Source organism: Bacillus sp. Cr_A10, assembly GCF_029222665.1.
Lineage (GTDB): Bacteria > Bacillota > Bacilli > Bacillales_A > Planococcaceae > Psychrobacillus.
On the sequence record NZ_JARHXR010000009.1, the window covers coordinates 115344 to 173014 of the forward strand.

Genomic DNA, 57671 nt, shown 5'->3' on the forward strand with positions numbered 1-57671 from the left:
CCGATTAAAGTAGATCAGCATCTATTATTTCAACGGTTATTTTCAGTTAATATTGTCGTGTATCAGGTCTACAGTACAGAAAAGTACTTTTATTTTTCTATTCGAAGAAAGGACTTACCAGTTTTTCGTAAAGTAAGGAGGTCATTAAAGCTTCCTGTTTATTTAGTAGATGAAAGAAAAAAAGGAATCATTCAACCATATGCTATCTCAATAGTAGGCGTGATCATATTTTTATTGATTCCTGTTATACTTGCGCAATTCATTTGGACGATACAAATTGAATCTGAATCTCCAGAAAACAATGTACTGATTTATGAAGAATTAAAGGAAATAAGCATTAAAGAAAGAATGCTTGCTTCTAAAATACCATCGGAGCAAGAGATTAGGCAAAAACTATTACTAAAACATAAAGAATACTCTTGGGTGCATTTTACAAAATCAGGATCAAAATTAACTGTAACGCCGATGTTAGCACCAACTCAGACAGAGCGTGTTATTAAAGATGCTCCCTCTATCCATTTAATAGCAAAAAGAAGTGGTGTCGTAACTGATTTTGAGCTAATAAAAGGGGTAAGGGCAATAGAAAAAAATGTTAGTGTAAAAAAAGGAGACATTTTAGTTAATGGTTTTGTAACGCAGGGAGATAAAAGAATTATTACTAGTGCAGAAGGTAAGGTATTTGCAAGTTATTGGATTGAGCTTGAATTTGAATTACCAAAACAAGTAAGTATCGTTAAACCCAGTGAGCGAAAGCTAGTAATACAAAAAAAGAGTGAGAAAAAAACGACGTTTTGGAAAGAGGTTGTTCTACCTAAACCTTTACAAAAATATTTGGAAGTAGGTTATGTGCAACTTTCGGAAGAAAATAAGTTTTTATTGGATGAACAATCGATGGAAAAATTAATACGCCCATTACTTTATCAAAAGATAATTAACGAGCTACCTGCCGATACTCAAATACTGGAGGATAAAATTTTACAGGTGACCATTCAAAATGATAAAGTAAAAGGGAAAGTATTATTTTTGATAAATGAAAATATTGCGATTCCACAAGTAATACCCCAAGGAGACGAAGCATGAGCGAAATTACACAATTAGATCTTATTTTAAAAGACCCAACTGAAGCTGTAATGCTTCTAGGTATATCAGATAAAAATGTAAAGCTTATTGAAGAAGAACTGAAAGTACAATTGATTACTCGAGGGGAAACAATTCGTATTGTTGGTGAAGAAAAAAATGTAGATGAAGCAAAAAAGTTAATGGAGCAACTTTTATCAGTCATTCATAAAGGTATTAATATTAACTTGCGTGACGTTTCTTCTGCGATTGAAATGAGTATGAATGGAACTATTGAATATTTTTCTGGCTTGTATGATGAAGAAATCGCTAGAAATACAAAAGGAAAAGCAATTCGGGCAAAAACTATTGGTCAGCGAGAATATATACAAGGTATTCGAAAATTTGATTTGGCATTTGGAATTGGACCAGCAGGTACTGGTAAAACTTATTTAGCTGTTGTAATGGCTACACAAGCTTTAAAAAATGCACACGTCAAAAAAATCATTTTAACACGTCCTGCAGTGGAAGCCGGCGAAAGTTTAGGATTTCTACCGGGAGATTTAAAAGAGAAGGTAGACCCTTATTTAAGACCGTTATACGATGCGTTACATGATGTTCTTGGAATGGAACAAACTGAGCGTTTAATCGAGCGTGGAACGATTGAGATAGCGCCTCTTGCATATATGAGAGGAAGAACCCTTGATGATGCATTTGTGATTCTAGATGAAGCTCAAAATACAACTAAAGCGCAAATGAAAATGTTTTTAACACGCCTTGGATTTGGTTCTAAAATGGTTATCACTGGAGACAAAACCCAAATTGATTTACCTAGAGGGGCAGAATCAGGATTGATCATTGCAGAGAAAATTTTAAGTAATGTTTCAGGTATTCATTTTCAGTATTTGGAACAAGGGGATGTCGTCCGTCATCCATTAGTTGCAAAAATAATACAAGCATACGAAGAACAGCAGCCATAATGGGCTGCTTTTTTTTATTAATGCGGATGGCAAGGTACGAAGGTATCCCTTTTTTATTGGGTTATATATATACTTTACGGATTCTAGTTTTTTATATAGGCCCCGTTGATTTCCGTTCTAGGCGGACGCTTTCCGCCGGCATGGCTTCAGCCGCTTCCCTCGCTACGCTCAGTCCAGGGTCTTCAGCTCATGCTATTCCGGCTGGAGTCGCCGCCTTCCACTTCAATCAACTATTGTATGCTTACAAATAAATTAAAGGAAATATAGGCAGGTGTTCCCCATGATTTCAACCCAAGAAACCTTCAATTTAAGTAGTCCATACAAGGGGATTTACAATATCGTTGTGCCATAGAGATAATATGCTTTTTTTCAGTGCCCTCCACGTCATGAGGCTTGCAAGGCGCGAATGCCAGTGTAGTCTCTTTATTCTAATATTAGATTACTGAACAACAATTCTTAAAAAAGGATGTAAACTTTCTTTTTCATTGAATTGTATCTATTTCATCGGCTTATTTCTAGGATGTGCGCCTTACACGCCGCAGGAGCGCGAAGAATGAGACTCCGTAAAGGAAGGACGAGCGACGAAGGAGCGACTCATGCGAAGCGCGCGGCAAGCGCACATCCGGCTGTACACTATAAGTTGTTGAATCCGATTTTTTGATAAAAACAAAAAGGACATTTCACTTTCCATAATGCTTAAATTTGGAATTATTTTTAAAACATACAATAAATAAGGTATAATGAATGTACCATTTAGAAGGGTGATGAATATGTTATGAATTCAATTTTATTAAAAATGAAGGAATGGAGTAATTATAAGCATCTCCCATTAGTTATTATTTTTATTACGGCTATAATTATGTTTTTTTTATTGATTGGCAATGTGAAGGAAAATACATATGATATTAAAGAGTTTCAGTTATCTCCAGAAACTATTCGTGCAGTTAAAACGATAGAAGATACCGTTAAAACAGAAGAGGAACGTGATAGGGTAGCAGCAGAGATTCAACCATATTATCAATTTCAAGAAGAAACTGCAGACAACCAAGCTGCCATCATCAGTTCCATATTTGATAGTGTCATTGAAATTAAAAAAGAAGTGATTCCTGAGGGAGAAGTAGAAAATAGAACAAGCCAGCTAGAAAAATTGAAAAAGGAAATAGATAAAATTGTTGATAATGCAAGTATGGTGCAGTTAAATGATGAGGCATTAACAACTTTATTGGGGCAAAGTCCAGCAGTTCTTGAAAAATCAAGTGAAACCATTAGCACCCTTGTGAAGGATATGTTGGATCAACCAGTTCGATTAGAAAACGTTTCTGATAAGAAAAAAGAAATAGAAGATCAAGTAAGGGCCTCATTAAAATATTCAAATAACTATATGAATGTTTTGTCATCGATGGCTCGGTCAAGTATTGTAGAAACTGAAATTGAAAATGAAGAACAAACAGAAATTCGCATAGAGCAGGCAAAAGCTAGTGTCGAACCGATTAGAATTTTACAAGGTCAAATTCTTGTACAAAAAGGAGAAATAATAGATAGAGAAGTTTATAGGCAAATAAAATTACTAGGAATGTTAACAAACAAATCCTCATACAAACCAATTATTGGTGTGGCATTATTTGTCATTTTGACTATGTGGGTTTTGTATGTTCAAACTGTAAATAGAAAAGAAAAAACGAAAGAAAATTCAAAATCGTTATTAGTTGTTTTGTTTAGTTTACTTATTTCTATATTAATGATGAAAGTGTTGCAGTTTGTTGCCTATAATTTTGATGTTGTCATTGCATTTATTTTTCCGACAGCAATTGTATCTATGTTAGTTTACCTACTTGTAAATGAACGAATGGCTTTTATATCTACTATCATAATTGCTGCATATGCTGGATTCATATTTCAAGAGGGGTATACAAATGTATTTCAAATGGAAGTATCCTTGTATATTTTATTTGGTGGAATAGCAGGCATTTTTGCGTTACAAAAAATGAGCAACAATTCACAAATCTTACGTTCAAGTCTAATCGTTGCCTCGGTTAACTTAATTTTTATTCTCTTTTACTTGCTCATGACTAAAACGACGTATGGGATAGGAGATTTACTCTTTTATTTCGGAGCTGCAATATTATCAGGAATACTATCTGGGGCATTAACAATAGGGATATTACCTTTTTTTGAATCCTTATTTGGTATTCTATCAACTATGAAGTTAATTGAACTATCTAACCCGAACCATCCACTACTAAAGAAAATTTTAACCGAAACACCAGGAACCTATCATCATAGTGTAATGGTTGCCAATTTAGCAGATGCGGCATGTGAAGCTATAGGGGCAAATGGTTTACTAGCAAGAGTAAGTTGTTATTATCATGATATTGGCAAGACAAAAAGACCAGGTTTTTTTATAGAAAATCAAATCAACGGCTATAATCCGCATGATAATTTACCCCCTGAGGCAAGTCGTGATATTATTATTGCACACGCTATAGATGGGGCAAATATTTTACGAAAGCATAAGATGCCGAAAGAAATTATTGATGTTGCTGAGCAACACCATGGGACAAGTCTTCTAAAATTCTTTTATTATAAAGCAAAAGAACAAAATGATAAGGTAAGCGAAGAAGATTTCAGGTATTCAGGCCCAAAACCACAAACAAAGGAAAATGCTATTATTTCCGTTGCAGATAGTGTAGAAGCGGCAGTCAGGTCTATGAAAGAGCCCAACTCAGATAAAATACAGGCATTAATACAATCTATTGTTAAAGATAAGTTACAAGATGGACAATTTAATGAATGTGATTTATCTTTGCGTGAGATTAAGAAAATGGAAGAAAGTTTTTGTACAACTTTGAATGGGATATTCCATTCACGAATAGAATATCCAAAATAAAAACTAAGGTGGAACGACTATGCTAGAACTCGATTTAATGGATGAGACAAATACATTATCAGAACAAACAATCGAATTGGTTGAAAAGGTATTGCAATTTGCGGCTGATCAGCAGGCTGTAAAGAATGGAAGCGAAGTAAGTGTAACGTTTGTAACGAACGATGCTATTCAAGAAATTAATCGTACGTACAGAGATAAAGATGTTCCTACTGACGTAATATCATTTGCGATGGAGGAAATGGGTGAAGGAGAAATAGAGATAAAAAATGCTGATATTCCTACTCTTTTAGGTGATATAATCATTTCAGTAGAACGTGCAAGTGAACAGGCTGCTTCTTACGGTCATACATTTGAGAGAGAACTTTGTTTTCTAGCGGTCCATGGTTTTTTACATATACTTGGATACGATCATGGTACAAGAGAGGAAGAACAAGAAATGTTTGGCATACAGGAAACGATACTACAGGCTTTTGGATTGAAACGTGAAGGCCATGGACAGTCGTAAATTTATAAAATCATTTATATATGCTTCCAATGGAATTTTACATGTTTTAAAAAGTGAACAAAATTTTCGATTTCATTTATTTGCTGCAATCGTAGTATTTATAGTAAGTATAACAACTGGATTATCTAAAAATGAATGGATAATCATAATTATGTTAATTTGTGGCATGTTCATGGTAGAATTATTAAACGCTTCAATCGAACGAGTTGTCGATTTAGCATCACCAGCCTATCATGAACTTGCTAAACAAGCGAAAGACTTAGCTGCAGGTGCATGCCTAGTTTACGCTATTTGTAGCGCAGTTGTCGGGTTGATGATATTTGTCCCTAAGTGGTGGGGAATACTATTCTAGAGGTGAAAAGATGAATAAAGAAATGTTAATGGAAGCTTCTAAAGCTGCAAGAGAAAAAGCGTATGTACCATATTCGAAGTTTCCGGTTGGAGCAGCGCTTTTAACAGTAGATGGGGAAGTAATTCATGGCTGTAATATTGAAAATGCATCGTTCGGTCTAACAAACTGCGCAGAAAGAACAGCTGTATTCAAAGCTGTTTCTGAAGGAAAGAAAAAATTTGCCGCTATTGCAGTGGTAGCGGATACCGAAGGCCCTGTATCACCATGTGGTGCATGCAGACAAGTACTGGTGGAATTCTGTGAAAGAGATATGCCTGTATATTTAACAAATTTAAATGGACATGTGCTTGAAACAACGGTTGCAGAACTATTACCGGGTGCATTTACAACGGAGGACATGGAATATGGAGCAAAACAATAAAGGCTACAAATCAGGGTTTATCTCAATTATTGGAAGACCAAATGTAGGTAAATCAACATTTTTAAATAGAGTAATCGGCCAAAAGATCGCTATTATGAGTGATAAACCTCAAACTACTCGAAACAAGGTACAGGGTGTATTGACGTTAGATGAAAGTCAGATGATTTTTATTGATACGCCAGGAATTCATAAGCCAAAACACAAACTTGGAGATTTTATGTTGAAAGTCGCCAAAAATACACTACGTGAAGTAGATGTGATCATGTTTATGGTAAATGCAACGGAACCAATTGGAAAAGGCGATGAATTTATTATTGAAATGCTTGAAAATAATGAAACGCCGGTTTTTCTAGTTATCAATAAGATTGACCAAGTTCATCCAGACGATTTAATTTCAATTATTGAATCGTATAAAGATAAATACAACTTTGCTGAGATTATTCCAATCTCTGCCTTACAAGGAAATAATGTAGAAAGACTACTTGAAACTGTTCAAAAATATTTACCTGAAGGTCCTCAATATTATCCGGCGGACCAAGTGACAGATCATCCAGAACGGTTTATTATTTCAGAATTAATTCGAGAAAAGGTCCTGCATTTAACTAGGGAAGAGATTCCACATTCTATTGCAGTAGTTATCGATAAAATAAAAAAAGAAGAAGATACCGAGAAAGACATGATTCGTGTAATGGCAACGATAATCGTGGAAAGAGATTCGCAAAAAGGGATTGTCATTGGGAAAAAAGGAGCCTTACTCAAGGAAGTTGGAACTAGAGCACGTCACGATATTGAAATGCTACTAGGTACAAAAGTATTCTTAGAACTATGGGTAAAGGTACAAAAAGATTGGCGTAATAAATCTACTCATTTAAGAGATTATGGCTTTAGAGAAGATGAGTATTGATTTAATCAAATTAATCTTATAAGCACAGAAGGAAGGGAAGACAATTGCTCCAAAAAGTTGAAGGGATTGTCTTAAGATCTTCTTCTTATGGAGAGTCTGACAAAATCGTCACAATTTTTTCTCGAGAGCTTGGAAAAAGAGCAGCACTTGCTCGTGGAGCTAAAAAGCCTACTAGTCGTTTAGCGTCCGTTTCTCAGCCCTTTACATATGCTTATTTTCTAGTACAGCAGGGTAGGGGAATGGGAACTCTTCAACAGGGAGAAATTATCGATTCGATGAGAGCCATAAGAGAAGACATTTTTACTACTGCTTATGCTTGCTTTATAATGGAATTAGTGGATAAATTAATCGATGATGAGTCACCAAAACCAAGACTTTTTGACATGTTACAGCAGGCACTACAAGCCATTTCTGACGAGTATGATCCAGAAGCAATTAGTTTATTTGTGGAATGGAAGATGTTGCCGATAGCTGGTATATATCCCGTTTTACATCAATGTGCAAATTGTGGCGCAACGGATGGGGAATTTTCCTTTTCATTTCAACAAATAGGTTTTTTATGTCATCGTTGTTTTTCCATCGATCCTTATATTATCAGACTGACGCCCTCACAAGTGAAGCTAATCCGTACTTTTTATACAGTACCAATTGATCAAGTCGGGAAGCTTTCGCTTAAAAAAGAGACCAAGGGATTTATAAAAAAAATTGTACGCACTATATATAGTGAGCAGGTAGGCATCCGATTAAAGTCACAGGCCTTCTTGGACCAAATGGAAAAGACTCCTGAATTTTATACACCAAAAAAAGATCCAAGTGAGGAAGAATAAGTCTTCTTCACTTGGATTTTCTATTGATCCGTATTTTTACGATGAATGAATTTCAAAAATCAACTTGTCAAAAGCCCTACTAAAGAGTAGGGCTTTTAGTAACTATATTCTTTGCATTTGAAAATTTTATACTTTTCAAAAATGTCCTCTATACTTAGAATTGTAGTTGTTTTTCTATATATGATTGAACTTCTGCAATAGGCATTCTTGTTTGTTCCATTGAGTCGCGGTGACGAACAGTAACTTGACCATCTGTTTCAGAATCGAAATCATATGTGATACAGAATGGTGTTCCGATTTCATCTTGGCGGCGGTAACGTTTACCGATTGATTGAGATTCATCATAATCTACCATGAAGTGTTTACTTAATTCTGAGAATAAGGAAGTAGCTCCCTCAGACAATTTTTTAGATAATGGTAAAACCGCTGCTTTAATTGGAGCTAAAGCAGGATGGAATCGTAAAACAGTACGAGTATCATCACCTTCTAATTGCTCCTCATCAAATGCTTCGCATAAGAACGCAAGTGTTACACGGTCTGCTCCTAAAGATGGTTCGATACAATATGGAACATATCGTTCATTCGTGATTGGATCAATATAGTTAAAATCTTCTCCAGAATGCTCCATATGCTGTTTTAAATCGAAGTCTGTTCTATCAGCGATTCCCCATAGCTCACCCCAACCAAATGGGAATTTATATTCGATATCAGTAGTAGCATTAGAGTAGTGAGAAAGTTCGTCTTCAGAGTGGTCTCTTAAACGAATGCTGTCTTCAGCCACACCTAAATTTAATAACCAATCTCGGCAGTAGTTACGCCAAAACTCAAACCATTCCATATCTTCACCAGGTTTACAGAAGAATTCTAATTCCATTTGTTCAAATTCTCTCGTACGGAAAGTGAAGTTACCAGGTGTAATTTCGTTACGGAAACTTTTACCTACTTGGGCTATACCGAATGGCATTTTTTTACGCATAGAACGCTGCACGTTTTTGTAATTTACAAAAATACCTTGTGCTGTTTCTGGACGTAAATAGATTTCATTTGTAGATGATTCCGTTACACCTTGGAATGTTTTGAACATTAAGTTGAATTGACGGATTTCAGTATAATCGTAAGCGCCACATGATGGACAAACAATCTCGTGTTCCTTCATGATTTCTCCCATTTTTTCAAAAGATAGGCCGTCTACAACCATTTCGATTCCTTTTTTATCAAGTGCATCTTCAATAATTTTATCTACGCGATGACGTGATTTACATTTTTTACAGTCAATCATCGGGTCATTAAAGTTTCCAATATGACCTGAAGCTACCCAAGTTTTTGGATTCATTAATATAGCTGCATCTAATCCTACATTGTAAGGTGATTCTTGGACAAATTTCTTCCACCAAGCTTTTTTGATGTTGTTTTTAAGTTCCACACCGAGTGGACCGTAATCCCAAGTGTTTGCAAGGCCACCGTAAATTTCTGATCCGGGAAATACAAACCCTCTTTGCTTAGCTAAGCTTACTACTTCTTCCATTGAAAATGCCATTTCATTACCTCCATTTTTCTAAATGCTTTTTTGGTGTAAATGCAAAAAAACTCGTCTCCGGGCCATTATAGCCCGGGGACGAGTTTTATACCCGCGGTTCCACCCCGATTGATTGTAATTACAATCCACTTTAAAAGCATAAGCTCCAAGCTGCCTTTTCCTGTATTGTGGACTTTCACCATCACCACTCGCTATCATTACAGTACTTATAATGCTCTTCAACGCTTTATTATTTGTTGATATTGTAACATGAGCCAGTTTTCTTCGCAATAAAAGACATTATCGTATATAATTAATAAGTATTAAGTATAACACTTTGAGGCGGTGAGTCCAATCGAACTCAACAAACGGCAAAACGAGATTTTGGACATTGTAAAAGGAAACGGCCCCATTACAGGTGAACAAATTGCAGAAAGACTTCATTTAACTCGGTCTACATTAAGACCGGACCTTGCAATTTTAACGATGGCAGGCTTTCTAGATGCTCGTCCGCGAGTTGGTTATTTTTACTCAGGTAAGAAAACAAGTCAAGCTATATCCGATAATATTGCACAAATGCTTGTAAAGGATTTTCAATCCATACCAGTCGTAGTAGAAGAGAGCATGACGGTATATGATGCGATATGTCATATGTTTTTAGAAGATGTAGGTTCCCTATTCGTAGTAGACAAAAATTCACTTTTATCTGGGGTACTCTCTAGAAAAGATTTTCTACGGACGAGTATAGGAAATCAGGATTTAAATAAAATTCCGGTACATATGATTATGACAAGAATGCCAAATATTACGTACTGCTTAAAAGAAGATACGATTATAGATGTAGCAAAAAAATTGATGAGCAGACAAATTGATTCTTTACCTGTAATAAGAGAAAGAAAAGATGGTTTAGAGGTAGTTGGAAGAATTACGAAGACGAATATCACGCGTGCTTTCCTATCATTAGCCGATGACCATGATCTGTGAGGGGGAAAACTATGAAAATGCTTAACCTATTTATTATCTCAGATTCTATTGGAGAAACTGGTGAATTAGTTGCGAAAGCTGCAGTTAGCCAATTTAGGCCTGGCCTTCAACATACAAAGTTGAAAAGATTTACTCATATTGATTCATTGGATCATATTAAAGAAATTACTGAACTTGCAAAAGAACAAGATGCGATAATTTTATATACGCTTGTTCAAAAAGAGATGCGTGATGCATTGATACAATATTGTAATGAGTATCAACTCGACTCAGTTGATTTAATTGGTCCAGTTATTCAATTACTGGAAAAAAACTTGAACGAAAAACCTTTTGAAGAGCCAGGGTTAGTTAGGAAACTAGATGAGGACTACTTTAAAAAAATTGAAGCTATTGAGTTTGCAGTGAAGTACGACGATGGAAGAGACCCGAGAGGCTTATTGCAAGCAGATATAGTTTTGATAGGCGTTTCAAGAACTTCTAAAACACCTTTATCTCAATATCTAGCACATAAAAGATACAAAGTGGCAAATGTTCCGCTAGTTCCTGAAGTAGAGCCACCAGAAGAATTATTTTTAGTTGATCCAAATAAATGCTTTGGTTTGGTAATTACACCTGAGAAGTTAAATACCATTCGAAAAGAAAGATTAATCGCAATTGGTTTAAATGATGATGCTAGTTATGCTAAAATAGAACGTATAAATGATGAAATAAAACATTTTGAGAAGATTGTTAAAAAAATAGGCTGCAGAGTGATTGATGTTACGAATAGAGCTGTAGAAGAAACAGCAAATGAAGTCATTAATCATACTCAACAAAAATAAATTATAAGAAATAAAACCGATTCACGTTTTGTGAAAAGGTTTTTTTGTATTGTCTATCGAATAAAGTAATAGATAAATATGAATAATTGTTTTATAATTGTTATTTGTGGAAAAAAGAATTTATTCTCTATGAAACTTTTTTTATGAATTATTTTGTCGATTCTTGCAGGAATTTTATTGATTCTCTCGAATTAAGTTAAATAGCAAGTAAAGATGGTGAAATAATGACAAATCGTATAGAAGAAGAGATTATCGAACAAGTTAGGAATAACAATGATATTGTCGATGTAGTAAGCGAATATGTTCAGCTTACGAAAAGAGGGAGAAACTATTTTGGGTTATGTCCTTTTCATGGCGAACAAACACCATCTTTCTCTGTAACACAGGAAAAACAAATATTTCACTGTTTTGGTTGTGGTGCAGGTGGTAATGTTATAACTTTTGTAATGGATATCGAAAATCTATCGTTCCAGGATGCAGTAAGTAAACTCGGAAGTCGAATTGGATTAACGATAGAAGAAAGTTCCTCTGATAGTTCAGAAGTAAAAGCCCCAGTCTCAAAAGAAGTAACAATTATGAAAAAAGCACATGAGTTTGCAAGTGATTATTTTCATCATTTATTACTTCATACCGTGGAAGGGGAAGATGCATTAAATTACCTAGAGGAAAGAGGGTTTTCAAAGGAAATCATTGAAAAGTACAAAATTGGCTGGTCCCTTACAAGTTGGGATGCTCTTACTACGCTTTTAGAACGTAAAGGTATGGATTTACAAGAAATTGAGAAAACTGGGCTCATTATCCGAAAAGAAAATGAACTAAAGTATTTTGATCGTTTTCGAGGGAGAATTATGTTTCCAGTGTTTGATGAAGGTGGTAATGTTATTGCTTTCTCTGGGAGAGTTCTTCATAAATCAGAAAATGAAGCAAAATATTTAAATAGTCCTGAGTCTCCCATATTTCAAAAAAGCCAAGTACTTTATAATTTAGATAAAGCCAGACTAGATATAAGAAAGCAGCGCAATGTTATTGTCTTTGAAGGATTTTTAGATGTTATAGCTGCATCAAAAGCGGGTATAACTAATGGTGTTGCAACAATGGGTACTGCTTTGACGTCACAACATATATTAAAGCTAAATAGATTAACATCCAATGTGACGCTTTGTTATGACGGCGACAAAGCTGGTATGGAGGCAGCTAAAAGAGCAGCATCTGCTTTACAAGCTCAAAATATTCAAACGGAAGTCGCAATAATTCCTGATGCTATGGATCCAGACGATTATATTAAAAACTATGGGGAAGAAGCATTCAGAACGAAAATTATAGAAAAACCGCATTCCTACTTATCTTTTATGATGATTGTCTCCAAAAGAGACAAGAACTTTAATAATGAAAATGATACTTTGCAGTATATTCAAGAAATTTTGGAAATACTGAGTGAAAGAAATTCTTCTGTAGAACGTGATTTATATATTCGACAACTTTCGCAGGAAACGAACGTTTCTGAGGAAGCAATTTATCAACATCTTAGAAAACTACAAGGTAATAAAGCAAAGCAATCGAAAGATCAACATCCTGTATCTCTTCAAGTGAATCCAGAGATGAAGAAAAAGAAAAAAACTTTATCAGCGGATGAACGAGCGGAAAGAATTTTACTTTCCCATATGCTTCATAATTCACAAGTACTTGATATTGCTCGAAGTATAAATGGTGAGCAATGCTTCATTCGAGATGCGTATGAGGCTGCTTATGTAAGGTTAACAGGATTTTATGAAGATTATCCAGAAGGAGATTTTCAACGATTTTTAGAAGTAATAAATGATGCAGATATTAGAAATATAGTTATGGAAGCAGCGCTCTCAGAACGTGATCCAGATCATGAAAAAGAGGAAGTCATGGACTGTTTGCGCCATATTAGAAAATACCGGGTAGAGCAGCAAATAGAACAAAAGCTACACGAAGCAAAAGAAGCAGAGAAAATGACTGATATGGTTAAGGCTCTACAACTTGCTCAGGAAGCTATCCAATTAAAAAAATCATTAGCGGCTTTTGAGAAATAAACCGGTAGCAAAAGGAGGAAATTCTTATGGCGGACAAGTCTGAACGTACAAAAGAAACTGAAATTGAAATCTCATTAGAAGAAGCAAAAAAACAACTAATTGAATTAGGTAAAAAAAATGGTGAATTAACCTATCATGATATCGCTGAGAAGCTCGCTCACTTCGAATTAGAATCCGATCAAATTGAGGAATTTATAGATGATTTGGAAGGAAAAGAAATTGAGCTTAGTCGTAAAGACGGAGATGAAGAAGATTTAGATCGTTTGATGAAGGGGAAAGAGGAAGAAACTTTCGACTTAAACGATTTAAGTGTTCCGCCTGGTGTTAAAATCAATGACCCAGTACGTATGTACTTAAAAGAAATTGGTCGTGTGGATCTACTTAAAGCATCAGAGGAAATAGCACTTGCTGAACGTATCGAGCAAGGAGATGAAGAAGCTAGAAAACGTCTAGCGGAAGCAAACCTTCGACTGGTTGTTAGTATTGCTAAACGTTATGTTGGACGAGGAATGCTATTCTTAGATTTAATCCAAGAAGGAAATATGGGTCTTATTAAAGCAGTAGAAAAATTTGACCATAGAAAAGGATTCAAATTTAGTACGTATGCTACTTGGTGGATTAGACAAGCAATTACACGTGCAATAGCAGACCAAGCAAGAACAATTCGTATTCCAGTGCATATGGTGGAAACGATCAATAAGTTGATTCGAGTACAACGTCAATTACTGCAAGATTTGGGACGTGAACCATCTCCAGAAGAAATAGGAGAAGAAATGGATTTACCTCCAGAAAAAGTTCGAGAAATATTAAAAATTGCACAAGAACCGGTTTCCTTAGAAACTCCTATTGGGGAAGAGGATGATTCACATTTAGGTGATTTTATTGAGGATGCAGATGCTCAATCTCCTTCGGATCATGCAGCTTATGAACTATTAAAAGAGCAATTAGAAGACGTATTAGATACGCTGACAGATAGAGAAGAAAATGTTCTACGTTTACGTTTTGGGCTAGACGATGGCCGTACGAGAACATTGGAGGAAGTAGGGAAAGTATTTGGCGTTACGAGAGAGCGTATTCGTCAAATTGAAGCGAAAGCATTACGAAAACTCCGCCATCCATCTAGAAGCAAGCGTCTAAAAGATTTCTTAGAATAATTTAAAGACATCCTTATATAAAGGATGTCTTTTTTTCTAGGCTTTGACAATGTTATAATAGAAATAATTGCATGTGAAATGAGGCCGAATAATGTCACTTCAACGTAAGCAAATAATTTTGAATGAAATAGCATTTTGGAAACAAAATAAACTGCTTCCTGAACATTATTGCGACTTCCTAACTGCTCTATATGCACAAGGGGAAGATGGAGAATCGGAAGTGAAGGAGAAATCAACTAAGGCAGTACTAGCAAAAGAAAAAGGTAAGAGACGACTGGCATATTCCACTTTAGCTATAATTACTTTTATTTTAATAGTTTCTTTAACATTTATTACGACATTAGCATTTATCCCTATTATTCTTGCAGGCATTGTTATAGTTTCTTTTTTATACATAGGTTTTAAATTAGCGAAAAACAAATCTATTATGACACCCATATTAATGGTTTGCTCTGCTCTTTTATTGTTAGGTGCCTCTTTTAAAGTATGGGATGTCTATTTTGTTGAATATCCTTCTGTATTAATAGGTTTAATCATTGGTAATTGTTTGATTTGGCTTTTTTCTGGTTTGCTGCTTAAACTAGTTTATTTTAGTATTTCTGGAGTAATAGGAATTGCATTTATATTGTTTTATATGTTTCGATATTATTTTTAGTATTTACAATGTCAGCTGGTATGTTAAACCAGCTGGTATTTTTTTATGAATAATAAATATGTCCTACTATTATTGTCGTTCTTGCAGTTGTACAGTCCTTTTAATAGGATAGTAATAGTAGATTTTTTATTTTCCGTGTGAATTTATTTTATTTTTAGTATAATAAGAATGTAAGCGTTTTTATTTACAAAGGGGATGGAGAAATGAATTTTGATTTAACACAAGAACAACAAATGATTCGTAAAACGATACGTGAATTTGCGGACGAAGTTGTTGCTCCAGGTGCTATCCTGCGAGACAAAACAAAAGAGTTCCCAAAAGAAATCTTCAAACAGTTAGCCGACATGGGGATGATGGGCTTACCGTTTCCTGAAGAATATGGAGGGGCAGGAGCAGATACAGTTAGTTTTGCCATCGTAACAGAAGAATTAAGTCGTGCATGCGCTTCTACAGGTATCACTTATTCAGCTCATATTTCATTAGGTGGGGCTCCTTTAAATCTTTTTGGAACTGATGAGCAAAAGCAAAAATATTTAGTTCCAGTATGTACTGGCGAATCATTCGGTGCTTTTGGTTTAACAGAGCCTAATGCAGGCTCCGATGCTGGTGGAACACAAACTACAGCAAAAGAAGATGGTAATGACTTCGTAATTAATGGAAATAAAGCCTTTATCACAAATGCTAGTTATGCGAAGCATCTAGCATTAACTGCTATTACTGATGTAAAAGATGGTAAAAAGGAAATTTCAGCTATTATTGTTCCAACAGATGCAGAGGGCTTTTCCGTAATCGATAATTATGAAAAAATGGGATTAAATGCTTCTAATACAACTGAATTAGTTTTAGAAAACGTTCGAGTTCCACAAGAGAATTTACTTGGTAAACGAGGCAATGGTTTCAGACAATTCTTAGTTACACTTGATGGTGGGAGAATTGGAATTGGAGCTATGGCGGTAGGTATCGCGCAAGCAGCTTTTGACCGTGCGCTTCGTTATTCAAAAGAACGTAAGCAATTTGGTAAAACATTATCTGAGTTTCAAATAACTCAGTTTAAATTAGCAGATATGGCTATGAAAATAGAGTTAGCTAGAACAATGGTTCATAAAGCTGCATGGTTAAAAGATCAAGATAGAGCATTCAGTAAAGAAGCATCTATGTGTAAATTATATGCTTCGGAAATTGCAATGGAAGTAGCAGATGAAGCAATACAAATTCACGGTGGTTATGGATATATGAAAGAATATGAAGTTGAACGTTATATGAGAGATGCAAAACTTCTAGAAATCGGTGAAGGTACTTCAGAAGTTCAGCGTATGGTTATAGCTAGACATATTGGTTGCTAAGTCGAATTTATGTCTAAATTGTCACAAAGAAAGAAAACTTCCTCTTTTAGACTTTTCGTTTTCCTTAGAATGCAGTACAATATTAGTGTTGACTAATTCTATATTAGAATGAATGTATCAAGAGGGAGGGTTAACTAATGAAAAAGAATCCAATTATTCCATTTATCTTAATAATGGCATTTGGTATTGGTCTAATTTTCTTCTTATCTATTGAAGGCGTAAATAACAAAGAAGAAATTGCTTCAGAACATGCTGAAGGCGGTGAAGAAGGTGCTGCTGAAGGTGGCGAGGAAGCAGCAGCTGGTAACTTTGATCCGGAAGCTCTTGCTCAAGGAAAATGTATCGGTTGTCATGGTAACAGTTATGAAGGACAAGGAGCTTTCCCTTCTCTAGTAGCTACAAAATTATCTGAAGATGAGATTAAAGATGTTTTAGCTAATGGTAAGGGCGCTATGCCTGGTGGACTAGTTCCAGAAGAAAATCTTGACGCTATGGCGGCATGGGTTAAATCTTTAGGTGAATAATAATATTTTTAAAAAGACCTCAGATTCTTTAAAAGAATCGAGGTCTTTTTCAATTTTTGATATAATGGTTGGCAGAGGTGTTTATATTGAATGCAAAAAATTTATCTGAACGATTAAAAACAGTAGCTTCATTTGTTGAAGAAAATTCTATAGTAGCGGATATTGGAAGTGATCATGCTTATTTACCATGTTATTTAGTGCACTCTGGAATAATTACACAAGCAATCGCTGGGGAAGTAGTAAAAGGGCCGTTTGAATCAGCTCTAAAACAAGTGAAAAGTGAAGGATTAGAGGAACACATAGATGTAAGATTTGGGGATGGATTAGAAGTGATTCAACCGACAGATGGTGTCCAAACCGTTACGATCGCAGGAATGGGGGGGCCACTCATTGCATCTATTTTAGAAGCGGGTAAAGATAAACTCCATACTGTAGAAAAATTAATCTTACAGCCGAATATTCACGCGAAGGCTATACGTGAATGGGCAATCAACAATGATTGGAAAATTGTTGACGAAACAATATTGGAAGAGCATGGAAAGATTTATGAAATTTTAGTACTTAAAAGAGGACATATGACTCTCACCGATAAAGAATTATTAATTGGTCCTATTTTAATCCATCATAAGTCTATTGTATTTACGAAAAAATGGGTAAACGAGATGGCCGAATGGCGTCGAATATTAAATCAATTTAATAAAATTAATATAACTTCAGAAGTGAAACAGAAAAAAGAAGAGTTAGAACATAAAATAGCGTTAGTAGAGGAGGCTTTAAAAGCGTGAAACCTACAAACGGTCAACAAATAATATCTCTATTTGAACAATGGGCACCTAAATCTCTTGCAGTTGAAGGCGATTCAATCGGTCTACAAATAGGAACGCTCAATAAACCTGTTTCCAAGGTGCTTGTTACATTAGATGTAAACTCAAAAGTAGTGGATGAAGCAATTGAAAAACAATGTGAATTGATAATTGCCCATCACCCGCCAATATATCGTAGTTTAAAAAATGTTCGAACTGACTTACCCCAAGGAAGTCTAATAGAAAAGCTGATTAAGCATAATATAGCTGTTTATGCAGCACACACTAATTTAGATATAGCCTCAGGAGGAGTAAATGATCTTTTAGCTGATAGATTACAATTAAAAAATGTACAAATTTTAGAAAAAACAGCTTCGGAACATTTAATGAAGTTAGCTGTATTTACCCCTAAAGAATCTACTGAGCAAGTTAGAGTTGCCTTAGGAAATGCAGGGGCAGGAGAAATTGGAGATTATACAAACTGTAGTTTTACATCTGCTGGAGAAGGAAGGTTTAAACCGACTGAAGATGCAGATCCATATATAGGACAAGCCAATAAGTTATCGATTGTAGAAGAAGATAAAATAGAAGTGGTATTTCCGATTTCTATAAAAAACCGAGTATTAAAAGCTTTACTTTCCTCACATCCGTATGAAGAACCTGCGTATGACTTGTTCCAACTAGAGTCAGAGGTGAATGAAAAAGGTCTAGGAAGAATTGGTGAATTACCACAGCCAGTTAGCCTTGCAGATTATGCTAAAACGGTAAAAGACCAACTTCAAGTTCCATTTGTACGTGTTGTAGGAAATTTAGATAGTAATGTTCATAAGGTTGCTGTTCTAGGGGGAGATGGGAATAAATATATTCACGCTGCCAAAAGAGCTGGTGCTGATGTATTTATTACAGGTGATTTATACTTTCATGTTGCACAAGATGCTGAAGGAATCAATCTTGCAGTGATTGATCCTGGGCATCACATAGAGCAAATTATGAAAACAGGTGTTTCAGATTATATGAAAACAGTTTGTGACAATAAAAACCTTTTGGTTGAATTTATACCTTCGGAGATTTCTACTGAACCATTTCAACTTGTATAATAGAAGGGGCTGTCCAATAAGTCTCTAAAATAAAGCAGAAGGAGAAAAACGACTCATTTTTCTCCTTCTGCTTTTGTGTTTCCATCTAATATTGTTGATTGAGTGAAGTAATTGATTGGAGTGAAAGGCGGCGACCCCTGCGGGAAAGCGAGGAGGACACTGATAAAGTCTATAGAATCTTTACTAAATAATATCGTCCGATAAATAAGAAAATTGTTGAAAAGGCTCCCTTTCCGCGGGCGTTGCCATAGCCTCCTAGGCCAACACGATGTTGGTCATGCAATCGTTGCCGCAAAAGTTCTTTTGCGACGAGCTTTGCGCAGGAGCAGGATGCGGCGAACTTAGATTGCCTTCCCCACAACTGCGGGGTCTTCGGCTAACGCTATTCCCGCAGGAGTGTCGCCTTTTTCAACGATTTTCTTAAATGCTAATTGAAAAAATTTAAGTGATAAAAACTTTCTGATATTAATGGCATAATGGTTCTCTAAATGAAAAGCGGATAATAGTTGAGTGGAGTGGAAGGTGGCGACTCCAGCCGGAATAGCAAATGTTTTCTGCACTGAAAGCGAAGCGCCAGGTGCATGAGCTGAAGACCCTGGACTGAGCGTAGCGAAATTAATTTTTGCGACGAGCTTGCGCAGGAGTGAGGGAAGCGGCTGAAGCCATGCCGGCGGAAAGCGTCCGCATGGAACGGAAATCTATCGCACTTTTTTATTAGAAGCTAAGAAGAAAGAGACTGCCCTTAAAAGTCATTTTTTATGACTTTCAGGACAGCCCCTTCATATTTACTCAGATATTGTGTGTGGCTCAATACGAACTACTGGTTTAGGAACTTTAATCTTCGGTAGAATTTTTTCAGGTAATACCTTCTTGGTTGTATCATGAGTAGAAGGATCATTTGGATCATATTTTTCTAAAAACTGAATCACTTCTTTAACTATTGGAGTAGGGGTGGAAGCACCTGCTGTCACTGCCACGTGGTTAATATTGTCTAACCATTCCAGCTTTAGTTCTGATACATCACCAATACGGTAAGAAGGAGTACCAGCAATCTCCTCCGAAACTTGAGTCAATCTATTAGAGTTGTTACTCATTGGATCACCAACAACTATTAATAACTCTGCTTCTCCAGCTTGTTCCGCGACAGCTTCTTGTCTAACTTGCGTAGCAAGGCAAATTTCTTTATGAACCTCGATATGTGGGAATTTTTCTTCTAATTTTTTCATCAAATGTACAACATCCCATTGAGACATAGTAGTTTGATTGGTTACAAGCAGTTTCTCTGTTTTTAGTTGTAAGTTCTCAATATCCTCCAATGTTTGGACAAGATGTACTTTTGTAGGTGCTACGCCAATAGCTCCTTCTGGTTCAGGATGACCTTTTTTTCCTATATAAATAATATCATAGCCTTCAGCCGTTTTTTCTTCTATTAAGTCATGGGTAACTGTCACATCTGGACAAGTAGCATCAATCGAAACCAATCCCTTTTTTCGTGCTAGCTCTTTAACTTCTGGAGATACACCATGAGCTGTAAATATAACTGTTCCTTTTTCCACTTTGGAGAGAATATCTAAACGATTTTCACCATCTAACGTAATAATACCGTCTTGTTCAAATGCGTCTGTTACATGTTTGTTATGAACAATCATTCCTAAAATATATATTGGCCGAGGAAGTGAAGTATCTAAAGCTGCATTACGTGCAATAACCATTGCGTCAACAACCCCATAACAATATCCTCTTGGCGAAATTTTTTGTACAATCATTTTTGAAAGAACTCCCTTCAATACGAGCATACTCATATTATAACGGAGCTCTTACTCTAATTCAAAACATTAAATTGGTGGCTGGAATATTCTAGGTAAGGAAGCTCCAGTTGGATTTGCGTTTGTAGTTGCAGATGCTGCAGCTCGGGCTGCTCCAGAAATAGAAGGGGGACCAGCAGCACGTGCATTTGTTGCAGCTGAAGTTGCGTTAGGAGCAGATTGGAAACCTCGGTAAAGCTTCCAAAGAGCAGGCACATTTTGGAGCATCGGTGCATATTGTCTTACCATAGGTGTAAGCTGTTGAGCTGTGGATAAAAATTTATCTGCTGTTTGCAAGTACGACATTGTCCTATTTCCTCCAGGCGGTCCTTGTGAAAATCCACCTTGGCCACCTATATTACCCTGTCCTCCAAATCCTTCTGATCCTCTTTGCTGGAAGCTTCCGAGAACTCCTTGTAAGAAATTGTTTGGTTGTGCTCCTTGTTGAGTTGGAGGCATACCAAAACCGAATGGATTTTGTGTTGGGGTAGGAGAATTTACAGGTGGTGGACTATTAAAATTTGATCTTGTTTGTGAGAACGGATAAAAAGACTCATAGCGCATTTAATCATCTCCTTTCATCAAAGTGAGTCCTTCTATTCTATGCAAATTATACGTTTTATGTACAATCGTGGTACAATAAAGAAATGTGAGGGAGGGACTCAAATGTCCAAGTATACAGATTATAATTTTCAGCCTTTTTTACAAAATGCAATTGAAAAACTAGGTTTTCAAGAACCAACGCCAATTCAAAAAGAAATGATTCCTTTAGTTTTAAAAGGGAAAAGTGCGATTGGTCAAGCGCATACAGGAACAGGAAAAACACATAGTTTTTTGATCCCAATTGTTGAAAAAATAGATGCTAGTAAACACGATGTACAAGCAATTATTACATCTCCAACTAGAGAGCTAGCAACTCAAATTTATAATGAGTTAAATAAGCTAGTTGAGGGTACAGAAATCCAAACTAAATTATTCATTGGTGGAACAGATAAAGCTCGTTCTATTGAAAAGCTAAAAACACAACCACATATTGTTGTAGGTACTCCAGGTCGTATTCGTGATTTAACAGTTGAACAAGCATTGCTAGTGCATACGTCTAACATTTTAGTAGTAGATGAAGCAGATTTAGCATTTGATTTAGGTTTTATCAATGAAATTGATCAATTTGCTTCACGTATGCCAGAACAACTAGAGATGTTTGTTTTCTCAGCTACGATACCTGAAAAATTACAACCATTTTTGAAAAAGTATATGGATTCACCGATCCATATAAAAATTGGTGATAAGCGACCAGTAGCAGAGGGTATTGATTTTATTGTTACACCGGTCCGTAGTAAATCTAGAAAGAAACGATTATTGGATGTTTTGGAAGGAATTAATCCATACTTAGCTATTATATTCGCTAACACAAAGCAAAATGCAGACGAGGTAGCAAACTATTTACAAGGAAACGGTGTAAAGGTAGGAGTTATTCATGGTGATATATCACCACGTGATCGTAAGCGAGTAATGAAACAGATTCACGATCTTGAATATCAATACATCGTCGCAACAGATCTTGCTGCTCGTGGAATCGATATCCCTGGTGTTAGTCATGTGATTAACTATGAAATACCCGACGATCTAGAGTTTTTCGTTCATCGTGTAGGAAGAACAGCACGTGCTGGATTGACTGGTATTGCAATTACATTATATGAACCTTCGGATGAAGATGCTTTAGTCCGCATTGAAAAAATGGGTATACCGTTAGTACACAAAGACGTTATAAATGGAGAATGGTCAGATTTAAAGGAAAGACATGCTCGTAAAAATCGTACAAAAAATGAAAATGAGATTGATGCAAAAGCGAAATCCATGGTTCGCAAGCCTAAAAAAGTGAAACCAGGCTATAAGCGCAATATGAAATGGGAAATGGATAAAATTAAAAAGAGAGAACGACGTATAAAAAATCGTAAAAAATAAGGGGGATTTTTCGTTGCTTTTAGGTTCACATGTTTCCATGAGTGGGAAAGAAATGCTTCTTGCTTCTAGCAAAGAAGCAGCATCATACGGTGCAAATACATTTATGATTTACACAGGCGCACCTCAAAATACACGTAGAAAACCAATTGAAGAATTGAATATTGAAGCTGGATTAGAACATATGAAAGAAAATGATATATCCAATATTGTTGTTCATGCTCCATATATTATTAATTTAGGTAACACGACAAAACCTGAGACATTTACTTTAGGCGTAGATTTTCTACAAAAAGAAGTGACGAGAACAGCTGCAATAGGTGCAACACAAATCGTATTGCACCCTGGTGCTCATGTTGGAGCAGGAGCAGATGCAGGCATTGCTAAAATAGTTGAGGGTTTAAACGAGGTATTGACTCAAGAAGAATCGGTACAAATTGCACTCGAAACAATGGCTGGAAAAGGGTCTGAGTGCGGTCGAACTTTTGATGAATTAGCACAAATAATTGACGGAGTGGTTAACAATCATCGAATTTCAATCTGTTTGGACACTTGTCATATTCATGATGCAGGATACGATATTGTGAATGATTTTGATGGAGTATTGAATGAATTTGATAAAATTATTGGATTAGACCGTCTAAAAGTACTTCATATCAATGATAGTAAAAATGTTCGTGGAGCTGCAAAAGACAGACACGAAAATATTGGCTTTGGAGAAATTGGCTTCGAGGCACTGCAGTATATTGTGCACCATCCTCAATTAATGCATTTACCTAAAATACTGGAAACTCCATTTGTAGGGGTAGATGCAAAATCAAAACAAGCTCCATATAAAATAGAAATTGAAATGCTTCGTTCAAATACTTTTACACCAGAAGCAATAGATGCTTTAAGATAAAATATTATACTAAATAAGTAGCTCCCTCAGTTTTCACGTAAAAATGAGGGGGCTTTTTCTTTTAATTGATAAAATAAGTCTACTGCTCTTTGCTCACCTAATATACTAATTAATTTTTGCTGTATTGCCATAGGGACACCAAGTAATAGCCAACTTAATGAGATTTCTTGTAGAAGTGGATATACTTCTTTAATCTCTTTATCTGATAACTTAATATCAAACCCTCTAAGTATTTTTTTAAAATCTTTTATCGAACAAGTTTGTAATTCATTAATAAACCGTGCGATATCCATCTGAACATCCTCTCAAGTTAAAATTATTTACACTTTCTATATTTTCCTCTATACTTTAACTTTGTAAATCGTAATGATTATTAATTAGAATAGAGGAAAAATGATGGGTAAACCCTTAATTCAGTTACAAAATGTTTATTATCAATATGAACAAACTGAAGCACTAAAAAATATTTCTATAAAAATTGAAGAAGGGGACTTTTTAGCAATTATTGGACCTAATGGATCAGGAAAGTCTACACTTCTTAAGATAATTCTTGGACTCTTAAAGCCTACTAAAGGAAAGGTATTACTTTTTGGCAAACCGGTTCCTTTGTTTAAGGAAAAAGAATTAATAGGCTATGTTTCTCAAAAATCCAACGCATTTAATACTGGTTTTCCTGCAACAGTCGAAGAAGTTGTGCAAAGTGGGTTAGTAAAAAAGGCAGGACTTTTTCGTTCTTACCCTAAAAATGTGCAAAATAAGGTGAAGGAAGCACTTACTTCTGTAGGTATGGAAAAGTTTGCAAAAAAAAATATTGGAGATTTATCAGGTGGACAGCAACAACGTGTATTTATAGCTAGGGCTTTAGTTAGCGATCCAAAAATCCTTATTTTAGATGAACCGACTGTAGGAGTGGATAGCAAAAATGTTCGCTCGTTTTATCATATGTTATCTCATTTAAATCGGGAACATCAAATTACAATTGTATTAGTTACACATGATGTAGATGCTGTATCGAAGAGCATTAGCCATGTTGCATGCCTCAATCAAACAATTCATTTTCATGGTTATAAAAACGAAATGGATTCGATGAGTGATGAGCAATTAGAAGCTTGGTATGGTCACTCTGTTCGTAAAGTGAACCACCGAAACGAGGGTCAATTATGATTGAATCAATATTCCAATATCAATTTTTACAAAATGCATTTACTTCCGGTTTAATAATTGGGGTTATTGCTCCATTGCTAGGAGTATTTATCGTTGTTAGACGGCTTTCTTTAATAGCAGATGCTCTTAGTCATGTAACCTTAGCTGGAATAGCAGGTAGTCTTTACTTAAGTCAATCGGTTGGTGCTTTGGCACTTCTTAACCCGCTATATTTAGGAATAGTGGCTTCTGTAACGGGTTCACTATTTATTGAGAGATTAAGAAGACTTTATAAACATTATGAAGAGCTTGCGATTCCTATAATCATGTCTGCTGGGCTTGGTTTTAGTGCTATTTTTGTGTCACTTGCAGAAGGATTTAGCTCCGACCTTTTTAGTTATTTATTTGGTTCTGTTTCTGCTGTTAGTCGTCAGGATCTTTATATCGTAATCAGTATAGCCATTGTTGTTGTTGTATTTTTATCTTTATTTTACAAGGAATTATTTGTTCTATCTTTTGATGAGGAATATGCAAAAGCCTCTGGATTACCTGCAAAATGGATTCATATTTTGTTTATGATTGTTACGGCTTTAGTTATTGCAGGTTCTATGCGTATAGTTGGTATTCTTTTAGTCTCATCCCTAATGACTTTGCCCGTGGCTGCTGCTATGAGAATAGCGAAAGGTTTTAAGCAAGCAATAATACTTTCAGTACTATTTGGAGAGCTTGCAGTCATAATTGGATTGGTAAGTGCATTTTATTTAAATATAGCTCCAGGTGGAACAATTGTTGTTACGTCAATAGTTATCTTACTACTTACTATTACATTGAAAAAGATATCGATGAAGGGAGTAACTTCACAATGAACATTGAAAGAGCATGGGATATTCTCAAAAATGAAGGGTATAAAAAAACAGATAAGCGAGAGCAGATATTAGATATTTTCTCGAAAACAGAGAAGTACATTACAGCTCGAGATATTTTGAATGTTATGATGGTGGAACATCCAGGGATGAGCTACGATACTATTTATCGTAACTTGAGTACTTTCGTGGACCTTGGAATTTTAGAAGAGACAGAGTTAAGTGGAGAGAAACATTTTCGTATGCAATGTGAAATGGATCACCATCATCATCATTTTATTTGTATGTCATGTGGTAACATAAAAGAAATAAATTATTGTCCTATGGAAGTACTTCAAAATGCTATTCCAGCTTATCAAATTGATAGCCATAAATTTGAAATCTACGGTAAATGTCCAGAATGTCATTAATATTTCCTGCCAAATTAACCTTTGGCAGGATTTTCTTTTTTAGTTAAATTATAAACAAAAGGGCGAACCTCCAATAAGTGCTTCATCTTTCCATTCCAGGCGGACGCGTTCCGTCGACAAGGCTTCAGCCGCTTCCCGATTAGTAAACTATCATGCCATTAATAGAGCAAGTTTTTATCACTTAAATTCAGTATTTATAGAAAATCGTTGAAAATGGCGACGCTCCTGTGGGAATTGCGTTTGCCTCACCCTCAGCGTAGCGAAGGGTGAGGCCAGTTAATTAGTCCGCTGAAAGAGAGTGGCTTTTCCCAAACTAGATTTTCTGACTATCATTTACCACAAAAAAACGTGAAGATTACTCTTCACGTTCGTTGCAATGCAAATTCTTTTTCAATCCATTCATTTGCTTCAATCCAATTGTTAACACGAATAACTCCTTTTGGAGCAGGTTGTTGGTTATAAGGTGTGTTAAATAGAATTACTGGGATATCTAGCTCTTCATGAATTTCTACGGCATTGTCGTGCTTATCCTCAAAAAAAGCATGCACACCATGTTTTCGAGCCGTTTCAATTTTGTTATGTGTTCCAATCAATTCAATATGATCGTACAGTAATTCTTGTTCTTTGAACCAGTTAAGCGTAACATCCCGCACATTTTCTCCTCTGGCAGAAATAAAATATAGCTCATATTTTTCCTTCCAAGCAGACAATACAGCATGTGCATCAGATTGAATAGGGGATGATGCATAAATGGTAGATTCTGTTTTTTTAAACCACTCATAAAATTCTTTCTCATCTACAGAAAAAGCTTTTGTTAAGTCATATTCTTTAATGTCCTCCAATTGCAAGTTACAATTAAAGGCACTATTAATATGTGGAAGTAAAGAAGTAGGACATGTTACTGTCCCGTCAATATCAATTCCGAATCTAGCAATTACCATCTTGCATTACTCCTTACACTTCTTGTTTTTCTATTTCTTGCTTCTCTAGTTCTTGTTGAGCAAAGTATTCAGCTGCAATTTTATCAATTTCAATTTTAAGTTCTTCTACCATTGTTTCTTCTGGAACTTTTCGTACAGTTTTACCTTTTCTAAATAGCAGACCTTCTCCTCGTGCTCCGGCAATTCCGATATCCGCTTCACGGGCCTCACCAGGTCCGTTAACAGCACATCCTAATACTGCAACTTTAATTGGCGCTTTAATATGAGAAATATATTCTTCTACTTCATTTGCGATTGAGATTAAGTCAATTTCAATTCGTCCACATGTCGGACAAGAGATTAACGTTGCAGCGTTAGAAGAAAGTCCAAATACTTTTAACAATTCGCGAGCAACTTTAATTTCCTCAACAGGATCTGCACTTAGCGATACACGCAATGTATTTCCAATACCCATGCTTAGTAAAGTTCCAAGTCCTGCTGCACTTTTAATCGATCCAGCAAATAACGTTCCGGATTCTGTGATTCCTAAATGAAGGGGATAGTCAAATGCTTGTGAAGCTTTTGTATATGCTTCAATAGCTAAATTTACATCTGAAGCCTTCATAGAAACAATGATGTCGTGAAAATCTAAATCTTCGAGAATTTTAATATGGTGTAATGCACTTTCAACCATACCATCAGCAGTTGGATAACCATATTTTTCTAGGATTTTCTTTTCAAGTGAACCTGCGTTTACACCAATACGAATTGGAATACCCTTTGCTTTTGCAGCATTTACAACAGCCTCTACCTTTTCTTTGCGCCCAATGTTTCCTGGGTTAATACGAATTTTATCTGCACCTTGCTCAATTGCTATAAGAGCAAGCTTATAATCAAAATGGATATCCACTACAAGTGGTATATTAATACGTTTTTTTATTTCACCAATAGAATAAGCCGCTCGTTCATCTGGACATGCAACACGTACGATTTGGCAACCTGCTTCTTCCAGGCGCAGAATCTCGGCTACTGTTGCCTCTACATCATGCGTTTTGGTCGTAGTCATACTTTGGATGAATAGCTCGTTACTTCCACCTATTGTTAAGTTTCCAACTCGAACTGGACGAGTTTTGGAACGATGAATTATTTCACTCATGAAATTCTCTCCTTCTTGAGGCTTTATGCCATCACTATCATTCATTTTATCAGTGATAGGATTGAAATGACAAGGAGGAAACCTCTATCTTTCATTTTTGCAAGATTCAGATGATGTGTATATCGGTAAAAAAATCAGTTCGCCGTCTGTAATGGTTTGATTGATCAAATGTGGATTTAAAGCATAAAAGTCCATTTCTCTTTCAGAAAAGGTAATATCCTTTTCAGCAGGGTACATGGAAAAAAGAGTATATAAAGTATCTCCTGGGTGTTTTTTTACTGCTACATAATCCATTGTTTCCACACATTCTTCTGGTGGATAAAATGCAAGAGGAATCGTTCCTTCGAACATATCTACTTTGATAATATAAAGTGTGATTAGAATGGTGATCGTTGCTAAGAATATTTTCATATAAAAACCTCCTTGTCCCACTATATGTGAGCAAGGAGGAATTATGATTACCGTTTGATAGGATAATATTTACATGCTAAAAACAGATAAACAAGCGTAACGAAATAGATGAAGAATTGTATGTACCCAGTTGATATATTGAAAAAAGCAACCACAACTGAAATTAGCATTGGAATAGTACTGGCAAAAAGTGTACTTCTCCACAAATGCCTATATTCTCCTTTTCTTTTTAAAAGTGAGAGGATAATCACTCCCAAATAAGCAAAAATACTAATACGTACAAATATAAGTAAAGTGTTTAAGACAAATAAAAATATAAAGGAAAAAGGATAAAGCAACCATTGTATCTCTTGAAAATACTCTAAGAGACCTTCCATATTAGCTTGTTGAACCGAAATTCCATTTATAAACTGAACAAATGAAATAGATGTGATGATCAGTATGTATATAAATATGTATTGCATAACCTTTCCAATTGGAATAAGTCGGAATGCTGCAATTTTTTTAGGGCTATGCAAGCTTGCTTTAAACAGCTGTAACAAATTCATTAAATTCACCCTTTCATTTACATTTTATCACCTCTTCACAGAAAGAAAAACATAGTAATAAGGGGCTTAAATTAAAAAAAAAGAAAGAATGATTTTATTCTCTTTACAATTCCTTTATATATTAACCATAATAGATATGTGAAATATGTCGAAATAGGAGTTGACTATCAAGGTGAATCTCAATTGGCAAGAAATGCTGTTCGAATTTTTTGGCGGATTAGGAATCTTTCTATTTGCCATTAAATATATGGGGGATGCCCTACAGAAAACGGCCGGGGATAGATTAAGAGATTTACTGGATCGTTATACTACAAATCCACTTGTGGGTGTGTTAGCTGGTATACTATTTACTGTTTTAATCCAATCTAGTGCTGGAACAATCGTTATCGTCATTGGCTTAGTAAGTGCAGGTTTTATGACATTACGCCAATCAATAGGTGTAATTATGGGAGCTAATATTGGTACTACGATTAAAGCATTTATTATTGGATTTGAAATAGGTGATTATTCTCTGCCAATTATGGCAACAGGCGCATTTTTAATCTTTTTTTTCAAACGTAAAATATTGCAAAATGTAGGAGAAGTCCTTTTTGGATTTGGAGGACTCTTTTTAGGTCTAGATTTAATGATGAGTGGTATGAGTCCTTTGCAACAGCTTCCAACGTTTACGGATATCACATTGAGTGTAAGTAATCATCCTCTTTTAGGTGTCATAGCGGGAACTGTAATGACCTTATTTCTACAAAGTTCTAGTGCCTCTGTAGCAATATTACAGGGATTTTACGCAGAACATTTAATTTCTTTAAAAGGTGCTTTACCTATCTTGTTTGGTGATAATATTGGGACAACCATTACCGCGATCCTTGCTTCTTTAGGGGCATCAGCAGGTGCTAAAAGAGCAGCTTTTTCTCATGTTCTTTTTAATGTAGTAGGGACACTTGTCTTTCTTATCTTATTAACCCCATTTACTTTATATATTGAATGGATTTCAGAAGCTCTTTCAATTGAAAACAAAATGCAAATTGCAGTGGCACATGGAACTTTTAATGTAGTAAATGTAATCCTTCAGTTTCCTCTTATAGGAGCATGGGTCTTTCTATTAACCAAATTAATTCCAGGGGAAGATTTCAATACGAAGTATAAACCGAAACATTTAGAGGAAGATTTTATAGAAGAATCCCCATCCATAGCTATTGGGCAAGCGAAAGAGGAAATTCTACGTATGGGTGATTTAAGTGTACAAGGTTTAGAGAAAACATTCTCTTATCTCAAAGATAGAAATAAGAATGATGCAGACGAGGCAAATCAAATAGAAGACGCAATTAATCATTTAGATACAAAAATTATTAATTATTTAGTAAAAATTTCTAGCCAACCGCTATCCAGTCAGGATTCGAATAGGCATCTAATGTTAATGGCAACTGTTCGTGATGTTGAGAGGATAGGAGATCACTTTGAAAATATCATCGAGCTGATTGATTATCAAGACGAACATCATTTCCAACTAACCGAGGATGCATTGGAGGATATATCTGAGATGTTTGAACTAACGATAAGTACAGTTAAAAAAGCGATAGAAGCTTTAGATTTAAATAGTGATCAGTTAGCTAGAGAGGTTGCAGAACAAGAGAATGTAATAGACCGGATGGAACGTAAATTTAGAAAAAATCATTTTATACGATTGAATGAAGGACTATGCACAGGTCATGCTGGTGTAATTTTTGTTGATATGTTAAGTAATTTAGAAAGAGTTGGTGATCATGCAGTAAATATTGCAGATGCCATATTGGGGAAACGAGTATGATTGAAATTATTGGATGGATTTTAATAATAGCTAGTTTCATTATTGCGTTTATCGGAACTTTTTATCCTATTATACCTTCGGTTGTATTTATGATATTAGGATATATTATTTATGGTTTATTCTTCTCTTTTTCAGAACTAACGTGGCTGTTTTGGGTAATTCAATTATTGTTTGTTGTCTTATTGTTTAGTGCAGATATGGTTGCGAACGCTTTTGGAGTAAAGAAGTTTGGTGGAACTAAAGCAGGTTTATGGGGAAGTACTATTGGTTTAATTGTTGGTCCATTTGTTATTCCTGTAGCAGGAATATTAGTTGGACCTTTCCTTGGAGCGGTGTTAGCGGAACTAATTGTTACAAGAGAAGGGATAAAACAAGCTATAAAATCAGGGGTAGGCTCTCTTATCGGTTTCCTTACTTCATCCATAGTCAAGATTATCATTCTTGCGGTGATGTTGGTCATTTTTCTTATTTTTGTTTAGTCTCAGTCAAAAGTATGAAAAGTAATCGAGTCGTTTTTAATTGAACGTTTTTCATTAATTTGATACGCTAATACGTGGAAAGAATTTTCTAAAATATTCTTTAGGAGGAAACAAAAAATGGCTTACGAATTACCAGAACTACCTTACGCGTATGACGCACTAGAACCACACATTGACAAAGAAACGATGAATATTCATCACACTAAACATCACAACACGTACGTTACTAATTTAAACAATGCGGTTTCAGGCAAAGCCGACTTAGAGAACAAATCGGTTGAGGAGTTAATTGCTAACTTAGATGCATTACCAGAAGATATCAAAACTGCAGTACGTAATAATGGTGGTGGACATGCTAACCATTCATTATTCTGGCAACTTCTTTCTCCTAACGGTGGAGGAAATCCATCAGGTGAATTAGCAGAAGCGATCGATTCTAAATTTGGAAGCTTTGATGCATTCAAAGAAGAATTCGCTAAAGCTGCTACAACTCGTTTTGGGTCTGGCTGGGCTTGGTTATCAGTTGCTAATGGAGAACTAGAAGTTTCTTCTACAGCTAACCAAGACTCTCCAATCATGGAAGGTAAAACTCCATTATTAGGCTTAGATGTTTGGGAACATGCTTACTACTTGAACTACCAAAATCGTCGTCCAGACTACATCGGCTCTTTCTGGAATGTAGTTAATTGGGATGAAGTTTCAAAACGCTACGCTGCAGCAAAATAATTCTTTTTGAGATCTTAATAAAAAAGAAACCTGGCACACACTTTTTCGTCTAAAAGTGTGTGCTTTTTATGTTACACTAATAGGTAGATTAAATTATTTACTGTATTTAAATGATGTTAGTGCCTGTGGCAATTAAAACAAATTTTTTAAATGCAAATCTTGGCAGCTAAAGCCAATTAGAATTCAAAAAAGTAGGTGAAACTCATGCGAAAAATTCCTAATAAACGTGCACAAAGTGTAAAGGCTAAACAAAGGGCCAATATTACATTTCGCATGAACATTCTTTTCTTTTCTATTTTCCTGCTATTTACATTATTAATCTTGCGATTAGGCTATTTGCAAATTGTCAAAGGAGAAGATTATACAAGGGCAATAGAACGAACGGAGGAAGTTCCTGTAAACACAAGCGTTCCTCGTGGTCGTATTTTTGATAGTCAAGGTCGTATCATGGTAGACAATGAGCCTCAACTTGCGATTACCTATACGAAAATGCAGACGACCAAGTCAGAAGAAATGTTCGAAATTGCGAAAGAGCTTAGTTTATTAATTGAAAAGAAAGCAGATGGAATTACAAAAAGCGATTTACAAGATTTTTGGCTTCGTAAATATCCAAAGGAAGCTTTAAAGTTAGTCTCCGAAGAAGAACGAAACAAAATAGAGAAAAATGATGAACTTGAAGAGAAAGAAAAAAATGCTGAGATTAACCGACTAACTCGAAGTCGGATACCTGAGGAGCAACTAGAGGCATTCTCTCCAGAAGAATTAGAAATTATTGCTATCTATCGTGAAATGGCATCAGGATACGCACTGTCTCCTCAAATTATTAAAGGGGAAGATGTGACAGATGAGGAATTTGCAAGAGTTTCCGAAAGGCTAGGGGATCTAATCGGCGTTAATACAACAACTGATTGGCGTAGAGTAAAAACATCTTCCCTTGCTATACTAGGAACTGCATCATTGCCGAAAGAGGGTATACCAAAAGACCGATTAGATTATTACTTATCTAGAGACTACTCTAGAAATGACCGGGTAGGAAAAAGCTATATTGAACAGCAATATGAGGATGTTTTACAAGGTCAAAAAAGTGTAGTAAAGAATATCACAGATGGTAAAGGGCGAGTAATTGATATTAAAACTGTCTATGAAGGGGAACCAGGGAAAGATTTAGTTTTATCCATGGATAGTGAAGTTCAATTAGCGCAAGAAGAAATTTTAGGGCAAAAACTACTTGAATTAAAAACAGGAAATGGAGCATCTGCAAAGTATTTAGATAGGGCTTTCTTTATCATGATGGATCCTAACACGGGAGAAGTTCTATCCATGGTTGGTAAGAGAGTAGAAAAAAACGCTAAAACAGGAAAGTACGAAATAAAGGATTATGCTTTCGGATCATTTACAACAGCGTATGAAGTAGGGTCTACAGTAAAGCCTGGAACATTGCTTACGGGATATCGTGAAAATGTTATTTCACCTGGGGATGTATTAGTAGATGAACCGATTCGCATAAAAGGTTCTGCGCCAAAAAGTTCTGTCTTCAACCGTTCTGGTAGAATCCCATTAAATGATTTAGAAGCGATTGAACGTTCATCCAATGTTTATATGTTTAAGACTGCATATGGTTTAGCAGGACGGACTTATAAGGAAAACCAATCTATTAGTTTTGGTCCAGAGGCATTTCAAAAAATGCGTAATGGTTATGCACAATTAGGACTGGGTGTCCCGACAGGAATAGATTTACCTGGAGAAGTGACTGGTGTAATTGGTGGAGTAGAAGATGGGAAGTTACTTGACTTAAGTATTGGGCAATACGATACGTATACACCATTACAACTTGCACAATTTGTCTCTACTATTGCAAACGGGGGCAAACGTATACAACCACGTGTTGTTAAAGAAATTAGAGAACCATCTGCGGATGGTGTGAAAATGGGGAAAGTAGTAAAAGAGTTTCAACCAAATGTTTTAAATACAGTTGATAATTCGCAAGAGGAAATCAATCGTATGCGTCAAGGTATGCAAAGAGTATATTCCGGAGCGAAAGGAACAGCTCGTTCAGCCTTTGGTACAGCACCGTTTAATGGCGCTGGAAAAACAGGTACAGCTCAATCATTCTTTTATGATGCTACTATAAAAAATCCTAAAGAACGTAATATTAGAACAGTTAATTTAACTCATATAGGATTTGCGCCATATGATAATCCAGAGATTGCATATGCTCTTGTTATTCCTCATGCATCCTTAGAGTCCAGTTACAAAACGAATGTTTCTACTGGTATTGCACGTGAGCTAGTTGATAAGTATTTTGAAATACAACTTAAAAATGGTGCATTAAAGGATAGTGAAGAGGCTATGCCGATTCCAACTATAAAACCAGCCTTTACAAATGAAAAAATAGATGAAGAAGAAACGAACAACTAATTCAAAACAGGTCAACCTAAAGAAACCATTTAGGAGGCCTGTTTTTTTATGTAAATAACATTGGAATTCTTTAGTTTCTTATTTACAAAAGCTTTACAATGCATTCATATCGACTCAACATGAAGCCTTTATAGTAAACATTGTAAGAAAAATAGAAAACAAAACTTTAGGGGGATTTACCTGATGAAGAACTGGAAGTACTTATTAATGACAACAATGGTAGGATCAGCATTAGTACTTGGAGCTTGTGGAGACGACACAAGTTCAGAACCAACAGAAGAAACAGAGACAGAAACTGCTGGTGATACACAAGATGAGGCAGTTCTAGAAGGTAAGGTTGCTGGAGATGGATCTAGTACAGTTGCTCCAATTACGGAAGCACTTGTTGAAGAATATGCAGGCGTTCAAAATAAAGTACAAGTATCAGTTGGTGTGTCCGGTACTGGTGGCGGATTCGAAAAATTCATCGCAGGTGAAACAGATTTCGCTAATGCATCTCGTCCAATTAAAGACGAAGAAAAAACAAAACTTGAAGAAGCTGGAATTGACTTTACTGAATTCCAAGTAGCTAATGATGGTTTATCAGTAGTAGTTAACAAAGACAATGATTGGGTTGAAGATTTAACAGTTGAAGATCTAAAGAAAATGTGGATTGAAGATGGAACAACAAAAAAATGGTCTGACATTAATCCAGAATGGCCAGCTGAAGAAATCGTATTCTATTCACCAGGTACTGATTCTGGAACATATGACTACTTTGATGAAGTAATTCTTGATGAAGCTGACTTAGTAAAATCTGCAACTCTATCTGAAGATGATAACGTATTAGTTCAAGGTGTACAAGGCGATAAAAATGCAATAGCATTCTTCGGTTATGCATACTATTTAGCTAACCAAGATACTTTAAAAGTTGTTAAAGTTAACGGTGTAGAACCTACAAACGAAACAATTGAATCAGGTGAATATTCACCACTTTCTCGTCCATTGTTCGTATATGCAAAAAATAGTGCGCTTAAAGAAAATCCAGCATTTTATGATTTCATGAAATATACACTTGAAAATGCAGGAGAAATGGCTGAAGCAGTTGGATATGTAAGTCTTCCACAAGAAAATTACGACAAAGGTTTAGCTGATTTAGAAGCATTAAAATAATAGGTTGATCTAAAAAGTAAGAGACGAGTAGCAGGGCTTGCTACTCTTTTCTTGCGTTTGGTAAAAGGGGGATTCACTATGGCTCAAAAGAATGCGACTGGTCATCCATCAGTACAAGAGCTAATTGCAAAATCAAGTAGCAAGAAACAGAAAAAAATAGTAGAAAAAATAATTCCAATTATTCTCCTACTAATTGCATGTGTTTCAGTATTAACTACTTTGGGTATTGTCTTTACTCTTATTATAGAAACAGGAATATTTTTCACTCGTGTACCGATATTAGATTTTTTATTCGGAAAAGAATGGTTTCCATTTGCTAATACGGAACAGCTATATGGTATTCTTCCTTTAATAGCGGGTACATTAAAAGTAACTTTTATAGCTGCTATTGTAGCAGTTCCATTTGGTATTGGTTCTGCTATATTTTTAAGTGAATATGCAAGTGATAACGCTCGAAGAATTATTAAACCTATATTAGAAGTATTAGCAGGTATACCAACAATTGTTTATGGTTTCTTTGCATTGACTTTTGTAACACCGCTTTTACAACAATTTATTCCTGACTTGAAAATCTTTAATGCATTGAGCCCGGGTATTGTTGTAGGTATCATGATTTTACCAATGATCGCATCCTTATCAGAAGATGCAATGAGCTCTGTACCTAATTCAATACGTGAAGGTGCCTTAGCTATGGGTTCAACAAAATTAGAAGTAGCGATCAAGGTTGTACTACCCGCTGCACTATCAGGAATTGTTGCGTCCGTAGTACTAGCATTGTCTCGTGCAATTGGAGAAACGATGATAGTTTCTTTAGCAGGAGGATCTACTCCTAAATTCGATTTAAATGTAACGGACTCTATTCAAACTATGACTGCATATATTGTACAAGTTTCATCAGGTGATGCGGGATATGGAACAACGATTTATTATTCCATCTATGCAGTAGGATTTACTCTTTTCCTATTTACATTATTGATGAATTTTATTGCTCACGCGATTTCGAAAAAATTCCGGGAGGAATATTAATATGAAATATGTTAATCAAGAATCAGTCATAAAAAAAATGAATAGTCGATTAAATGTAAATCGTGTTTTTAAAGTAATATTCCTTTTTGCTACATTGTTTGCTTTAGTTGCTCTTGGAATCTTGTTTTATCGAATCATTACTCAAGGTGTTGGATATCTTACACCAGAATTCTTCCAAAACTATGGTTCTCGTTTCCCTGCTAAAGCCGGAATAAAGGCTGCGTTAATAGGGTCAATTTGGTTAATGTGTGTAGTTGCACCTATATCATTAATTTTAGGAGTAGGTACAGCAATTTATTTAGAAGAATATGCTAAAAAAAATAAATTAAATGATTTTATTCGAATGAACATTTCCAACTTAGCAGGTGTTCCTTCAGTAGTATTTGGTTTGCTGGGATTAACAATTTTTGTTCGGGCTTTAGCTTTAGGAAATAGTATTTTGGCTGCAGGATTTACGATGAGTTTGTTAATATTACCTGTTATTATCGTTGGTTCTCAGGAAGCAATTCGTGCAGTACCTCAAGATGTTCGAGAAGCTTCATATGGAATGGGCGCGACAAAGTGGCAAACAATTGTTAAAGTTGTCCTACCTTCGGCTATTCCAGGTATTCTTACTGGTGCAATTTTAGCTCTTTCCCGTGCAGTCGGTGAAACGGCACCATTAGTAGTCATTGGTGTTCCTGTAATTATTCAGTTTTTACCTGAAAATTTACTTAGTCAGTTTACTGCTCTACCAATGCAAATCTACGATTGGGCTAAAAGACCACAGGCAGAATTTCAATATGTCGCATCAGCAGGGATTCTTGTTCTAATGGTATTCTTATTGATCATGAATTCCATCGCTATATTTATTCGAAATAAATTTCAAAAAAGGTACTAAGCTAATTTGTGATTAGGGGGAAGTAATGATGGTACAGTCTTTAAATAACGATACATCAGTAAATAATTCAACTTCAAATATTGTGTATAACACGCAACAATTAAACTTATGGTATGGTAATCATCATGCTTTAAAAAATATTGATCTTGAAATTAAAGAAAATGAAGTAACAGCAATTATTGGACCTTCTGGTTGCGGTAAATCTACGTACATTAAAACTTTGAACCGTATGGTAGAATTAGTTCCAACAGTAAAAACATCAGGTAAAATTTTGTATCGTGACCGCAATATTTTTGATGCAGATTATGGAGTAGAAGAATTACGTACGAAAGTTGGAATGGTTTTCCAAAAACCAAACCCATTTCCAAAATCCATCTATGATAATATTGCATATGGTCCGAGAATACATGGTATTAAAAATAAAAAAATTCTGGATGAAATCGTAGAAAAAAGTTTACGTGGTGCAGCAATTTGGGATGAGGTAAAAGATCGCTTATCTACGAATGCGTACAGCCTCTCTGGTGGTCAGCAACAACGTATTTGTATAGCTCGCTGTCTTGCAATTGAACCAGACGTTATTTTAATGGATGAGCCTACTTCAGCGTTAGATCCAATTTCTACATTAAAAGTTGAGGAACTAATTCAAGAATTGAAAAACGATTACTCTATCATCATTGTTACACATAATATGCAACAAGCAGCTCGTATTTCGGACAAAACTGCTTTCTTCTTAAACGGAGAAGTGGTAGAGTTTGATAATACAGATGTAATTTTTTCAACTCCAGAAGATAAGCGCACAGAGGATTATATTTCAGGACGTTTCGGATGAGGAAAGGGGCAGTTAGGGATGGTAGGAAGAGAGAAATTTGATGCGGAATTACAGCAAGTTCAGAATTTAATGTATGAATTATGTGATACGGCGATTAATACCTTGAATTCTGCAATGGATTATTTGTTTGCAAATGACATTGAAGGTGCACTAACGATCATTAATAATGATATTCATATTAATCGTATGGAAGAAGAAATTAATGACCGTGTAATTTTACTGATCGCTAAGCAACAGCCTGTTGCAACAGATCTACGTAGATTAATGGTGCTTGTTAAGGCTGCATCCGATATGGAGCGTATAGGTGATTATGCAGTAAACATTGCTAAAGAAACGATTCGTATAGGAAAAGATGAACATATCGCTCCAATTCATTTGTTAGAAGAGATGCGTGACAAAACGATAGCAATGTTAAAATCAATTTTAGATGCTTTTAGAAATGAAGACATTGAAGAAGCTAAGAATATCGCAAAACTTGATGATGAGGTAGATGAATTGTATGGTCATGCAATTAAAACACTTCTTTCAGTTGGGGTAGAACAACCTGCACAACTAAGTCAAGTGACGCAGTTATCATTTGTATGTCGCTATCTTGAAAGATCTGCTGATCACGCTACAAATATGGCAGAACGATTATTGTTTTTATTAAAAGGGAAGCATTACGAACTGAATAACTAACAAAAGAGGTCGTTCAGAAATTAAATCTTCTGGACGACCTCTTTCATTTTCTATTTTCCTGTTAACTTTTCAGCAATCTGTTTCAATGTCATAGAGGAGTCGAGTTTATACTCACCAATTTGAATACGCCCAGCTAAATCTTGAGAGACCAAATAATCTTCAAAATCTTGTTTATTTTGGACAATTCCAGCTTCCTCTAATAGAGTACTAATTTCTTTACTATTCATGCCTGCTTGAACGATTAAAGTATATGGAGTACTACCACTAGAAGTATCGCTCTGTGTTGCTTCCTCTTTTGCTGTTTCTTCTTCTTTCGATTCGTCTGTAACAGGTTGTCCCTTTTGGGCATTTTCTAAGTCCATCTGAAGTTGTGCTAATTGCTGCTTTACGTTTTTTAGTTCTGTTTGTGACTTTTCATATGCTTCCTCCGTGATGGAGCGCTTCGATGTGATTTCGTCCTCTTGCGTTAAATGTTGTAATTGGAGAACAGCACCTGCTATAAACAAACCGATACCAAATGAACGGATGGATGTCCTTTTCATCTTATTTTCCACCGCCAATTACATATTTAACATCTTCTATAGATAGGGATGACCTTTTACTTATTTCTGGTAGAGAATAGCCCTGTTTATGCAGCTCGAGCACTTGGCTTCTAATGATTTCGTGTATAACAGGTTTTGTTTTTTGCTTTTTGGGAACCGTTATTTTAGAACCTTCTAGTAATAATTCCTCTTCCACTATTTTTAGTCTCCGTTTAATAGCGCTTGTTTCTTGATATAATGTAATGGAGAGTTCCTCTACTTCTGACTCCATTTTTTTCGTGGAATCCTTAAGAAAAAAGGAAACGATGATTAGTAAAATTCCAATAATCATGATAATAATTGTATAGCTCATCAATTTCACCTCAAAATAATTACTTCTTCTTATTATACTAACATATACCAAAAAACTTTGAATTAATTCTTTCATTAAATAGTAGATTTTCTTGGATAATATGCTATAATGGGTTAGTCGTATAAATCATGCTCAGAATTTATATTTCATCCTGTAAAAGAGTGGGAGGGACAACCATGCGCGTTAATATTACATTAGCTTGTACAGATTGCGGAGAGCGCAACTATATTTCTAAGAAAAACAAGCGTAACAATCCAGAACGTCTTGAACTTAAAAAATATTGCTCACGTGAAAAGAAAATGACTCTTCATAGAGAAACTAAATAATAACCTAAGCCAAAACCAACTTCGGTTTTGGTTTTTTTCTATTTGAAATGGGAGGGAAATGACATGAAAAAGAAAGAGTTAAGAGAAGAAATGAAACAACAGCTTTCGTCTTTAGAGCAGTCCTCCTATCATACATTATCAGAGCAAATCATGAGTCGCTTTTTCACACTAGGAACTGTACAACAAGCATCTACTATAGGAATAACCATCTCGGCTTTTCCAGAAGTGGATACCGAAGGGATTATCCGTGCATTATGGGAAAAGGGTAAAACCGTTGTTGTGCCAAAATGCTCCCCAAAAGATCGGACAATGACCTTTTATAAGATAGAGAGCTTCGATCAATTAGAAACCGTGTATATGCAATTATTAGAGCCAAATCCATTGTTAACAACTCCAGTAGCTCCGAATAACATTGATCTTTTAGTTGTTCCTGGAATTGTTTATAGCCTATCTGGTTATCGAATAGGATATGGTGGAGGATATTATGATCGCTTTTTAATGAATTATAAAGGGCATAAAGTTTCGTTAGCGTTTGATTTTCAATTAAGGGATGACTTGGAAAAGGAGCATTTTGACCTCCCAGTAGACTTGATTATTACTAATGAGCAAATGATAAAATGTCATTTATACCGGGATGAGGATGGACAATATGAAGACAGTATATGATGTTATGCAGTTATTAAAACGATTCGGTACGTACATTTATACAAAAGATCGATTGGCAGATCTTGAACTAATGGAAGACGAAATAAAAGAACTATATAAAATGCAAATGATTGAGGCACAAGACTTTCAACTTGCGCTGCTCATACTTCGACAAGAACATAATAGACAGAAATAAAGCCGATTAATTTACGTAAATTAATCGCTTTTTTATATTCTTTTACTAAAAAAGGAAACTTTTTTGGTTTTAATACGTTTAATAGAGGGTAGCAAAATTATGGACCTATAAAATTATATCAAATGTAAATATCATTTATATTGATTTATTGTTAAGAAAGGATTAAGATATATTTTGTTACTTTTATTCCTACTATTAAGAGTACAAAAGGGGAGGATGTAGGCATGAAGAAAAAAAATTGGCCGACACATTCTATTCTTGTTATAGCTATTGTGGCAACATGGATTAAAACATATGTGGTTTACCATACTAGCTTTGAAATGAAAATCGAGAATATGATGCAACAAGCGATACTATTTATAAGCCCGTTAAGTTTTCTTTTATTTGTATATGGGCTATCACTTTTCTTTAAAAGTCCAAAAGCAAGAAATAGATATATTGTCATTACAAATTTAATACTTGCAATCGTTCTGTATGCAAACGCTGTATTCTATCGTTTCTTTACAGACTTTATAACGTTACCAGTATTATTCCAAACAAGTAATTTTGGTGATTTAGGTTCATCTGCTATGGAAAGTATCTACATAACAGATATATTCTTCTTTACAGATGTAGTAATCATTATAGCTGCTTTAAAATGGTTGAAAATTGGTGACAAAATATCGATTGTAAAACCTGCACAAAGAAAAGCATACTTTGTACTTTCTGCTGCAGTGTTGTTTTTAAATTTGGGATTAGCTGAAATAGAAAGACCTCAGCTTCTTACAAGAAGCTTTGACCGTGAAATGTTAGTGAAAAATCTAGGGCCTTATAATTATCATTTGTATGATATATATATTCAGTCTAAGTCTCATGCACAGCGAGCACTTGCTGATGGTAGTGAACTCGTAGAAGTAAATAACTATGTACGATCTAACCAAGCAGAACCTAAGGCTGAAATGTTTGGGCTTGCAGATGGTCGTAACTTAATCGTAGTCTCCATGGAGTCATTACAAAACTTTGTTATTAATAATGATATGAATGGATATGAAGTTACCCCATTCTTAAATTCTTTGACTAAAGACAAAGATACGTTTTACTTCTCTAACTTTTATCATCAAACTGGTCTAGGTAAAACATCAGACTCAGAGTTTATTGTGGAGAATTCACTCTACGGACTTGGTGGTGGAGCTGTATTCTTTACCCATGGAGGAAATAAGTTTCATTCCATGGCAGAAAGCTTAAACGAAGAAGGCTATTACACAAACGTAATGCATCCTAATAACAAAAGCTTCTGGAATCGCGATATGATGTATCAAGCACTTTCTATTCAAAAATTTTATGATGTAAATAGTTATGAAGTAAAAGAAGGCGATGCTGTTAACTGGGGTATGAAGGATATTCCATTCTTTGAACAATCAGTTGATCATATGGCACAAATGCCACAGCCGTTCTATTCTAGACTAATTACATTAACAAACCATCATCCATTTGATTTAGATGTTGAGGATCAACTCATCCCTGCATATAATTCTAATTCACGTACATTGAACAAGTATTTCCAATCTGTACGTTACATGGATGAAGCGTTGAAGTTGTTCTTTGAAGATTTAAAAGCACAAGGACTGTATGACAATTCTATCATTGTAATGTATGGGGATCATTATGGTATTTCTGAAAACCATAATGCTGCAATGTCTCAATATTTAGGAAAAGAAATTACACCATATGAATCTGCAAAACTTCAAAGAGTTCCATTCTTTGTTCACATTCCTAATAGTGGAGTTGGAAAAGAAGTAACAGAAACAGCTGGTCAAATTGATATTAGACCTACAGTATTGCATTTACTTGGTGTAGAAACTGCTAAAGATATGCAATTAGGAGCAGATGTATTCTCTGACGACCATGAGGATTTTGTTATTTTCCGAGACGGTGGATTTGTTACAGATAAATTGGTTTACGCTGGAAACACTTGTTTTGACAATGAAACAGGAGAAGAAACTGATATGGCTAGCTGCCAGCCTTATATAGATCGAGCAACACAAGAACTAGGCTATTCTGATCAAATTATTAATGGAGATTTACTACGTTTCTACGATTTGAAAACAGGAAACCTATTAATTGATGAAGCTGAAAAAGAAGAGCAGTAGTAAAGAAGCACAGACAAATTAAAGTCTGTGCTTTTCGTATGAAACAAAAGGGCAACTCGTGCGTCTAATATTATAAAGGTGAAAGGGGGAGTCAGTTGAAGAGAATCGGTATTCTTATTGTTTTTGTTCTATTGCTTCAAGCTTGTACAGAGATCAATAATCCCGGGGGAGAAGAAGTTAAGACCCCAGTTACAGATGAAATTTCAGTTCCAGAAAATACGTCCAAATCATCTTCTCAAGAAATCCCTTCCATTTCAATGGCTTCCTCAAACTTTCACAGTGTGATTGGTTGGCTTTCTAATGACGAGATTGCTTTTGTACTTATAGATAAAGGAAAATGGACTGTGCAATCTTATTCAGTTTCAAAAAATGCATGGAAGGTTATTTATTCTTCTACACTACCAATTATTCAAGCAACCTTACATCCAAACAAAGAATTGATATTATTACATACATCAAATAATTCATCTTCAGCAGAAGTGCAAATTATACATAAGAATGGTTTCTTAGTACAAAGTTTAACTTTTGAATCAGATGAATTATATATGGATTGGCATCCAACAAATCAAGATCTAATAGTATTCACGGCTTTTTATGAGGATTGGACGTTTAATACATTTGTTTATGATGGGTCTACTCAACAATTACAATCAATTGAGGTAGAAAATCCATTCGTTAAATGGTATGATGATGAGCATTTGATGGTGTTTAGAGGGTCTGAAAGTGGTTTAGATGGATATGAATTAATGCTATATTCTGTTCAAGAGAAGACACTAAAAGAAACAGGGGAAATTCATTTAGTGGATGTTCAAAATTTAGGTGAAAGTATGTTATATATTCAAATCAATGAACCGAAAAATATATTTGAATATCGCTTGCAAGATAAGAATCATGAAAATTCCTTTGAATGGACAACGCCTGCTATTAGCAATTATTCGGAATGGGTTATTCCAACCATTTCTATTGTAGATACAAATTCATTATTTCTTATTAAACCAGTGGAAGCAGGGAATATGGATGAGATTGATCAAAGAGGAGTTCTTTCAATTTATTCATTGGAAGGCGAGAAAGAGTTGGGAGAGGTAAACTCTCAACCAATTGATTGTTCACCAAACGGAGAAACCTGTCTTGCAGGATACGAGAAAGATCATTGGATTCAGACAAATCCTTTTAAAGAACAGCGATGGTTACAACTAGAAGAATAGAAAAAAGCTGCTGTACAACTTGTACAACAGCTTTTTTCATAACATTTTAGTGTAAGCTTGGTGGAAAACCTTGGTTCACGATTGTCATGACTGTAAAGAAGCCAAAAACAGCAAATGTACCAAAGTTAAATAGAACTCCTAGCACATTCTTTTCTTTGAAAGCTTGGAAAGTGCCGATTACAGCTAAAACTGTAACGAGTCCAAAAATAACCATTAATAAGTTCATGAAAGACACTCCTTTCGACATCAGAAAATGAATGTCGCTTTACATATTCCTCTTCTATTGTAATTGTATTCGCCATTTTTGTCGAGAGATAAAAGTGGCGAATAATTGAACAAAGAATTAGAAACGATTAGAATAGGAAAGAGGTGATTATTATATTAAATGTTAGATCTTATCCATTAGGATATATACAAACAAACTGTTATATCGTATCAAACTCATCTAAGCAATGCTTAGTATTTGATCCAGGTGGTGATGCGGAAAAATTAATAAGTGAACTAAAACGATTGAATTTAAAACCAGTCGCAATTTTGTTAACACACGCCCATTTTGATCATATAGGTGCGGTAGACCCTGTAAGAGATGCTTTTAAGGTTCCTGTCTATATACATAATGCTGAAAAGAAATGGTTAATGGACCCTTCCAAAAACGGTTCTGGTAAATATGCGGAAATTCCATCTATTACATGCACAGAAGCGGATGTTATATTGTCAAACGAATCCATTTTAGAAATAGAGGATTTCTCCATTCAGCTTTTTCATACACCTGGCCATTCACCAGGTAGTTTAACGTATTATTTTGAAAGTGAGTCTTTTGCAATTGTAGGCGATACACTCTTTCAAAATAGTGTAGGAAGAACGGACTTGGCCGGAGGAAACAACGCAGAATTAATGAAGTCTATTCATACAAAATTATTAACCTTGCCAGAAACAACGATTTTATACCCTGGTCATGGTCCAGAGACAACTCCAGAAAATGAAATGGAATCCAATCCATTTTTAAATGGTTTTTGACTGAAATAATAGAGAAGTAGACAGTTTCGAAGCTAACCACTCGCTTTCCGTGGGCGAGCGCAGAGCCGCTGGGGCACACACGATGTTGTATAGCATGAGGATGTGGCGTTCTTACCCTTTATTACATGAACTCCTAAGGAGTCGAGCGAACGCTCCAACAAGTTAATGGTAAACCATAAGCAAAATCCATATTAAAAGGCAGTTAGAATGAAATCATTCTAACTGCCTTTTTTGTGAACATTATTAATGTCCAGCTCCTGGTACTTGAATAAACGTTGTGTAGTATGTAAAACCAGCGAAGAAGAACATTAGGTAAGCTCCAAAGATGTACATATACATACGTTCAGAAAGGTTTAAGAACCCTAAAAGAAGGAAAATCCCCGTATTTGCTAAAAATAGTAAAGAAGCTTCTGTCATATCACCTAAATAAAACATAACTGCAAAAATCCCTGTCCAGAAAGCCATTACTTTATACATATTGCCCATTTGTAGTCCCTCCTTTTGCAACGACACAAATATTCTCATATTCATTATAAATGAAAGTGTTCGCGCATGTAAACCGTATAAAATATTTCTTCTTTGTATTCCACTTTATTTTGTCACAAATATGTTCCATTTATAAGTTTTTAAAAGAAGTAACTTTGAGTGTTACATGTTCGTTCATTAATTCTCATTATAAAACTTCTATGTGATATAAGCAATTTTGACATTGATCTTGCATGCTTTCCAATTGAATAAAATCATTTGTTGGAAATAATGCATCAAATTGTCCTCTTAAAAAGGATTCATGTAATGCACAAATTAATTCGGATTGACTTTTCAAATGATTTTTGTAGGGGCAATTATAAATGGCGAACGTAATCACTTTTTTATGATTTTTCTCTTGTATAGTCGGAAAATAACCGATAGATGCCGCATTTGCCTTTAATATTTGTATTTTTTCCTCAAAGGACGCTGGAGAAGTGAGTTTACTGCTCGTTAGCAGTTTCCCATTTTCATAAGCAATTTCTTTTCCTTTTACAATAGCTTGCTCACCAAGAGAGCTTACAAGATCTATTAACCACTGTAACAGAAGATGATCCTCTTGCTTTGGAAAGCTTAAATATACAGGATTTTCAGCAAGACTATAAATTCTTGCAGGTCTTCCACCTTTCCTGTTCTTGATAAGCTCAGAACGCAAAAAATTGGAATCATTTAGTTTAGATAGGTGCAATCTCGCAACATTCGGATGTATACCAAATTGATCGGCTATTTCCTGTACCGAAACTACTTTTGCTTCTTTTACAATATATTGATAAATAGAATACCTTGTTTCATCGGCTAACGTACTAGTAAGCTGTAATGTATTCGGCATCTTTTTCCCTCTTTTCTACATGTTGTCTCTATTATAATAAATCTTTTGTATTTGCCAAAGGAGTTTCACTAATTCGATATAATTATTAGAAAATTCTATAATATATCTATCTTTTTAATTAATTTCCAAGTATACTAGTTTTGTACAAGCTGTTTTGCGGTCACAACTTGTACCTGGAGAAAGGAAAGATGCATGCAGCAATTAGAAAATATTATCGAACAAAAATGCTTTCAGCTACTTAAGAAGGCTCATGGTTTTGGTGCTTCAGATTTGCACATGATTCCAAACGAAGAAAATTACTATTACTACTTTAAGAAAAATTCTCAAATGTTTGAAGCAGGGAAGCTTCCCCTAAACATGGGAGAACGGTTTATTTCATTCTTCAAATTTTTATCCTCTCTTGATATCAGCGAAAAAAGAAAACCACAAAGTGGTTCCTTTCAACAAATCTTTAACTCTCAAAAATTTTCATTTCGTGTTTCTACATTACCATCCATTTTCGGAAGAGAGTCATTAGTTATTCGACTGCAACAACATGATAATGCGAAACTATTGCATTCCTTATCCTTATTTCAAGATGCTTCCGACAAAATAATGGAGCTTGCTACTAATCGTCAAGGATTAGTCCTTTTTGTTGGTCCTACTGGTTCAGGCAAATCTACAACTATGTATTCACTCACTAAGTATTGTTCGGAGAATTTGAATCGACATGTAATCTCGCTAGAAGATCCTGTTGAAAATAGTCAATCTCACTTATTGCAAATTCAAGTGAATGAACGCTCAGGCGTCACGTATGCAGCAGGATTGAAAGCGATATTAAGGCATTCACCAGACGTCATTATGATCGGCGAGATACGTGATGAAGATACTGCAAAAGCTGCTATTCAAGCTGCTTTGACAGGTCATTTGGTCGTTTCAACTATTCATGCCAAAAATGCTGTAGGTTCATTATATCGGTTGATGGATCTTGGAGTATCGGCTGAGGAATTAAAGCAAACAGTAATTGGTATAGTTGCGCAGAGACTAGTGACGGTTTCCTTCACGAAACAGCCAGATTTATCGGCAATATTTGAAATTATTTCCGAAGACCTTTTGATGGAAGCATTAAACTCATTAATATCTGGAACGGATTTTAAGATTCCTCATTCGTTAACACTTTCTTATCAAATAGAGAGAGGTGTGCGTGAAGGTGTTATTCAAAAAAATTAACGACTATTGTACGCGTAAACGGGAAACGATCCCATCGCATATACAACCTTCCTTCTTAAAAAGACTTAGTGAACTATTACAAGAAGGTTATACCTTTCATGAATCTGTTTCTATGTTGCTACCATTTCATGTGAAAAATTCTGATTTGGTAATTAAAAAAATGACGGAAGTGCACAAAAACGGTTTAAGTGTTACGGAAGTTTTTAGATTATTAGGCTTTCCTAATAGGCTATTGCTTCCAATCGATTTGGCAACAAACCACGGGAAACTTCAAGATACTATATTTGTTCTAAGTGTCCAAGCGGCTATTTTTGAAAGGGCTAGAAAAAGATTTAATAGTTTATTGATGTATCCATTATTTTTGTTTGTAGTAATTTTCCTACTTTTTACTGTATTTAAGATTTATTTCCTGCCAAATATGGAATCGTTGCTACATACAAGATCTTCTGGAGATACTGACAATTCTTTAATTTGGACGAGTATACTACTGCAATTGCCTAATTATTTCTTGATTGGTTTCCTATTTCTTTGTTTTGCTATGTTAGTTCTTATAAAAATGATACGTAATAAAAAAATAGAGTTTCAGATAGCTTTCTATTTAAAAGTTCCGTTAGTAAATAAATGGTATCGACTCTTTTTGACAAGAGTATTTTCTAGAGAAATGGGAGTGCTGATAGATAGCGGCATGTCACTTCAGCAAGCATTTGATTCGTTGATCAAACAGGAAGAACATAAAACTCTTCAATATATCTCGATTCAAATGAAAGAGAAAATAATACATGGAGAGTCTTTTTCAGATGCTTTATTGTTGCTAAATCATTTTACTAAAGACTTCCATCAATTTGTTATTCACGGGGAAATAAGTGGTTACCTAGGTAGAGAGTTGAGCTTGTATAGCGAATTCGTAACAGAAAGAATAGAAGAAAAGCTATCCAAATACTTAAGTATTCTTCAACCTACACTTTTCTTAATACTAGCTATTTTTATCATTGGAGCATACTTGGCAATCTTGTTACCAATTTATAAAATGATCAATATTGTATAAAAGGAGAAGGAACTATTGATAAAACTGATAAGGAACAACAAAGGATTTACTTTGATAGAAATGATGATAGTGTTACTAATTATTTCTATTCTGATTTTAATAACAATACCAAATGTGACGAAGCATTCAGCCTCCATAGATGATAAGGGTTGCAAGGCTTTTGCTAAAATGGTGGAAGGACAAATTCAAGCGTACAAAATAGAGTTTAAAAAGATTCCAAAAGTAGAGGATTTAACAAAAGAGGGATATCTTAAAGGAATTGAGAGTTGCCCTAATGGCACAGACATCATCATTGATGAGAATGATGGAAGTGTAACAATTACTGGAGACGTAACTGCTAGAAATGAAACGATATCTCTTACATGAAAAAGGATTTACTTTTATCGAAATGCTTCTTGTTCTTGCTATAGTAATGGTAGTGTCTGCCTCTATAATTTTTGTGACCTCTTCTAAGTTTGAGAAGATGGAAGAGAAGCGTTTTTTCAAACAGTTTCACTTGGATGTACAAAGTCTTCAGAGTACTGCTTTGGCAGAAGGAATTTATACTCATTTAAACTTTTTTGAGAATGGAACAAAATACAAAGCAAGACATTCAAATGAAATATATATGGAATATGAATTGCCGAAAGGAATTCGATTATCTCGAAATAGTTACTTGAAAGAAATAGTCTTTCACCCAAATGGAACTGTCAAAGAATTTGGAACTCTATTGTTTGAAACAGACAATGGTTTAAAGGAAGTTTACGTTTATATAGGTAAAGGAAAATTAAAATATGAATAATAGCAAGGGGTTTTCCTGGCCAGAGACTATCGTGTCTTTAAGTGTAATATTTTTAATAGCAACTATGTTACTGCCTCTATTAAGTAATATGGTAGTTCAACTGGAAGAGAAAAAAAGGCAATATCATTCCTCGATTGTAATAAATGAAGGTGTAAAAATGTACTTTGCAGAACGTTTGCTACATGGTTCCTTGTGGATTGATGAGATAGAATATACGTTTACAATTGAAAATCAACAAATATGTGTAAATTATGAAGGAATGAGTGAGGAGAAAATGAATTGCCTACTTATAACATATTGAACAAAAATAATGAAGAAGGGTATACCTTGATCGAATCAGTATTTCAACTCTCAGTACTTCTAATTTTTTCTCATATATTCGCTGTAACTATCGGTTGGTTGAGTTTGATGGAGGTTCAGGTGACAAATCCTACCGAAACAGAGTGGGCTTTGTTTATAGAAGATGTAGAAAACTATTTGAACGATTTAGATATGATAATGGTACAAACAAGAAACACTGGTATACGTTTTATTAAGGAAGAAGTTGAGTTTGATATAGAAATTTATCAAAATTTGATTCGAAAACAAAAAAATAGATTAGGACATGAGCAAATGTTACTCCATGTGAAATCTATAAACGTAAGTATGGAAGGTCAACTGTTATATTTTTCTGTAAAATTTGAGAATGGGATAGATAAGGAGCATACATTCTATGTTACGTATAATTCAGAGTGAGAGAGGTGTACTATTGCCGGCTTCTATCTTACTTCTATTATTTGTTTCACTAACAATTTTATCTATCACTACTGCTTATCAATCAAAATATCGAACATATGATTCGTTGGAATTGAGCAATATTAATGCTACTATCAAAAGAATAGAAATTTTTAATACAATCGAACAATAATTCTGGTAGTAGTGAGTTGGTGAATCGTGTACAAAGTATATTTAGTTGGTTTTATGGGGAGTGGTAAAAGTGCGGTCGGCAGAAGACTGAGCTATTTATTGAAGATGCCCTATTATGATATGGATAAAGAGCTTGTAAAAAAAGAAAAAAGGACGATTCCTGAAATATTTGAGCAGGAGGGAGAGGCCTATTTTCGTAAGATTGAAACAGAGTTTCTTCAAAATTTCCGTAATGAGTCCTGTATTATTTCCACTGGTGGTGGCGTTGCGATGAATGAGGAAAATATTCGAATAATGCGTAAGACGGGACTGGTTTTATATTTAGATGCTACTTTTCAAGATATTTGGATGAGAGTGAAGAATGATAAAAACAGACCTGTCGTTCAAAGTAGTACTAGGGAAGAATTGGAGCAGCTATATATTAAAAGACGTAAAAATTATAAGAAAGCTGCACACATTACAATTCTTACGGAAAATCGTCATTTACGACAAGTGACAGAATATGCTGGTTATCAGGTAAATAGGCTGAAAGGCGAATGATTTTATAAAATTTATATAAAATGTTCGTCTTTAAACTAATTTATTAAAAAGGATTGCTTACTTTTGAGTTCAATGTTAGGATATAGACAAAGCGAGTGATAATTACAGATTTAGCGGATGAGGATACGGGGAGAGAACGCCTAAAGTGCGTCGCCGAAGGAGCAAGTAAAGAAATTTATGAATCTCTCAGGCAAAAGAACTCGTATAGGACGCAACTCTGGAGAGTGCTTTCGTTGAGTATCACGCAAAGCCACCAAAGAGGAAAGCCGTTTTCGGTAAACTTTCAGGTGCCAGGACAGAGAACCCCTGTTTTTTTAAAGGGGTCACTCTGTCTTTTTTTGTGTGAAAATTATAAAGGGGGAGAATTTTGTGTCAGAACAGTTGAAGCGTACACCTCTATATGAAGACTATGCCAATTATGGTGGGAAAACCATTGATTTTGGTGGATGGGAATTACCCGTGCAATTTTCTAGTATTAAGGAAGAACATGAAGCGGTAAGAACGAAAGCAGGACTTTTTGATGTCTCTCATATGGGAGAAATCTTTGTAACCGGTTCGCAAAGCGAGTCTTTTTTACAAAAAGTGATGACGAATGATGTTTCTAAACTTGTAAATAACCAAGCTCAGTATACGGCTATGTGTTATGAAGACGGTGGTATAGTAGATGATTTATTAGTTTACAAGATGGAAGATAACCACTATCTTTTAGTCGTAAATGCATCTAATATTGAAAAAGATTTTGAATGGCTGAAGCAAAATGCATCTGGTGATGTAGAACTTGTCAATAAATCAGATGATTATGGACTGTTAGCGTTACAAGGACCACTCGCACAAAGTATTTTACAAAAGTTAACTTCCAAAAATCTAGAGGAAATTGGATTTTTCCGATTTGCAGATCATGTCGAAGTAGCTGGAAAATCGGTTCTTGTTTCTCGTACTGGTTATACAGGTGAGGATGGATTTGAACTCTATGCAGCTAGTACGGATCTTTCCGAATTATGGAGCAGCATTTTAAATGCTGGTAAAGAGGAAGGTTTACTTCCTTGTGGACTTGGAGCACGCGATACTTTACGTTTTGAAGCATGTCTTCCTTTATACGGGCAAGAGCTTTCAAAAGATATTTCTCCATTAGAAGCTGGAATCGGATTTGTTGTGAAGCTCAAAAAAGAGCAAGACTTCAACGGTAAATCTGTACTAGTTGAACAAAAAGAGAATGGTGTACCGAGAAAAAGCGTTGGTATTGAAATGATTGATAAAGGAATTCCTCGTACAGGGTATCCAGTTTTCGCTGGTGAAAAACAAATTGGATTTGTAACTACTGGAACGCAATCTCCTACTCTTAAAAAGAATATTGGCCTTGCACTGATCGATGCCGACTTTACAGAAATCGGCACTCAATTAGAAGTTGAAATTAGAAATAAGCGTTTGAAAGCTGTCACAGTAGCTACGCCATTTTATAAAAAACAAAAATAATCGCAGAAAGAGGTTGTCCATTTGATAAAGCATCGTTATTTACCAATGACTGAACAAGATCAAAAGGAAATGCTGGATGTTATAGGCATTTCTTCCGTTGATGAATTGTTTGCAGACATTCCGGAGAAAGTGCGTTTTAAAGGTGAGTATAATATTAAACCTGCTAAAGCGGAGTCTGCTTTGTTAAAAGAATTATCTGTACTTGCTGATAAAAATGCACATAGTAAAAAGTATGCTTCCTTTCTTGGTGCAGGAGTTTACGATCATTTTAAACCGATAATCGTAGATCACGTTATTTCAAGATCTGAATTTTACACTGCTTATACACCTTATCAACCGGAGATCTCTCAAGGTGAACTACAAGCTATTTTTGAATTTCAAACAATGATTTGTGAGCTTACTGGAATGGATCTTGCAAACTCTTCGATGTATGATGGTGGTACTGCACTTGCGGAAGCTGGTAACTTGGCAGCTGGTCACACGCGTAGAAAAAAACTATTAGTTTCGGAAGCTGTTCACCCAGAGTATATTGATGTAGTAAAAATGTATGCAAAAGGTCAAAACGTTCAAGTTGTAACGATTCCTACTAATAATGGTGTAACTGATTTAGGGAAATTAGAAGAGTTAGTAGATGAAGAAACAGCAGCTGTTCTAGTCCAATATCCTAATTTCTTCGGTCAAATTGAAGATTTAGCAAAAGTGGAGCAACTAACACATGCTCAAAAAGCATTATTTGTTGTATCTTCAAATCCACTTGCTCTTGGAGCTTTAACTCCTCCAGGAAAGTTTGGTGCAGATATTACAGTTGGGGATGCTCAACCTTTTGGTATCTCGGAAGCATTTGGTGGACCTCATTGTGGTTTCTTTGCTGTATCATCTAAGCTTATGCGTAAAGTTCCAGGACGTTTAGTAGGGGAAACAACAGATGAAGAAGGTCGACGTGGGTATGTTTTAACATTACAAGCTCGTGAACAACATATTCGTCGTGACAAAGCAACTTCAAATATCTGTTCAAACCAAGCGTTAAATGCACTTGCCGCATCAGTAGCAATGACTGCTCTTGGTAAAAAAGGTGTAAAAGAAATGGCGATTCAAAATATAACAAAGACTCATTATGCAAAACAAGCATTTGAAAAAGCTGGATTTGAAGTTCCTTTCCAAGGACCTCACTTCAACGAAATTGTAGTTAAAGTAAATGGATCTGTAGCAGATGCAAACAAAGCACTTCTTGAAAAAGGAATTATTGGAGGTTTCGACCTAGGTCGTGTTATCTCTGACCTTAAAAATCATGTATTAATTGCCGTTACCGAGCAACGTACAAAAGAAGAAATAGATGCACTCGTGCAAGAAATGGGGGCTCTTTATGCATAAGGATAATCAACCATTAGTTTTTGAAATTACAAAGGAAGGTAGAGTAGGATATAGTCTACCTGAGCTCGATGTTCCAGAAGTAGATATTAATTCTTTGTTGCCACAGGGCTTACTTCGAGAAGAAGAAGCGGAGCTACCAGAAGTATCAGAGCTTGATATTATGCGTCACTATACAGATCTATCGAATCGTAACCATGGAGTAGATACTGGTTTCTATCCACTTGGATCTTGTACGATGAAGTACAATCCAAAAATTAATGAATCAGTAGCACGTTTCCCTGGATTTGCAAATATTCACCCATTACAAGATGAGTCTTCTGTGCAAGGTGCTATGGAATTAATGTATGATCTACAACAACATTTAGTAGAAATTACTGGAATGGATGAAGTAACATTACAACCAGCTGCTGGTGCCCATGGTGAATGGACTGCATTAATGATGATTCGTGCATTCCATGAGGCAAATGGAGATACTCAGCGTACAAAAGTAATTGTTCCTGACTCCGCACATGGTACAAATCCAGCATCAGCTACAGTTGCAGGTTTTGAAACGATTACAGTAAAATCAGACGAAAATGGATTAGTAGATTTAGAGGATCTTCGTCGCGTTGCTGGTCCAGATACAGCAGCTTTAATGCTTACAAATCCAAATACGCTTGGTTTATTTGAGGAAAGTATTTTAGAATTAGCGGAAATCATTCACGGTGTAGGTGGAAAACTATACTATGATGGCGCTAACTTAAACGCGGTTATGTCTAAAGCACGCCCTGGAGATATGGGCTTTGACTGTGTTCATTTAAACTTGCATAAAACATTTACAGGTCCTCATGGTGGCGGTGGTCCAGGTTCAGGTCCGGTTGGAGTTAAAGCAGATCTAATTCCTTTCCTACCAAGCCCAGTTCTTGTAAAAGAAAATGATCAATATAAATTTGACTATAATCGTCCTCAAACAATTGGACGTGTGAAACCATTCTACGGAAACTTTGGAATTAACGTACGTGCATACACATACATTCGTTCAATGGGTCCAGATGGTCTAAAAGCTGTAACTGAATACGCAGTTCTAAATGCAAACTATATGATGAGACGTTTAGAAGCATATTTTGATTTACCATATAACCGCCATTGCAAGCACGAATTCGTACTTAGCGGTCGTCGTCAAAAGAAATTAGGTGTCCGTACACTTGATATGGCAAAACGTCTGCTTGACTTCGGATATCATCCACCAACAATCTACTTCCCATTAAATGTAGAAGAAGGTATGATGATCGAACCAACAGAAACAGAATCAAAAGAAACATTAGATGCTTTCTGTGATACAATGATTCAAATTGCAAAAGAAGTAGAAGAAAATCCAGAAATCGTTCAACACGCACCACATACGACAGTAATCAATCGCTTAGACGAAACAAAAGCTGCTCGTCATCCAGTATTGCGCTATACAAAAGCATAAAACTTGAAAAGAGATTCGAGATAATCGCATTTCTAATTATAGACAAAAGGTATCAAGAGGATGTCCTCTCGATACCTTTTGTCATTTTTTTGATTTTAATAGTAAAGCTGAGGATGTTAATTATATGAAGCCTTCAGTTGACTGAAACGGAGGACGGCGACTCCAGCGGGAAGAGCGTGTCGGGTGAGACCCCGCAGGAGCTAACAAAGGAACGAAGGCTAAGGACGCCTTGTCAAACGGAAGGCAATCTAAGTTCGCCGCGTCCTGCGGCAACGATTGCATGACCCACATCCTGTGGGCCTCAAGCCTTCATGACCAACATCCTGTCGGCCTGAGGAGGCTCACGGACCGCCCGCGGAGAGCGTCCGTCCGCAGTTGAAAATCAGCGATAATAGAATCTAAATATTTTTAGATGAAAAAATCTGACTTTTTTAAAATAATCACCAAGGCGAGTTACAATGAATGATGCGTTTGTATATTCAATCCTATTGATAAGTTGTATTGTTCATGGAGCCCTCACTTGATTGAAACGGAGGACGGCGACTCCAGCGGGAACAGCGTGTCCTGGTGAGACCCCACAGGAGCTTGCGACGAGGAGGCTCACGGACCGCCCGCGGAAAGCGTCCGTCCGCAGTTGGAAATCAGCGGTAATAGTATCTAAAAATGTTTAGATGAAAATTCTGTCCAGACCGTAGGGCAACCTTGAAATCCTTCGCGTTTGTCCACAGTCTAAAATAGCCAATAGAAGCTGTTCACTTCTTCGATTCAAAATCCAATAGAATGTTCGTCATTCTCCCATTCTTTTTTCATAGATCTTTTATTTTGTTTTAGCAACTCTTCAATACGCTCTTCATATGCCAGTTTCCCATCATAATGCCAATTTAATGCAACTGACATATACAATTCGTTAAGCTGGGACATAGATAACCCTTTCGAACGTTTCGCCATATCTGTAAATTGTTCGTCCGTAAAAATATGTCTAATATCTAACTTTCGTAAGTACTGCTCTCGAACTTTATCCGAAGGAGATGGTATCTCGTATGCACGGTCAAACCGACCTGCACGATTTATAAGCGCTGGATCTATTTTTTCCGGGTAGTTTGTCGTTCCGATGATAAATAACCCTTCTCGAGATTGAACACCGTCTAGCGTGTTTAAAAAAACGGATCTCGTATATTCAGGCATCGAATCAATATCTTCAATAACGAGAATTGCAGGAGCAAGTCTTGTCACGATACCAAATACTTCTTGAATAGAATGACTTCCAGTAAATTCGGTAATTTGCCAATAAACAACAGGTGCTTTCGTTGAGCCTGTGATGGACTTTACTAAAGTTGTTTTCCCATTCCCAGGACTGCCATATAGTAAAATTCCTCGTTTATAGGGTAGGCCATATTCTTTGAAAAAATGACCGTCCTCTTTAAAAAATTCATCAATAGAACGAAATATATCTTGCTTTATGCTATGTGCTAATAATACGTCCTCACGATTAACAACAGCTTGCTCGCCATAATTTCTTCGCTGGACTCCATTTTCTGTATCAACTAAATAAGTAATCGATTGCATAAGTAATTGTCTTAACTTTTCGTTGATTTCGTTTAAAAATAGTAATGCTTTTTCTGCTGACGTAGAAAAGAAACGATATTCCGGCCAACTATGACTAGAAGAATAGTTAAAAGACAATGTCATTCCTACATCATATTCTGGAAAGTAGATCAATTTATTTTCAAAGGTTTCCGTAATTTCTAAACCTGTGCCTAAATTTAATGTAGATTTACTCATAATTTTACCTAGAGGCTGTGTTTCGAAAATATAGCTCAGTGTTTCATAAGCTAATAAGTTCTTCTCCATCATTTCTAATAAGTTTGCATCAAGTTGAGATATTGTTTCTCCAATTGAAATATTTTTCCAATCGCCTTGTTTTCTTTCATTTAAGGCCCAAATGATCCTTTTTGAAACAAACGCAAAGTCCTCATAATTAGGAAGAGTATTTCTAAAATCCTCGTGATGTGAAAATAACGTTTTCTCCTTCATTCCATACCTCCAGAAAATTTAGTGAGTGTTGAAATAAAAAAGGTTCCTCTAACGATAAGAAGAACCTTTATGTATTATTATTTAGATTTAATTTTA

At 35.5% G+C, this 57671-nt stretch carries 64 protein-coding genes and 1 riboswitch (2 of these 65 cut by a window edge); of the genes, 48 read left to right on the plus strand and 16 right to left on the minus strand.

Features of this window, described 5'->3' with window-relative positions:
- From P2Q73_RS07500 to recO, 8 genes are all read left to right on the plus strand, one after another.
- Window positions 1-1080, plus strand: the 3' portion of a protein-coding gene (locus P2Q73_RS07500) for a sporulation protein YqfD (protein ID WP_053588842.1). The gene continues 27 nt to the left of window position 1, outside the view; the window shows 1080 of its 1107 coding nt (coding positions 28-1107); its start codon lies off the left edge, out of view; the stop codon is at window positions 1078-1080.
- Window positions 1077-2036 (plus strand): PhoH family protein, encoded by a 960-nt coding sequence (locus P2Q73_RS07505; protein ID WP_053588843.1) that lies wholly within the window; start codon window positions 1077-1079, stop codon window positions 2034-2036. Before P2Q73_RS07500 ends, P2Q73_RS07505 begins: the two co-directional genes overlap by 4 nt.
- A gap of 775 nt (window positions 2037-2811) precedes the next feature.
- Window positions 2812-4923 carry an HD family phosphohydrolase gene (locus tag P2Q73_RS07510; protein WP_275785480.1) on the plus strand — a complete coding sequence of 704 codons (2112 nt, stop codon included), beginning with the start codon at window positions 2812-2814 and terminating at the stop codon, window positions 4921-4923.
- 19 nt (window positions 4924-4942) lie between these two features.
- The gene (gene ybeY, locus P2Q73_RS07515) at window positions 4943-5428 is read left to right on the plus strand and encodes an rRNA maturation RNase YbeY (protein WP_275785483.1); all 486 of its coding nucleotides are present in this window, start codon (window positions 4943-4945) and stop codon (window positions 5426-5428) included.
- Window positions 5415-5780 carry a diacylglycerol kinase family protein gene (locus tag P2Q73_RS07520; RefSeq protein ID WP_275785486.1) on the plus strand — a complete coding sequence of 122 codons (366 nt, stop codon included), beginning with the start codon at window positions 5415-5417 and terminating at the stop codon, window positions 5778-5780. Before ybeY ends, P2Q73_RS07520 begins: the two co-directional genes overlap by 14 nt.
- Before the next feature lie 10 nt (window positions 5781-5790).
- Window positions 5791-6201 carry a cytidine deaminase gene (locus P2Q73_RS07525; protein ID WP_053588847.1) on the plus strand — a complete coding sequence of 137 codons (411 nt, stop codon included), beginning with the start codon at window positions 5791-5793 and terminating at the stop codon, window positions 6199-6201.
- Window positions 6185-7105 carry a GTPase Era gene (gene era, locus P2Q73_RS07530; RefSeq protein WP_056831653.1) on the plus strand — a complete coding sequence of 307 codons (921 nt, stop codon included), beginning with the start codon at window positions 6185-6187 and terminating at the stop codon, window positions 7103-7105. Before P2Q73_RS07525 ends, era begins: the two co-directional genes overlap by 17 nt.
- A gap of 44 nt (window positions 7106-7149) precedes the next feature.
- The gene (gene recO / locus P2Q73_RS07535; protein ID WP_275785491.1) at window positions 7150-7932 is read left to right on the plus strand and encodes a DNA repair protein RecO; all 783 of its coding nucleotides are present in this window, start codon (window positions 7150-7152) and stop codon (window positions 7930-7932) included.
- A gap of 154 nt (window positions 7933-8086) precedes the next feature.
- Here the strand turns inward: recO and P2Q73_RS07540 are convergent, their stop codons facing one another.
- Window positions 8087-9469, minus strand: a complete 1383-nt coding sequence (locus P2Q73_RS07540) for a glycine--tRNA ligase (protein WP_275785493.1) — start codon at window positions 9467-9469, stop codon at window positions 8087-8089.
- Between the two features lie 324 nt (window positions 9470-9793).
- Here P2Q73_RS07540 and ccpN point away from each other — a divergent pair, with 324 nt between their 5' ends.
- The 9 genes from ccpN to P2Q73_RS07585 all read left to right on the plus strand — a co-directional run bounded on the left by ccpN (window position 9794) and on the right by P2Q73_RS07585 (window position 18886).
- On the plus strand, window positions 9794-10432 hold the full coding sequence (ccpN, locus tag P2Q73_RS07545) for a transcriptional regulator CcpN (protein ID WP_053588851.1): 639 nt from the start codon (window positions 9794-9796) through the stop codon (window positions 10430-10432).
- 11 nt (window positions 10433-10443) lie between these two features.
- Window positions 10444-11253 (plus strand): pyruvate, water dikinase regulatory protein, encoded by an 810-nt coding sequence (locus P2Q73_RS07550; protein WP_275785496.1) that lies wholly within the window; start codon window positions 10444-10446, stop codon window positions 11251-11253.
- Between the two features lie 224 nt (window positions 11254-11477).
- Window positions 11478-13310 (plus strand): DNA primase, encoded by a 1833-nt coding sequence (gene dnaG, locus P2Q73_RS07555; RefSeq protein WP_056831662.1) that lies wholly within the window; start codon window positions 11478-11480, stop codon window positions 13308-13310.
- A 26-nt stretch (window positions 13311-13336) separates the two neighbouring features.
- Window positions 13337-14464 carry an RNA polymerase sigma factor RpoD gene (gene rpoD, locus P2Q73_RS07560; RefSeq protein ID WP_053588854.1) on the plus strand — a complete coding sequence of 376 codons (1128 nt, stop codon included), beginning with the start codon at window positions 13337-13339 and terminating at the stop codon, window positions 14462-14464.
- A 91-nt stretch (window positions 14465-14555) separates the two neighbouring features.
- Window positions 14556-15119, plus strand: a complete 564-nt coding sequence (locus P2Q73_RS07565; protein ID WP_056831664.1) for a hypothetical protein — start codon at window positions 14556-14558, stop codon at window positions 15117-15119.
- Between the two features lie 203 nt (window positions 15120-15322).
- Window positions 15323-16462 (plus strand): acyl-CoA dehydrogenase family protein, encoded by a 1140-nt coding sequence (locus tag P2Q73_RS07570; RefSeq protein ID WP_275785501.1) that lies wholly within the window; start codon window positions 15323-15325, stop codon window positions 16460-16462.
- Between the two features lie 137 nt (window positions 16463-16599).
- Window positions 16600-16986 carry a cytochrome c550 gene (gene cccA, locus P2Q73_RS07575; protein ID WP_053588857.1) on the plus strand — a complete coding sequence of 129 codons (387 nt, stop codon included), beginning with the start codon at window positions 16600-16602 and terminating at the stop codon, window positions 16984-16986.
- A gap of 86 nt (window positions 16987-17072) precedes the next feature.
- Entirely contained in the window at window positions 17073-17771 is a 699-nt protein-coding gene (locus P2Q73_RS07580; protein WP_056831666.1) for a tRNA (adenine(22)-N(1))-methyltransferase, read from the plus strand.
- On the plus strand, window positions 17768-18886 hold the full coding sequence (locus tag P2Q73_RS07585) for a Nif3-like dinuclear metal center hexameric protein (RefSeq protein WP_275785504.1): 1119 nt from the start codon (window positions 17768-17770) through the stop codon (window positions 18884-18886). Before P2Q73_RS07580 ends, P2Q73_RS07585 begins: the two co-directional genes overlap by 4 nt.
- 341 nt (window positions 18887-19227) lie before the next feature.
- Here the strand turns inward: P2Q73_RS07585 and P2Q73_RS07590 are convergent, their stop codons facing one another.
- The 3 genes from P2Q73_RS07590 to vrrA all read right to left on the minus strand — a co-directional run bounded on the left by P2Q73_RS07590 (window position 19228) and on the right by vrrA (window position 21255).
- Complete coding sequence (locus P2Q73_RS07590) at window positions 19228-19446, minus strand: hypothetical protein (RefSeq protein WP_275785507.1); 219 nt, start codon at window positions 19444-19446, stop codon at window positions 19228-19230.
- 225 nt (window positions 19447-19671) lie between these two features.
- Entirely contained in the window at window positions 19672-20652 is a 981-nt protein-coding gene (locus P2Q73_RS07595; RefSeq protein WP_275785510.1) for a 4-hydroxy-3-methylbut-2-enyl diphosphate reductase, read from the minus strand.
- 69 nt (window positions 20653-20721) lie between these two features.
- The gene (gene vrrA / locus P2Q73_RS07600) at window positions 20722-21255 is read right to left on the minus strand and encodes a VrrA/YqfQ family protein (protein WP_275785513.1); all 534 of its coding nucleotides are present in this window, start codon (window positions 21253-21255) and stop codon (window positions 20722-20724) included.
- Between the two features lie 102 nt (window positions 21256-21357).
- Here vrrA and P2Q73_RS07605 point away from each other — a divergent pair, with 102 nt between their 5' ends.
- Together P2Q73_RS07605 and P2Q73_RS07610 are read left to right on the plus strand one after the other, a co-directional pair.
- Complete coding sequence (locus P2Q73_RS07605) at window positions 21358-22656, plus strand: DEAD/DEAH box helicase (protein WP_053588862.1); 1299 nt, start codon at window positions 21358-21360, stop codon at window positions 22654-22656.
- A gap of 13 nt (window positions 22657-22669) precedes the next feature.
- On the plus strand, window positions 22670-23554 hold the full coding sequence (locus P2Q73_RS07610) for a deoxyribonuclease IV (RefSeq protein WP_275785517.1): 885 nt from the start codon (window positions 22670-22672) through the stop codon (window positions 23552-23554).
- Between the two features lie 26 nt (window positions 23555-23580).
- Here P2Q73_RS07610 and P2Q73_RS07615 read toward each other — a convergent pair whose 3' ends face one another.
- Entirely contained in the window at window positions 23581-23847 is a 267-nt protein-coding gene (locus P2Q73_RS07615) for a hypothetical protein (protein WP_053588864.1), read from the minus strand.
- Window positions 23848-23950: 103 nt separating this feature from the next.
- Here P2Q73_RS07615 and P2Q73_RS07620 point away from each other — a divergent pair, with 103 nt between their 5' ends.
- Genes P2Q73_RS07620 through P2Q73_RS07630 form a run of 3 tightly spaced genes read left to right on the plus strand, consistent with a single transcriptional unit; the run spans window position 23951 to window position 25970 of the window.
- On the plus strand, window positions 23951-24718 hold the full coding sequence (locus P2Q73_RS07620; protein ID WP_053588865.1) for a metal ABC transporter ATP-binding protein: 768 nt from the start codon (window positions 23951-23953) through the stop codon (window positions 24716-24718).
- Window positions 24715-25563: a metal ABC transporter permease gene (locus P2Q73_RS07625; protein ID WP_053588866.1), complete on the plus strand. Its 849-nt coding sequence runs from the start codon at window positions 24715-24717 to the stop codon at window positions 25561-25563. Before P2Q73_RS07620 ends, P2Q73_RS07625 begins: the two co-directional genes overlap by 4 nt.
- Entirely contained in the window at window positions 25560-25970 is a 411-nt protein-coding gene (locus P2Q73_RS07630) for a Fur family transcriptional regulator (RefSeq protein ID WP_053588867.1), read from the plus strand. The genes P2Q73_RS07625 and P2Q73_RS07630 overlap by 4 nt, the downstream gene beginning before the upstream one ends.
- A gap of 362 nt (window positions 25971-26332) precedes the next feature.
- On the opposite strand, the gene P2Q73_RS07635 is transcribed toward P2Q73_RS07630, so the two are convergent.
- The 4 genes from P2Q73_RS07635 to P2Q73_RS07650 all read right to left on the minus strand — a co-directional run bounded on the left by P2Q73_RS07635 (window position 26333) and on the right by P2Q73_RS07650 (window position 29005).
- Complete coding sequence (locus P2Q73_RS07635) at window positions 26333-26911, minus strand: hypothetical protein (RefSeq protein ID WP_275785524.1); 579 nt, start codon at window positions 26909-26911, stop codon at window positions 26333-26335.
- A gap of 13 nt (window positions 26912-26924) precedes the next feature.
- Window positions 26925-28046: a flavodoxin-dependent (E)-4-hydroxy-3-methylbut-2-enyl-diphosphate synthase gene (ispG, locus tag P2Q73_RS07640; protein WP_053588869.1), complete on the minus strand. Its 1122-nt coding sequence runs from the start codon at window positions 28044-28046 to the stop codon at window positions 26925-26927.
- Between the two features lie 84 nt (window positions 28047-28130).
- Window positions 28131-28457 (minus strand): hypothetical protein, encoded by a 327-nt coding sequence (locus P2Q73_RS07645; RefSeq protein ID WP_056831680.1) that lies wholly within the window; start codon window positions 28455-28457, stop codon window positions 28131-28133.
- A 47-nt stretch (window positions 28458-28504) separates the two neighbouring features.
- On the minus strand, window positions 28505-29005 hold the full coding sequence (locus P2Q73_RS07650) for a DUF1189 family protein (protein ID WP_275785528.1): 501 nt from the start codon (window positions 29003-29005) through the stop codon (window positions 28505-28507).
- 172 nt (window positions 29006-29177) lie between these two features.
- Here P2Q73_RS07650 and P2Q73_RS07655 point away from each other — a divergent pair, with 172 nt between their 5' ends.
- The 9 genes from P2Q73_RS07655 (at window position 29178) to phoU (ending at window position 38997) form a co-directional block, all read left to right on the plus strand.
- The gene (locus tag P2Q73_RS07655; protein WP_056831683.1) at window positions 29178-30809 is read left to right on the plus strand and encodes a Na/Pi cotransporter family protein; all 1632 of its coding nucleotides are present in this window, start codon (window positions 29178-29180) and stop codon (window positions 30807-30809) included.
- Window positions 30809-31288 carry a DUF456 domain-containing protein gene (locus P2Q73_RS07660; RefSeq protein WP_275787397.1) on the plus strand — a complete coding sequence of 160 codons (480 nt, stop codon included), beginning with the start codon at window positions 30809-30811 and terminating at the stop codon, window positions 31286-31288. The genes P2Q73_RS07655 and P2Q73_RS07660 overlap by 1 nt, the downstream gene beginning before the upstream one ends.
- 117 nt (window positions 31289-31405) lie before the next feature.
- Window positions 31406-32014 (plus strand): superoxide dismutase, encoded by a 609-nt coding sequence (locus tag P2Q73_RS07665; RefSeq protein ID WP_056831685.1) that lies wholly within the window; start codon window positions 31406-31408, stop codon window positions 32012-32014.
- 204 nt (window positions 32015-32218) lie between these two features.
- The gene (locus P2Q73_RS07670) at window positions 32219-34432 is read left to right on the plus strand and encodes a peptidoglycan D,D-transpeptidase FtsI family protein (RefSeq protein ID WP_275785533.1); all 2214 of its coding nucleotides are present in this window, start codon (window positions 32219-32221) and stop codon (window positions 34430-34432) included.
- A 183-nt stretch (window positions 34433-34615) separates the two neighbouring features.
- A complete protein-coding gene (locus P2Q73_RS07675; protein WP_056831690.1) occupies window positions 34616-35584 on the plus strand; it encodes a PstS family phosphate ABC transporter substrate-binding protein in 969 nt (322 codons plus the stop codon).
- A 78-nt stretch (window positions 35585-35662) separates the two neighbouring features.
- Window positions 35663-36610 (plus strand): phosphate ABC transporter permease subunit PstC, encoded by a 948-nt coding sequence (gene pstC / locus P2Q73_RS07680; RefSeq protein WP_056831692.1) that lies wholly within the window; start codon window positions 35663-35665, stop codon window positions 36608-36610.
- Between the two features lies 1 nt (window position 36611).
- Complete coding sequence (gene pstA, locus P2Q73_RS07685) at window positions 36612-37490, plus strand: phosphate ABC transporter permease PstA (protein WP_053588877.1); 879 nt, start codon at window positions 36612-36614, stop codon at window positions 37488-37490.
- A gap of 28 nt (window positions 37491-37518) precedes the next feature.
- On the plus strand, window positions 37519-38319 hold the full coding sequence (gene pstB / locus P2Q73_RS07690; protein ID WP_053588878.1) for a phosphate ABC transporter ATP-binding protein PstB: 801 nt from the start codon (window positions 37519-37521) through the stop codon (window positions 38317-38319).
- 18 nt (window positions 38320-38337) lie between these two features.
- The gene (gene phoU, locus P2Q73_RS07695) at window positions 38338-38997 is read left to right on the plus strand and encodes a phosphate signaling complex protein PhoU (protein ID WP_275785540.1); all 660 of its coding nucleotides are present in this window, start codon (window positions 38338-38340) and stop codon (window positions 38995-38997) included.
- Between the two features lie 50 nt (window positions 38998-39047).
- Here phoU and P2Q73_RS07700 read toward each other — a convergent pair whose 3' ends face one another.
- Together P2Q73_RS07700 and P2Q73_RS07705 are read right to left on the minus strand one after the other, a co-directional pair.
- A complete protein-coding gene (locus P2Q73_RS07700) occupies window positions 39048-39539 on the minus strand; it encodes an MltG/YceG/YrrL family protein (RefSeq protein ID WP_275785543.1) in 492 nt (163 codons plus the stop codon).
- A gap of 1 nt (window position 39540) precedes the next feature.
- Window positions 39541-39891, minus strand: a complete 351-nt coding sequence (locus P2Q73_RS07705) for a hypothetical protein (protein WP_053588881.1) — start codon at window positions 39889-39891, stop codon at window positions 39541-39543.
- Between the two features lie 176 nt (window positions 39892-40067).
- Between P2Q73_RS07705 and rpmG the strand changes: the two genes are divergently transcribed.
- The 5 genes from rpmG (at window position 40068) to P2Q73_RS07730 (ending at window position 44392) form a co-directional block, all read left to right on the plus strand.
- A complete protein-coding gene (rpmG, locus tag P2Q73_RS07710; RefSeq protein ID WP_053588882.1) occupies window positions 40068-40217 on the plus strand; it encodes a 50S ribosomal protein L33 in 150 nt (49 codons plus the stop codon).
- A 63-nt stretch (window positions 40218-40280) separates the two neighbouring features.
- Window positions 40281-40883 carry a 5-formyltetrahydrofolate cyclo-ligase gene (locus P2Q73_RS07715; RefSeq protein ID WP_056831700.1) on the plus strand — a complete coding sequence of 201 codons (603 nt, stop codon included), beginning with the start codon at window positions 40281-40283 and terminating at the stop codon, window positions 40881-40883.
- Window positions 40867-41058, plus strand: coding sequence for a YqgQ family protein (locus P2Q73_RS07720; RefSeq protein ID WP_053588884.1), 192 nt, complete (start codon window positions 40867-40869; stop codon window positions 41056-41058). Before P2Q73_RS07715 ends, P2Q73_RS07720 begins: the two co-directional genes overlap by 17 nt.
- A 224-nt stretch (window positions 41059-41282) precedes the next feature.
- The gene (locus P2Q73_RS07725) at window positions 41283-43187 is read left to right on the plus strand and encodes an LTA synthase family protein (protein ID WP_275785550.1); all 1905 of its coding nucleotides are present in this window, start codon (window positions 41283-41285) and stop codon (window positions 43185-43187) included.
- Between the two features lie 95 nt (window positions 43188-43282).
- Entirely contained in the window at window positions 43283-44392 is a 1110-nt protein-coding gene (locus P2Q73_RS07730; RefSeq protein ID WP_275785553.1) for a YqgU-like beta propeller domain-containing protein, read from the plus strand.
- Window positions 44393-44438: 46 nt separating this feature from the next.
- Here P2Q73_RS07730 and P2Q73_RS07735 read toward each other — a convergent pair whose 3' ends face one another.
- Window positions 44439-44618: a DUF2759 domain-containing protein gene (locus P2Q73_RS07735; protein WP_053588887.1), complete on the minus strand. Its 180-nt coding sequence runs from the start codon at window positions 44616-44618 to the stop codon at window positions 44439-44441.
- A gap of 152 nt (window positions 44619-44770) precedes the next feature.
- Between P2Q73_RS07735 and P2Q73_RS07740 the strand changes: the two genes are divergently transcribed.
- Window positions 44771-45409 carry an MBL fold metallo-hydrolase gene (locus P2Q73_RS07740; protein ID WP_275787400.1) on the plus strand — a complete coding sequence of 213 codons (639 nt, stop codon included), beginning with the start codon at window positions 44771-44773 and terminating at the stop codon, window positions 45407-45409.
- A 243-nt stretch (window positions 45410-45652) separates the two neighbouring features.
- Here the strand turns inward: P2Q73_RS07740 and P2Q73_RS07745 are convergent, their stop codons facing one another.
- Together P2Q73_RS07745 and P2Q73_RS07750 are read right to left on the minus strand one after the other, a co-directional pair.
- Window positions 45653-45895 (minus strand): DUF2626 domain-containing protein, encoded by a 243-nt coding sequence (locus P2Q73_RS07745; RefSeq protein ID WP_275785557.1) that lies wholly within the window; start codon window positions 45893-45895, stop codon window positions 45653-45655.
- A 187-nt stretch (window positions 45896-46082) separates the two neighbouring features.
- On the minus strand, window positions 46083-46763 hold the full coding sequence (locus P2Q73_RS07750; protein WP_275785561.1) for a helix-turn-helix transcriptional regulator: 681 nt from the start codon (window positions 46761-46763) through the stop codon (window positions 46083-46085).
- A gap of 192 nt (window positions 46764-46955) precedes the next feature.
- Here P2Q73_RS07750 and comGA point away from each other — a divergent pair, with 192 nt between their 5' ends.
- The 11 genes from comGA to gcvPB all read left to right on the plus strand — a co-directional run bounded on the left by comGA (window position 46956) and on the right by gcvPB (window position 55541).
- Window positions 46956-47972 carry a competence type IV pilus ATPase ComGA gene (comGA, locus tag P2Q73_RS07755; RefSeq protein ID WP_056831708.1) on the plus strand — a complete coding sequence of 339 codons (1017 nt, stop codon included), beginning with the start codon at window positions 46956-46958 and terminating at the stop codon, window positions 47970-47972.
- Window positions 47953-49017 (plus strand): competence type IV pilus assembly protein ComGB, encoded by a 1065-nt coding sequence (gene comGB / locus P2Q73_RS07760; RefSeq protein ID WP_275785563.1) that lies wholly within the window; start codon window positions 47953-47955, stop codon window positions 49015-49017. Before comGA ends, comGB begins: the two co-directional genes overlap by 20 nt.
- A gap of 18 nt (window positions 49018-49035) precedes the next feature.
- Window positions 49036-49383, plus strand: a complete 348-nt coding sequence (gene comGC, locus P2Q73_RS07765) for a competence type IV pilus major pilin ComGC (protein ID WP_056832100.1) — start codon at window positions 49036-49038, stop codon at window positions 49381-49383.
- Window positions 49361-49798 carry a competence type IV pilus minor pilin ComGD gene (comGD, locus tag P2Q73_RS07770; RefSeq protein WP_056831712.1) on the plus strand — a complete coding sequence of 146 codons (438 nt, stop codon included), beginning with the start codon at window positions 49361-49363 and terminating at the stop codon, window positions 49796-49798. The genes comGC and comGD overlap by 23 nt, the downstream gene beginning before the upstream one ends.
- Window positions 49791-50099 (plus strand): hypothetical protein, encoded by a 309-nt coding sequence (locus P2Q73_RS07775; RefSeq protein WP_275785567.1) that lies wholly within the window; start codon window positions 49791-49793, stop codon window positions 50097-50099. Before comGD ends, P2Q73_RS07775 begins: the two co-directional genes overlap by 8 nt.
- Window positions 50078-50533 carry a competence type IV pilus minor pilin ComGF gene (comGF, locus tag P2Q73_RS07780; RefSeq protein WP_275785570.1) on the plus strand — a complete coding sequence of 152 codons (456 nt, stop codon included), beginning with the start codon at window positions 50078-50080 and terminating at the stop codon, window positions 50531-50533. The genes P2Q73_RS07775 and comGF overlap by 22 nt, the downstream gene beginning before the upstream one ends.
- The gene (locus P2Q73_RS07785) at window positions 50511-50705 is read left to right on the plus strand and encodes a hypothetical protein (protein ID WP_053588895.1); all 195 of its coding nucleotides are present in this window, start codon (window positions 50511-50513) and stop codon (window positions 50703-50705) included. The genes comGF and P2Q73_RS07785 overlap by 23 nt, the downstream gene beginning before the upstream one ends.
- A 26-nt stretch (window positions 50706-50731) precedes the next feature.
- On the plus strand, window positions 50732-51244 hold the full coding sequence (locus P2Q73_RS07790; protein WP_056831718.1) for a shikimate kinase: 513 nt from the start codon (window positions 50732-50734) through the stop codon (window positions 51242-51244).
- 117 nt (window positions 51245-51361) lie between these two features.
- Window positions 51362-51456: riboswitch (glycine riboswitch) on the plus strand.
- A 157-nt stretch (window positions 51457-51613) separates the two neighbouring features.
- Window positions 51614-52717, plus strand: coding sequence for a glycine cleavage system aminomethyltransferase GcvT (gene gcvT, locus P2Q73_RS07795; protein WP_053588897.1), 1104 nt, complete (start codon window positions 51614-51616; stop codon window positions 52715-52717).
- A 24-nt stretch (window positions 52718-52741) separates the two neighbouring features.
- Window positions 52742-54088: an aminomethyl-transferring glycine dehydrogenase subunit GcvPA gene (gcvPA, locus tag P2Q73_RS07800; protein ID WP_275787403.1), complete on the plus strand. Its 1347-nt coding sequence runs from the start codon at window positions 52742-52744 to the stop codon at window positions 54086-54088.
- Complete coding sequence (gene gcvPB, locus P2Q73_RS07805) at window positions 54081-55541, plus strand: aminomethyl-transferring glycine dehydrogenase subunit GcvPB (RefSeq protein WP_275785575.1); 1461 nt, start codon at window positions 54081-54083, stop codon at window positions 55539-55541. Before gcvPA ends, gcvPB begins: the two co-directional genes overlap by 8 nt.
- 765 nt (window positions 55542-56306) lie before the next feature.
- Here gcvPB and P2Q73_RS07810 read toward each other — a convergent pair.
- Complete coding sequence (locus tag P2Q73_RS07810) at window positions 56307-57575, minus strand: AAA family ATPase (RefSeq protein WP_275785578.1); 1269 nt, start codon at window positions 57573-57575, stop codon at window positions 56307-56309.
- A gap of 77 nt (window positions 57576-57652) precedes the next feature.
- Window positions 57653-57671: the end of a rhodanese-like domain-containing protein gene (locus P2Q73_RS07815; protein ID WP_375219389.1), read on the minus strand. The gene runs 356 nt beyond the window's last position; 19 of the gene's 375 nt are visible here — the last part of the coding sequence; its start codon lies off the right edge, out of view; its stop codon occupies window positions 57653-57655.

What these genes read in the sequence shown, in the direction of transcription:
- P2Q73_RS07505 (WP_053588843.1), top strand. Translation starts at nt 1,077, where the DNA reads ATGAGCGAAATTACACAATTAGATCTTATTTTAAAAGACCCAACTGAA.
- P2Q73_RS07510 (WP_275785480.1), top strand. Translation starts at nt 2,812, where the DNA reads ATGAATTCAATTTTATTAAAAATGAAGGAATGGAGTAATTATAAGCAT.
- ybeY (WP_275785483.1), top strand. Translation starts at nt 4,943, where the DNA reads ATGCTAGAACTCGATTTAATGGATGAGACAAATACATTATCAGAACAA.
- P2Q73_RS07520 (WP_275785486.1), top strand. Translation starts at nt 5,415, where the DNA reads ATGGACAGTCGTAAATTTATAAAATCATTTATATATGCTTCCAATGGA.
- P2Q73_RS07525 (WP_053588847.1), top strand. Translation starts at nt 5,791, where the DNA reads ATGAATAAAGAAATGTTAATGGAAGCTTCTAAAGCTGCAAGAGAAAAA.
- era (WP_056831653.1), top strand. Translation starts at nt 6,185, where the DNA reads ATGGAGCAAAACAATAAAGGCTACAAATCAGGGTTTATCTCAATTATT.
- P2Q73_RS07540 (WP_275785493.1), bottom strand. Translation starts at nt 9,469, where the DNA reads ATGGCATTTTCAATGGAAGAAGTAGTAAGCTTAGCTAAGCAAAGAGGG.
- P2Q73_RS07550 (WP_275785496.1), top strand. Translation starts at nt 10,444, where the DNA reads ATGAAAATGCTTAACCTATTTATTATCTCAGATTCTATTGGAGAAACT.
- dnaG (WP_056831662.1), top strand. Translation starts at nt 11,478, where the DNA reads ATGACAAATCGTATAGAAGAAGAGATTATCGAACAAGTTAGGAATAAC.
- rpoD (WP_053588854.1), top strand. Translation starts at nt 13,337, where the DNA reads ATGGCGGACAAGTCTGAACGTACAAAAGAAACTGAAATTGAAATCTCA.
- P2Q73_RS07565 (WP_056831664.1), top strand. Translation starts at nt 14,556, where the DNA reads ATGTCACTTCAACGTAAGCAAATAATTTTGAATGAAATAGCATTTTGG.
- P2Q73_RS07570 (WP_275785501.1), top strand. Translation starts at nt 15,323, where the DNA reads ATGAATTTTGATTTAACACAAGAACAACAAATGATTCGTAAAACGATA.
- cccA (WP_053588857.1), top strand. Translation starts at nt 16,600, where the DNA reads ATGAAAAAGAATCCAATTATTCCATTTATCTTAATAATGGCATTTGGT.
- P2Q73_RS07595 (WP_275785510.1), bottom strand. Translation starts at nt 20,652, where the DNA reads ATGATTGTACAAAAAATTTCGCCAAGAGGATATTGTTATGGGGTTGTT.
- vrrA (WP_275785513.1), bottom strand. Translation starts at nt 21,255, where the DNA reads ATGCGCTATGAGTCTTTTTATCCGTTCTCACAAACAAGATCAAATTTT.
- P2Q73_RS07605 (WP_053588862.1), top strand. Translation starts at nt 21,358, where the DNA reads ATGTCCAAGTATACAGATTATAATTTTCAGCCTTTTTTACAAAATGCA.
- P2Q73_RS07615 (WP_053588864.1), bottom strand. Translation starts at nt 23,847, where the DNA reads ATGGATATCGCACGGTTTATTAATGAATTACAAACTTGTTCGATAAAA.
- P2Q73_RS07620 (WP_053588865.1), top strand. Translation starts at nt 23,951, where the DNA reads ATGGGTAAACCCTTAATTCAGTTACAAAATGTTTATTATCAATATGAA.
- P2Q73_RS07625 (WP_053588866.1), top strand. Translation starts at nt 24,715, where the DNA reads ATGATTGAATCAATATTCCAATATCAATTTTTACAAAATGCATTTACT.
- P2Q73_RS07630 (WP_053588867.1), top strand. Translation starts at nt 25,560, where the DNA reads ATGAACATTGAAAGAGCATGGGATATTCTCAAAAATGAAGGGTATAAA.
- P2Q73_RS07635 (WP_275785524.1), bottom strand. Translation starts at nt 26,911, where the DNA reads ATGGTAATTGCTAGATTCGGAATTGATATTGACGGGACAGTAACATGT.
- ispG (WP_053588869.1), bottom strand. Translation starts at nt 28,046, where the DNA reads ATGAGTGAAATAATTCATCGTTCCAAAACTCGTCCAGTTCGAGTTGGA.
- P2Q73_RS07645 (WP_056831680.1), bottom strand. Translation starts at nt 28,457, where the DNA reads ATGAAAATATTCTTAGCAACGATCACCATTCTAATCACACTTTATATT.
- P2Q73_RS07650 (WP_275785528.1), bottom strand. Translation starts at nt 29,005, where the DNA reads ATGAATTTGTTACAGCTGTTTAAAGCAAGCTTGCATAGCCCTAAAAAA.
- P2Q73_RS07665 (WP_056831685.1), top strand. Translation starts at nt 31,406, where the DNA reads ATGGCTTACGAATTACCAGAACTACCTTACGCGTATGACGCACTAGAA.
- P2Q73_RS07670 (WP_275785533.1), top strand. Translation starts at nt 32,219, where the DNA reads ATGCGAAAAATTCCTAATAAACGTGCACAAAGTGTAAAGGCTAAACAA.
- P2Q73_RS07675 (WP_056831690.1), top strand. Translation starts at nt 34,616, where the DNA reads ATGAAGAACTGGAAGTACTTATTAATGACAACAATGGTAGGATCAGCA.
- pstC (WP_056831692.1), top strand. Translation starts at nt 35,663, where the DNA reads ATGGCTCAAAAGAATGCGACTGGTCATCCATCAGTACAAGAGCTAATT.
- pstA (WP_053588877.1), top strand. Translation starts at nt 36,612, where the DNA reads ATGAAATATGTTAATCAAGAATCAGTCATAAAAAAAATGAATAGTCGA.
- pstB (WP_053588878.1), top strand. Translation starts at nt 37,519, where the DNA reads ATGGTACAGTCTTTAAATAACGATACATCAGTAAATAATTCAACTTCA.
- phoU (WP_275785540.1), top strand. Translation starts at nt 38,338, where the DNA reads ATGGTAGGAAGAGAGAAATTTGATGCGGAATTACAGCAAGTTCAGAAT.
- P2Q73_RS07700 (WP_275785543.1), bottom strand. Translation starts at nt 39,539, where the DNA reads ATGAAAAGGACATCCATCCGTTCATTTGGTATCGGTTTGTTTATAGCA.
- P2Q73_RS07705 (WP_053588881.1), bottom strand. Translation starts at nt 39,891, where the DNA reads ATGAGCTATACAATTATTATCATGATTATTGGAATTTTACTAATCATC.
- rpmG (WP_053588882.1), top strand. Translation starts at nt 40,068, where the DNA reads ATGCGCGTTAATATTACATTAGCTTGTACAGATTGCGGAGAGCGCAAC.
- P2Q73_RS07715 (WP_056831700.1), top strand. Translation starts at nt 40,281, where the DNA reads ATGAAAAAGAAAGAGTTAAGAGAAGAAATGAAACAACAGCTTTCGTCT.
- P2Q73_RS07720 (WP_053588884.1), top strand. Translation starts at nt 40,867, where the DNA reads ATGAAGACAGTATATGATGTTATGCAGTTATTAAAACGATTCGGTACG.
- P2Q73_RS07725 (WP_275785550.1), top strand. Translation starts at nt 41,283, where the DNA reads ATGAAGAAAAAAAATTGGCCGACACATTCTATTCTTGTTATAGCTATT.
- P2Q73_RS07735 (WP_053588887.1), bottom strand. Translation starts at nt 44,618, where the DNA reads ATGAACTTATTAATGGTTATTTTTGGACTCGTTACAGTTTTAGCTGTA.
- P2Q73_RS07745 (WP_275785557.1), bottom strand. Translation starts at nt 45,895, where the DNA reads ATGGGCAATATGTATAAAGTAATGGCTTTCTGGACAGGGATTTTTGCA.
- P2Q73_RS07750 (WP_275785561.1), bottom strand. Translation starts at nt 46,763, where the DNA reads ATGCCGAATACATTACAGCTTACTAGTACGTTAGCCGATGAAACAAGG.
- comGA (WP_056831708.1), top strand. Translation starts at nt 46,956, where the DNA reads ATGCAGCAATTAGAAAATATTATCGAACAAAAATGCTTTCAGCTACTT.
- comGD (WP_056831712.1), top strand. Translation starts at nt 49,361, where the DNA reads ATGAAACGATATCTCTTACATGAAAAAGGATTTACTTTTATCGAAATG.
- P2Q73_RS07775 (WP_275785567.1), top strand. Translation starts at nt 49,791, where the DNA reads ATGAATAATAGCAAGGGGTTTTCCTGGCCAGAGACTATCGTGTCTTTA.
- P2Q73_RS07785 (WP_053588895.1), top strand. Translation starts at nt 50,511, where the DNA reads ATGTTACGTATAATTCAGAGTGAGAGAGGTGTACTATTGCCGGCTTCT.
- gcvPB (WP_275785575.1), top strand. Translation starts at nt 54,081, where the DNA reads ATGCATAAGGATAATCAACCATTAGTTTTTGAAATTACAAAGGAAGGT.
- P2Q73_RS07810 (WP_275785578.1), bottom strand. Translation starts at nt 57,575, where the DNA reads ATGAAGGAGAAAACGTTATTTTCACATCACGAGGATTTTAGAAATACT.